Origin of the sequence: Kocuria sp. CPCC 205297 (assembly GCF_040981035.1) — a bacterium.
Lineage (GTDB): Bacteria > Actinomycetota > Actinomycetes > Actinomycetales > Micrococcaceae > Kocuria > Kocuria marina.
Map to the genome: position 1 here is coordinate 1 of NZ_JAVKPY010000002.1, position 57451 is coordinate 57451.

At 67.7% G+C, this 57451-nt stretch carries 53 protein-coding genes, 1 pseudogene and 1 riboswitch (1 of these 55 cut by a window edge); of the genes and pseudogenes, 25 read left to right on the forward strand and 29 right to left on the reverse strand.

Annotated elements, in window-relative coordinates:
- The first annotated feature begins 217 nt into the window (after nucleotides 1–217).
- The 4 genes from RF650_RS01640 to RF650_RS01655 all read left to right on the forward strand — a co-directional run bounded on the left by RF650_RS01640 (nucleotide 218) and on the right by RF650_RS01655 (nucleotide 4217).
- Nucleotides 218–1348: a tyrosine-type recombinase/integrase gene (locus RF650_RS01640; RefSeq protein ID WP_098055584.1), complete on the forward strand. Its 1131-nt coding sequence runs from the start codon at nucleotides 218–220 to the stop codon at nucleotides 1346–1348.
- Nucleotides 1345–1701: a helix-turn-helix transcriptional regulator gene (locus tag RF650_RS01645; RefSeq protein WP_035962946.1), complete on the forward strand. Its 357-nt coding sequence runs from the start codon at nucleotides 1345–1347 to the stop codon at nucleotides 1699–1701. Before RF650_RS01640 ends, RF650_RS01645 begins: the two co-directional genes overlap by 4 nt.
- A complete protein-coding gene (locus RF650_RS01650; RefSeq protein WP_098055586.1) occupies nucleotides 1694–2323 on the forward strand; it encodes a hypothetical protein in 630 nt (209 codons plus the stop codon). Before RF650_RS01645 ends, RF650_RS01650 begins: the two co-directional genes overlap by 8 nt.
- A 535-nt stretch (nucleotides 2324–2858) precedes the next feature.
- On the forward strand, nucleotides 2859–4217 hold the full coding sequence (locus tag RF650_RS01655; protein WP_131333810.1) for a hypothetical protein: 1359 nt from the start codon (nucleotides 2859–2861) through the stop codon (nucleotides 4215–4217).
- A gap of 147 nt (nucleotides 4218–4364) precedes the next feature.
- On the opposite strand, the gene RF650_RS01660 is transcribed toward RF650_RS01655, so the two are convergent.
- From RF650_RS01660 to RF650_RS01670, 3 genes and pseudogenes are all read right to left on the reverse strand, one after another.
- Nucleotides 4365–5603: a heparan-alpha-glucosaminide N-acetyltransferase domain-containing protein gene (locus RF650_RS01660; protein WP_242670533.1), complete on the reverse strand. Its 1239-nt coding sequence runs from the start codon at nucleotides 5601–5603 to the stop codon at nucleotides 4365–4367.
- An 84-nt stretch (nucleotides 5604–5687) separates the two neighbouring features.
- A complete protein-coding gene (locus RF650_RS01665) occupies nucleotides 5688–6539 on the reverse strand; it encodes a F510_1955 family glycosylhydrolase (protein ID WP_019310368.1) in 852 nt (283 codons plus the stop codon).
- Nucleotides 6536–8061: pseudogene (locus tag RF650_RS01670) on the reverse strand (multicopper oxidase family protein). Before RF650_RS01670 ends, RF650_RS01665 begins: the two are co-directional and overlap by 4 nt.
- 158 nt (nucleotides 8062–8219) lie before the next feature.
- Here RF650_RS01670 and RF650_RS01675 point away from each other — a divergent pair.
- The 5 genes from RF650_RS01675 (at nucleotide 8220) to RF650_RS01695 (ending at nucleotide 13507) form a co-directional block, all read left to right on the forward strand.
- On the forward strand, nucleotides 8220–8930 hold the full coding sequence (locus RF650_RS01675) for a response regulator transcription factor (protein ID WP_131333811.1): 711 nt from the start codon (nucleotides 8220–8222) through the stop codon (nucleotides 8928–8930).
- Nucleotides 8927–10066, forward strand: coding sequence for a sensor histidine kinase (locus RF650_RS01680; protein ID WP_368813895.1), 1140 nt, complete (start codon nucleotides 8927–8929; stop codon nucleotides 10064–10066). The genes RF650_RS01675 and RF650_RS01680 overlap by 4 nt, the downstream gene beginning before the upstream one ends.
- 97 nt (nucleotides 10067–10163) lie before the next feature.
- Entirely contained in the window at nucleotides 10164–10484 is a 321-nt protein-coding gene (locus RF650_RS01685) for a heavy-metal-associated domain-containing protein (RefSeq protein ID WP_144829070.1), read from the forward strand.
- A 51-nt stretch (nucleotides 10485–10535) separates the two neighbouring features.
- Nucleotides 10536–12767, forward strand: coding sequence for a copper-translocating P-type ATPase (locus tag RF650_RS01690; protein ID WP_145008054.1), 2232 nt, complete (start codon nucleotides 10536–10538; stop codon nucleotides 12765–12767).
- A 44-nt stretch (nucleotides 12768–12811) separates the two neighbouring features.
- Nucleotides 12812–13507: a DUF305 domain-containing protein gene (locus RF650_RS01695; protein WP_131333815.1), complete on the forward strand. Its 696-nt coding sequence runs from the start codon at nucleotides 12812–12814 to the stop codon at nucleotides 13505–13507.
- A 397-nt stretch (nucleotides 13508–13904) separates the two neighbouring features.
- Here the strand turns inward: RF650_RS01695 and RF650_RS01700 are convergent, their stop codons facing one another.
- Together RF650_RS01700 and RF650_RS01705 are read right to left on the reverse strand one after the other, a co-directional pair.
- Nucleotides 13905–14591: a DUF305 domain-containing protein gene (locus tag RF650_RS01700; protein ID WP_131333816.1), complete on the reverse strand. Its 687-nt coding sequence runs from the start codon at nucleotides 14589–14591 to the stop codon at nucleotides 13905–13907.
- A 417-nt stretch (nucleotides 14592–15008) separates the two neighbouring features.
- The gene (locus RF650_RS01705; RefSeq protein WP_019310387.1) at nucleotides 15009–15419 is read right to left on the reverse strand and encodes a four-helix bundle copper-binding protein; all 411 of its coding nucleotides are present in this window, start codon (nucleotides 15417–15419) and stop codon (nucleotides 15009–15011) included.
- Between the two features lie 590 nt (nucleotides 15420–16009).
- A riboswitch (cyclic di-AMP (ydaO/yuaA leader) is annotated at nucleotides 16010–16199 on the forward strand.
- A gap of 5 nt (nucleotides 16200–16204) precedes the next feature.
- On the opposite strand from RF650_RS01705, the gene RF650_RS01710 reads away from it, so the two are divergent.
- Entirely contained in the window at nucleotides 16205–16849 is a 645-nt protein-coding gene (locus RF650_RS01710; RefSeq protein WP_368813896.1) for a C40 family peptidase, read from the forward strand.
- Nucleotides 16850–16988: 139 nt separating this feature from the next.
- Here RF650_RS01710 and RF650_RS01715 read toward each other — a convergent pair whose 3' ends face one another.
- On the reverse strand, nucleotides 16989–17600 hold the full coding sequence (locus RF650_RS01715) for a class I SAM-dependent methyltransferase (RefSeq protein WP_206399128.1): 612 nt from the start codon (nucleotides 17598–17600) through the stop codon (nucleotides 16989–16991).
- Nucleotides 17601–17891: 291 nt separating this feature from the next.
- On the opposite strand from RF650_RS01715, the gene RF650_RS01720 reads away from it, so the two are divergent.
- Nucleotides 17892–19151: a Y-family DNA polymerase gene (locus RF650_RS01720; protein ID WP_368813897.1), complete on the forward strand. Its 1260-nt coding sequence runs from the start codon at nucleotides 17892–17894 to the stop codon at nucleotides 19149–19151.
- Nucleotides 19152–19230: 79 nt separating this feature from the next.
- Nucleotides 19231–19431 (forward strand): hypothetical protein, encoded by a 201-nt coding sequence (locus RF650_RS01725; RefSeq protein WP_085107277.1) that lies wholly within the window; start codon nucleotides 19231–19233, stop codon nucleotides 19429–19431.
- Nucleotides 19432–19947: 516 nt separating this feature from the next.
- Here the strand turns inward: RF650_RS01725 and RF650_RS01730 are convergent.
- Nucleotides 19948–21240: an MFS transporter gene (locus tag RF650_RS01730; protein ID WP_206399036.1), complete on the reverse strand. Its 1293-nt coding sequence runs from the start codon at nucleotides 21238–21240 to the stop codon at nucleotides 19948–19950.
- Between the two features lie 175 nt (nucleotides 21241–21415).
- On the opposite strand from RF650_RS01730, the gene RF650_RS01735 reads away from it, so the two are divergent.
- On the forward strand, nucleotides 21416–21889 hold the full coding sequence (locus RF650_RS01735) for a MarR family winged helix-turn-helix transcriptional regulator (RefSeq protein ID WP_098055728.1): 474 nt from the start codon (nucleotides 21416–21418) through the stop codon (nucleotides 21887–21889).
- Nucleotides 21890–21913: 24 nt separating this feature from the next.
- Here the strand turns inward: RF650_RS01735 and RF650_RS01740 are convergent, their stop codons facing one another.
- Nucleotides 21914–23446: a helix-turn-helix domain-containing protein gene (locus RF650_RS01740; protein WP_368813898.1), complete on the reverse strand. Its 1533-nt coding sequence runs from the start codon at nucleotides 23444–23446 to the stop codon at nucleotides 21914–21916.
- Between the two features lie 37 nt (nucleotides 23447–23483).
- Between RF650_RS01740 and RF650_RS01745 the strand changes: the two genes are divergently transcribed.
- Nucleotides 23484–24332, forward strand: a complete 849-nt coding sequence (locus RF650_RS01745) for an alpha/beta fold hydrolase (protein ID WP_131333820.1) — start codon at nucleotides 23484–23486, stop codon at nucleotides 24330–24332.
- Between the two features lie 28 nt (nucleotides 24333–24360).
- Here the strand turns inward: RF650_RS01745 and recQ are convergent, their stop codons facing one another.
- Together recQ and RF650_RS01755 are read right to left on the reverse strand one after the other, a co-directional pair.
- Entirely contained in the window at nucleotides 24361–26211 is a 1851-nt protein-coding gene (recQ, locus tag RF650_RS01750) for a DNA helicase RecQ (protein WP_368813899.1), read from the reverse strand.
- Between the two features lie 70 nt (nucleotides 26212–26281).
- A complete protein-coding gene (locus tag RF650_RS01755; RefSeq protein ID WP_165489835.1) occupies nucleotides 26282–27415 on the reverse strand; it encodes a Fic family protein in 1134 nt (377 codons plus the stop codon).
- Between the two features lie 535 nt (nucleotides 27416–27950).
- On the opposite strand from RF650_RS01755, the gene RF650_RS01760 reads away from it, so the two are divergent.
- Nucleotides 27951–28454: an FBP domain-containing protein gene (locus tag RF650_RS01760; RefSeq protein ID WP_368813900.1), complete on the forward strand. Its 504-nt coding sequence runs from the start codon at nucleotides 27951–27953 to the stop codon at nucleotides 28452–28454.
- 88 nt (nucleotides 28455–28542) lie between these two features.
- Here RF650_RS01760 and RF650_RS01765 read toward each other — a convergent pair whose 3' ends face one another.
- From RF650_RS01765 to RF650_RS01815, 11 genes are all read right to left on the reverse strand, one after another.
- Nucleotides 28543–29892, reverse strand: coding sequence for a threonine/serine exporter ThrE family protein (locus RF650_RS01765; protein ID WP_368813901.1), 1350 nt, complete (start codon nucleotides 29890–29892; stop codon nucleotides 28543–28545).
- Nucleotides 29893–30017: 125 nt separating this feature from the next.
- A complete protein-coding gene (gene dnaB, locus RF650_RS01770; protein ID WP_231885474.1) occupies nucleotides 30018–31325 on the reverse strand; it encodes a replicative DNA helicase in 1308 nt (435 codons plus the stop codon).
- Nucleotides 31326–31632: 307 nt separating this feature from the next.
- Nucleotides 31633–31938, reverse strand: coding sequence for a hypothetical protein (locus RF650_RS01775; protein WP_368813902.1), 306 nt, complete (start codon nucleotides 31936–31938; stop codon nucleotides 31633–31635).
- Nucleotides 31939–32091: 153 nt separating this feature from the next.
- The gene (gene rplI, locus RF650_RS01780; RefSeq protein WP_035962847.1) at nucleotides 32092–32541 is read right to left on the reverse strand and encodes a 50S ribosomal protein L9; all 450 of its coding nucleotides are present in this window, start codon (nucleotides 32539–32541) and stop codon (nucleotides 32092–32094) included.
- A gap of 20 nt (nucleotides 32542–32561) precedes the next feature.
- Nucleotides 32562–32798, reverse strand: a complete 237-nt coding sequence (gene rpsR, locus RF650_RS01785; protein ID WP_012399405.1) for a 30S ribosomal protein S18 — start codon at nucleotides 32796–32798, stop codon at nucleotides 32562–32564.
- A 66-nt stretch (nucleotides 32799–32864) separates the two neighbouring features.
- On the reverse strand, nucleotides 32865–33488 hold the full coding sequence (locus RF650_RS01790; RefSeq protein ID WP_085107252.1) for a single-stranded DNA-binding protein: 624 nt from the start codon (nucleotides 33486–33488) through the stop codon (nucleotides 32865–32867).
- Nucleotides 33489–33612: 124 nt separating this feature from the next.
- Entirely contained in the window at nucleotides 33613–33918 is a 306-nt protein-coding gene (rpsF, locus tag RF650_RS01795) for a 30S ribosomal protein S6 (RefSeq protein ID WP_012399407.1), read from the reverse strand.
- 129 nt (nucleotides 33919–34047) lie between these two features.
- Nucleotides 34048–34467 (reverse strand): TM2 domain-containing protein, encoded by a 420-nt coding sequence (locus tag RF650_RS01800; protein ID WP_082943174.1) that lies wholly within the window; start codon nucleotides 34465–34467, stop codon nucleotides 34048–34050.
- A gap of 50 nt (nucleotides 34468–34517) precedes the next feature.
- Nucleotides 34518–35687, reverse strand: a complete 1170-nt coding sequence (locus RF650_RS01805) for a hypothetical protein (protein WP_368813903.1) — start codon at nucleotides 35685–35687, stop codon at nucleotides 34518–34520.
- A gap of 9 nt (nucleotides 35688–35696) precedes the next feature.
- Nucleotides 35697–36956, reverse strand: coding sequence for a glycosyltransferase 87 family protein (locus RF650_RS01810; protein WP_368813904.1), 1260 nt, complete (start codon nucleotides 36954–36956; stop codon nucleotides 35697–35699).
- Nucleotides 36957–37069: 113 nt separating this feature from the next.
- Nucleotides 37070–38494, reverse strand: a complete 1425-nt coding sequence (locus RF650_RS01815) for a CCA tRNA nucleotidyltransferase (RefSeq protein WP_368813905.1) — start codon at nucleotides 38492–38494, stop codon at nucleotides 37070–37072.
- A gap of 222 nt (nucleotides 38495–38716) precedes the next feature.
- Between RF650_RS01815 and RF650_RS01820 the strand changes: the two genes are divergently transcribed.
- From RF650_RS01820 to RF650_RS01845, 6 genes are all read left to right on the forward strand, one after another.
- Nucleotides 38717–39217, forward strand: a complete 501-nt coding sequence (locus RF650_RS01820) for an NUDIX hydrolase (RefSeq protein ID WP_064845478.1) — start codon at nucleotides 38717–38719, stop codon at nucleotides 39215–39217.
- Nucleotides 39218–39282: 65 nt separating this feature from the next.
- Complete coding sequence (gene murJ, locus RF650_RS01825; RefSeq protein ID WP_318541332.1) at nucleotides 39283–40938, forward strand: murein biosynthesis integral membrane protein MurJ; 1656 nt, start codon at nucleotides 39283–39285, stop codon at nucleotides 40936–40938.
- A gap of 67 nt (nucleotides 40939–41005) precedes the next feature.
- Entirely contained in the window at nucleotides 41006–42850 is a 1845-nt protein-coding gene (locus tag RF650_RS01830) for a hypothetical protein (protein WP_368813906.1), read from the forward strand.
- A 102-nt stretch (nucleotides 42851–42952) separates the two neighbouring features.
- Nucleotides 42953–43990: a thioredoxin-disulfide reductase gene (gene trxB / locus RF650_RS01835; protein WP_131333828.1), complete on the forward strand. Its 1038-nt coding sequence runs from the start codon at nucleotides 42953–42955 to the stop codon at nucleotides 43988–43990.
- A gap of 88 nt (nucleotides 43991–44078) precedes the next feature.
- Nucleotides 44079–44414, forward strand: coding sequence for a thioredoxin (gene trxA, locus RF650_RS01840; protein WP_085107233.1), 336 nt, complete (start codon nucleotides 44079–44081; stop codon nucleotides 44412–44414).
- Between the two features lie 218 nt (nucleotides 44415–44632).
- Entirely contained in the window at nucleotides 44633–45745 is a 1113-nt protein-coding gene (locus RF650_RS01845) for a peptidoglycan-binding protein (protein WP_368813907.1), read from the forward strand.
- Between the two features lie 156 nt (nucleotides 45746–45901).
- Here RF650_RS01845 and RF650_RS01850 read toward each other — a convergent pair whose 3' ends face one another.
- The 8 genes from RF650_RS01850 to rpmH form a co-directional block, all read right to left on the reverse strand.
- Nucleotides 45902–47152, reverse strand: coding sequence for a ParB/RepB/Spo0J family partition protein (locus tag RF650_RS01850; protein WP_368813908.1), 1251 nt, complete (start codon nucleotides 47150–47152; stop codon nucleotides 45902–45904).
- Between the two features lie 825 nt (nucleotides 47153–47977).
- On the reverse strand, nucleotides 47978–49027 hold the full coding sequence (locus RF650_RS01855) for a ParA family protein (RefSeq protein ID WP_368813909.1): 1050 nt from the start codon (nucleotides 49025–49027) through the stop codon (nucleotides 47978–47980).
- A gap of 72 nt (nucleotides 49028–49099) precedes the next feature.
- A complete protein-coding gene (gene rsmG, locus RF650_RS01860) occupies nucleotides 49100–49690 on the reverse strand; it encodes a 16S rRNA (guanine(527)-N(7))-methyltransferase RsmG (protein WP_368814037.1) in 591 nt (196 codons plus the stop codon).
- A gap of 137 nt (nucleotides 49691–49827) precedes the next feature.
- Nucleotides 49828–50370, reverse strand: coding sequence for a protein jag (locus tag RF650_RS01865; protein WP_368813910.1), 543 nt, complete (start codon nucleotides 50368–50370; stop codon nucleotides 49828–49830).
- A gap of 13 nt (nucleotides 50371–50383) precedes the next feature.
- A complete protein-coding gene (gene yidC / locus RF650_RS01870; RefSeq protein WP_368813911.1) occupies nucleotides 50384–51364 on the reverse strand; it encodes a membrane protein insertase YidC in 981 nt (326 codons plus the stop codon).
- Nucleotides 51361–51798, reverse strand: a complete 438-nt coding sequence (gene yidD, locus RF650_RS01875; RefSeq protein WP_368813912.1) for a membrane protein insertion efficiency factor YidD — start codon at nucleotides 51796–51798, stop codon at nucleotides 51361–51363. The genes yidC and yidD overlap by 4 nt, the downstream gene beginning before the upstream one ends.
- A gap of 67 nt (nucleotides 51799–51865) precedes the next feature.
- Complete coding sequence (gene rnpA, locus RF650_RS01880; RefSeq protein ID WP_368813913.1) at nucleotides 51866–52207, reverse strand: ribonuclease P protein component; 342 nt, start codon at nucleotides 52205–52207, stop codon at nucleotides 51866–51868.
- Nucleotides 52208–52235: 28 nt separating this feature from the next.
- The gene (gene rpmH, locus RF650_RS01885) at nucleotides 52236–52373 is read right to left on the reverse strand and encodes a 50S ribosomal protein L34 (RefSeq protein ID WP_035962803.1); all 138 of its coding nucleotides are present in this window, start codon (nucleotides 52371–52373) and stop codon (nucleotides 52236–52238) included.
- Between the two features lie 458 nt (nucleotides 52374–52831).
- Here rpmH and dnaA point away from each other — a divergent pair, with 458 nt between their 5' ends.
- From dnaA to RF650_RS01905, 4 genes are all read left to right on the forward strand, one after another.
- A complete protein-coding gene (dnaA, locus tag RF650_RS01890) occupies nucleotides 52832–54460 on the forward strand; it encodes a chromosomal replication initiator protein DnaA (RefSeq protein WP_368813914.1) in 1629 nt (542 codons plus the stop codon).
- Between the two features lie 599 nt (nucleotides 54461–55059).
- Nucleotides 55060–56184 (forward strand): DNA polymerase III subunit beta, encoded by a 1125-nt coding sequence (gene dnaN, locus RF650_RS01895; protein ID WP_206399049.1) that lies wholly within the window; start codon nucleotides 55060–55062, stop codon nucleotides 56182–56184.
- Between the two features lie 4 nt (nucleotides 56185–56188).
- The gene (gene recF / locus RF650_RS01900; RefSeq protein WP_312918263.1) at nucleotides 56189–57412 is read left to right on the forward strand and encodes a DNA replication/repair protein RecF; all 1224 of its coding nucleotides are present in this window, start codon (nucleotides 56189–56191) and stop codon (nucleotides 57410–57412) included.
- Nucleotides 57409–57451, forward strand: partial view of a DUF721 domain-containing protein gene (locus RF650_RS01905; protein WP_368813915.1) — the beginning only. 551 nt of this gene lie beyond the right edge of the window; the window shows 43 of its 594 coding nt (coding positions 1–43); it begins with the start codon at nucleotides 57409–57411; its stop codon lies off the right edge, out of view. The genes recF and RF650_RS01905 overlap by 4 nt, the downstream gene beginning before the upstream one ends.

The following is a 57451-nucleotide window of genomic DNA, read 5'->3' on the forward strand; positions in this document are numbered from 1 at the left end:
CACGGTGGCCGCGCTCTCGTCGGCAACGACGAGCAAGACCACCGCGCTACACCACTATCGGGGGCTCAACTATTAGGTGCACGATTTCGCGTGATGACAGTACCGACGTTCGGCGTCAAGGTGTCTGTCCGATCCGGTGAACCCCTCGTCATGCAGAAGGCCCCGGAATAGTCTCTGCATCAGATGCATGATTCGCCCATTTGGTGATGGGGTTCTGATGGTGAAGGTCGAAGTGCCGCAGGGGGCGGCCTCCTTGGTGCTGGCCCCCGGTGTGACCTTTCTGCAGGAGGAAGAATCCGTATTCGAGGCCATGGTCCAGGGGTGGTCGGCGCAGATGATCGGTGGGCGGGGACTTCAGCGGCGGTCCGTGGCCGCGGTGGTGTCCACGGTGCGGCGGTTCCAGGCCAGCACCAGCGAGTGGCCGTGGCGGTGGAGTCCGCAGTTGTTCGATGAGTGGATGACGGACCGGGTCCGCACTCGGGCGCTGGCCCCGACGACCATCCGTTCCTACCAGTACGCGGTGCGTTCTTTCTGCACCTACCTGTGCTCGGAGCACTACGGGTGGGTCGCGGAGTGCGAAGAGCGCTTCGGTGGGCACCCGAGCCAGATCTACCACGAGGAGAACACCGCCCAGCACCTGCAGGGCTACGAGGGGCGCCCGGGGCGCCGACCGTTGAGCCGAGATGAGCTGCAGAAGTTGTTCGATCAGGCCGATGCCGAGGTGGCGGCCCGGCTGGATGCCGGGCGCAAGGGCGCGGTGATCGCCTATCGGGATGCGACGCTGCTGAAGGTCGTCTATGGCTGGGGCTTGCGCGCCAACGAGGCCGCTCATCTGGATGTCACCGACTTCTACCGCAACCCGCACGCTGCCCAGTTCGGTGATTACGGGGTGCTGCAGGTCCGCTTCGGAAAGGCCTCCCGGGGTGGTGCGCCCAAGCGCCGCTCGGTCGTCTCCCTCTTCGACTGGGCGGTGGAAGCCGTGGTCGACTACATCGCCAACGTCCGTCCCCTAGTCGTGAAGAGCGCTTCCAGTGCGGCCTCGAATGCGCTGTGGCTGACCGAGCGCGGGACCCGGCTGCAGGCCCGTGACGTCGCTGACCGGTTCGGGTTCTACCGCGATGAGCTCGGCTTGGATCCGGCGTTGAGCCCGCACTGTCTGCGCCACAGCTACGTGACCCATCTGATCGAGGACGGGGTGGACCCCCGCTTCGTCCAGGAACAGGCCGGCCACGTCTACCAGTCCACCACCGGGCTCTACACGGCCGTGAGTGGGGACTTCAAGAACAAGATGCTCCATGACGCGATCCGGGCCGTGCTGCCCACGAACCCGGGAGGGCAGAGACAGTGAAGGTCATCGGCTATGAGTGGAAGCTGCGGCAGGTAATGGCGGCCGCGGGCATGTTCAGCACCACCAAGCTCATCCCGGAACTGGAAGCGAGGGGTATCCATCTGTCGGCCAGCCAGGTCTACCGGCTGGCCGCGGAGAAACCGGAACGGCTGAGTTTGCACGTGCTAGCGGCCCTGATGGACATCTTCGGCTGCACGGCCAATGACCTCATCACCCGTGTCGATCTCGGCGCGGCCACCGCTCGCACCGGCACCGGCACCGATGCGGGGTCGCCCGAGGCTTCGGCGGATGCGCTGCGTGCCTCCGGGGCTCGGCCCAAGCGGGCCCGGATCGTGCCTCCCAGCGATGAGTGAGCACCCGGGGCGGCCCATCGCCGAGCTGATCAGCACGGTGGAGGCCGGTGTGCCCGCCGATCGCCTCCGGGAGATCGTGGCTGCCATCGTCGTGCGGCCCCACTCCGGGGCCCGGCAGCTGGGTCAGCTGCACGTGGATCCGGGGTTGTTGACCTCGGCCGACAACGCGATGCCGACCCTGCTGCAGCGCATCATCGCCGCCCTGCTCGAGGCCGGTGCCACCTCGGTGCGCCTGCCGCGCTGCACCGGCTGTGGTCTCGAGCGGATGTTGCCCGAACGCCTCGACGGGCACCGGGTCTGCTCCAAGTGCAAGAAGCGGGCCGGTACCAGGGCCATCACCTGTCATTGCTGCCGACGAGAGCGTCAGCTCGCCTCCTTCGTCGGGGACGCCGACTACTGCGGGGCCTGCTGGCGGGACATGTACGGGCAAGCATCGGCGATCTTCGTCGCGGCCGCCCACGGCCTGATCCCCTCCCTGGATCCTGCGGTCCTGGGGGGTCTTCGCCCAGCTTCCCGCCTCGCCCGGGCGCCGGTTGCGCTTGGCCCTGGACATCGCCGACTACGGAGCGGATTGGTTCGCAGCCCCTGCCCGGGGGTCGGCCCTCTTCGGTGTCCTCTATGATCAGCTGGCCCGCCAGGCGCCCGAGTTGCCGCCGGCGTGCTGCGGGCACTGCGGGCAGCACCGGTCGCTGACCAACGTCTATGAAGGTTTACGCTGCTGCTCCCGGTGCTACACAGCACTGCGGTCCCAACCGTGCGACGGATGTGGGCGTACGGGCCCGATCGCACGGCGGATGCCCGACGAGGCCCGGCTGTGCCAGGGGTGCGCGAAGGCCCTCCCCGACGGCTGGGGCATCTGCAGCCAGTGCGGCACCCACCAGCACATCGTCTACCGCGGCCCCGCCGGACCCGTCTGCGCCCCGTGCCGGTTCGCAGCCCAGGTGGACACGTGCACCCGGTGTGGGCGCACTACACCGTGCCGGTTCCCCGGCACCCCGGGCGCGGTGTGCGAGAGGTGCCGCAAACCCAGGCAACCCTGCTCCCGGTGCGCCCAGGAGCGGATTGTCGCCACCCGGGACGAGTCCGGCGCCCCGATCTGCCACAGCTGTCACCACATTCTCGAGGACTGCAGCGTCTGCCACCGGCACCGGCGCGTCGTGGGACGAACCGAGGGGGCGCCCCTGTGCGAATACTGCTACCCGCGCCACCCGGTCAGCTTCCGCGACTGCACCCGCTGCGGCCGCCATGCCAAGCTGCGACAGACCGGGCTGTGCGACCGGTGCACCGCCGATGACCAGCTCGCCACCTTGTTCCCGCCCGAGCTGCTCGAGCGCCACGAGACCGCCCGCACGATGCTCACCGCCCTCCAGGCCGGGGACCCGGCCACGGTCCGCGCGGCCTTCCATCGCCACCGCGCCGTGGAACTGCTGCGCACGGTGTTGGCCACCCCCGATCTGCTCGACCACGAGGCCCTCGACGATCTCGGGCCCGAGTACACGACCCGGGCGGTGCGGGCGCTGCTGGTCGAGCACGGCCTGCTGCCCGCCCGCAACCTGCCGCTGGCCCGCTTCCAGGCGTGGATCATCACCACCGCCCAGCTGATCGAGGATCCGGGTGAGCGGCAGGCCTTTATCCAGTTCGCCACCTGGAAGCACCTGCGCGATCTCAGAAGCCGCGCCGAGCCCCTGTCCGGTCCGCTGGTCACCAGCCGCCGGCACGAGCTGCGGGTCGTGCTTGACCTGCTCGCCTGGGCCCGAGACCGGGGCAAGACCCTGGCGAGCCTGGACCAGGCCGACCTGGACCACTGGGCCACCACCGGGGCCGAGAAATACCTCGTGGCCGGCTTCCTCACCTGGGCCCACACCAACGGCCGCAGCCAGCCTCTGGAGATCACCCGACCGCCCAGGACGTACCTGTTGGTGGGAGGTCTCAGCGATGACCAGCGCCGCCGAGTCCTCGACGGCGTCCTGAACCACGACACGATCACGGCGGGGACGAAGCTGGCCGCCGCCCTGGTGCTGGTCTTCGGCTTCCGCCCTGCCCAGATCACCCGGATCCGTCTGGACGACATCCGCTCCACCGGGGAGGCGCTGCAAGTCACGGTCGGGAAGGAACCGCTGCTCCTGCCCGAGCCGCTGGCCGATCTCGCTACCCAGACCGCAGCAGATCGCAGCGCGCGTCGGATGTTCACCCCTGCCCAAGACCACCACTGGCTGTATCCCGGCGCTCAGCCGGGGACACCCTTGTCAGCGGCCGCTCTGGTGCGCCGGCTGGCCGCAGTCGGTGTCCTGGTGAGCCCGGCGCGAACCGGGGCACTCACCTCACTGTCCCAACAGCTGCCACCACCCGTGCTCGCCGACCTCACCGGCATGCACCTGGCCACCGCCGTCCGCTGGCGCAGCACCGTCGCCGCCAGCAACGCTCACTACGCCGGCCTGCTGCTCGCCTCCGAAGAGAGCCCAACCGCAGTGCTGCGAACTGTGCTTTCCTCGGCATCCAGCACAGAGCCGCCCTGAGCGTCGCAAGACGGAGTAGTCCGCGGCCTGAGAAGCGCCTGCCCAACGAGGTCGGTCGGCCGCCCAGGTTTTGCCGCGCACCGCTGTTCACGGGTGAGCAGGCCAGGGTCGACGAGCTTCTTCATGTGGTGGCTGACCACCGTGTCCTCATTCTCGATCGGCGCCGGAGGAGGAAGGCAGGACGGTGGTGCTGGCTTTCTTGGCGGCCGTGCTGACGAGCCGTTCCAGAGGGCCTTGCCCGAAGGCGCGTTTCCAGGCGAGGGCGAAGATCGCCGCCAGAACGAGGTAGAGCAGGAACCACAGCTGGGGCTGGTCGTAGTGCAGCTCGAAGGAGAGCAGCACCAGCTGGGTGGAGTAGAGGGTCAGGGTCATCGCCCCCATCGCCGACAGGGGCAGCAGCCACGGACCGACCTTGCGGGCTAGTAGCAGGAACGCCCCGAGCGCGGCCAGGCTCACCCCCAGGCTCCAGGCGATGGCCAGGGGCATGTTGGTGTGCGGGGTGGTGATGGCCAGCCACCACCAGGAGCCCGCGGGCAGCGCGTCGTCGGGGCCCCAGATCAGGATCCCGGCCAGAGTCTCCTCGTCCAAGGACGCGGCGTGGGTGAGCTGGTGATAGCCGCCGAAGATGTAGAGCACCAGCCAGGAGGCCAGCCGGGCCGTGACCGCCAGACCCACCCCGATCACCAACAGACGGGTTTGGATCTCGACGTGGTGCAGGTGCAGGCGTCCGATGCCCAGGCCCACCAGCAAGTAGGTCAGATAGGGCAGGGCCGGGTAGGTGCCGGTGAGCAGCAATTGGGCGAGGGTGGCGCCGGGGTCGGTGAGCACGTCGATGACGGTGGGATTGCCGGAGGAGAATTCCGGGACCTGGTCGCCCAGCTCCAGCATCAGGACCGGTGCCGCCACCGCGAACCCAGCTGCGCTGAGGAACAGCGTCCGGGCGGGCAGGTGCAGGAAGGGGATGGTCAGCACGAAGAAGATGCCGTAGTAGGTGAGGATGTTGAACGCCGGTGGGTCCTCGGGCATCAGGGAGTTGATTGCCACCCCGAGGGCGAAGATCAGCAGGGCCCGCACCGCCACGCCCACCCGCGCTCCCGTCATCCGTCGGCCTGTTCGGGGGTGTCGGCCACCGGTGGCGAAGGCCAGGCCCACCCCTGCCAGCAGGGCGAACAGGGCGGCGGAGTCTCCGGAGAACAGGGTCCAGCTCAGCGTCGCCTCGTGGGTCTGTTCGTTCTCGGCGGGCAGGAAATGGATGGCGGTCAGCCCGATCAGCGCCAGCCCGCGCGCCGCGTCGATGCCGGTCAGCCGTTTCCGCGGGACACGTACGGCCTCCGCCGGCATCGCGGCATGGGTGGCGTCCTGGTGCGTAGAGTCGTCCTTACTCATGATGGCCCCCTACTCCCTTGTTGCCTGGCGCGCTGTCAGGCGTGAATGGTCGCCGACTGTGCCTGGGGGCACGAGCGGTGGTGTTCACAGCAGCTGCTCCGTCGTGGCTCCACCGTCCAGGCTCCGCAGCACCCGGGGGCCCTCCACCAGCAGCGCCTCGACCTCCCCGCCGTCGGTCAGACCTGCTCCCAGGGCTACGACCTCGCCGACCGGGTCCCGACTGGCTGTCCAGGTGTCCCCGGCGTCACGGCTGGTCAGCAGGCGCCCGTCGATGCCGGCGCCCACCATCGTTTCGTCGTCGGCCCAGGCCACCCGGGACATCAACTGCGGGGTGTCCACCGTCGTCCACGTCGTGCCGTTGTCGGAGGAGCGCAGCAGGCCGTCCTCGGTGGTGGCCAGCACCGTGCCCGTACCCGGGGCGACCGCCAGAGAAGCGGGGGCGGAGGGGATGGCGGCGGTGTCCCAGTTGCGGCCGTCGGCGCTGATGCGCAGCTGCCCGTCGAAACCGATGACCCCGTTCGGGCCGGCGGCCAGGGCATGGAAGTCCGATTCCCCGGCCCGCGAGAGCACTCTCCAGCTCTCACCGGCGTCGGTGGACTCGATCAGCCCGACCGGTTCAGGCAGGTCCACGCCCAGACCCGGGTGGCCGGAGGCGAGGTAGCGCCCCTCGCCGGTGGTGGTGAAGCCCATCAGGTCCACTACCGGGCCGACCTGGGTCAGGTCCTGGTCGTCCAGGCGGAACAGGCCTTCGTGGGTGGCCAGCAGGATCGTCCCGGCCGCATCGCGGGTGATGGCGTGGACGTGGGTGATGGCGGTGCCCGTGCTGGAGGCCGGGGCGGTGGAGTTCCCGGACTGTGGTGAGCAGGCGGTGACGGCCAGTCCGGTGCCGGCGACCAGGCCGAAGGTGAGTAGGGAGCGGCGGGAGAGGGTGGTCATGGGCGGTATCTCAGTTCGGTCGTCATGCCGGCTTCGGCGTGGTAGATGTTGTGGCAGTGGATCAGCCAGTTCCCGGGGTTGTCCGCCTGCACGTCGATGGCCATCGATCGCATCGGGGCGATCAGGACGGTGTCCTTGCGCAGGCCGTTGGGCAGCGCGAAGGTGTGCCCGTGCAGGTGCAGGGGGTGGGCCATCATCGTGTGGTTGGCCACGGTCAGCCGCACCCGCTGTCCCTCCTGGATCTGCACAGGATCGTGCTGCCCGTAGGGGCCCCCTTGAATCCCCACTCGTAAGGGTTCATCTGCCCGGTCATGGCCAGGTCCAGGGACACGTCGGGGTCCCGGGCCTCCAGCCGGGCGCTGTCCGCCGGTGTCAGGTCGGCGCCGATGAGCACGGATCTGTCCAGTTCCGCCGGTCGTACTGACGACGGCGGTGGATTGCCGGCCCCGGTGCGCACCAGGGCCATGGCCTGCCCGTCCTTGCCCAGCGGCACGGCCACGAAGGGGAAGACCCCTTCGGCCAGGGTGACGGTCGCGTCGTAGCGTTCTCCCATGCCCAGGTAGAGGGCATCGGTGTCCTGCGGCTGCACCGGGAACCCATCGGTGTGTGTGACGGTCATGCGATGCCCGCCCAGGGCGACCGTGAAGATGGTGTCCGCGGCGGCGTTGATGATCCGCAACCGCACTTTCTGGCCCGGCTTCGCCGTGAGCACCTCCGGGTCCGCGGGAACCCGCCCGTTGACCAGGTAGTGCGGGTAGGACACGTCCCCGGCGTCATCGCCGTACGGGGAGTCCCCGGCGCTTATCGCCCCGTGGTCCATCCCAGCCATGCCCTCCGAGGAGCCGGAGGACATGTCCATGCCCTCCATCCCGCCCATGTTGCCGTGGTCCATCCCGGGCATCCCGCCGTTGTCCCGGGAGGAGGTCAGGGCGGCCAGGACCTCATCGGGGGTACGGCCGGTGCCGTCGACCCAGTCGTCGAGGACGAGGATCCACTCGTGGTCGTAGGCGCCGGGTTCTTGCGGGTCGTCGATGATCAGCGGGGCGTACAGACCGCGGTCCAGCTGCACCCCGACGTGCGGGTGGTAGAAGTAGGTCCCCGGGTCCGGGGCGGTGAAGTCGTAGGTGTAGGTCGCCTCGGCGGCGATCGGATCCTGGGTCACCCCGGGCACCCCATCGGCGCCATTGGCCAGGGCGATGCCGTGCCAGTGCACGGTGGTGTCCGCCGGCAGGCGATTCTCGACCCGGATGCGCAGCCGGTCCCCGGCCGTGGCGCGGATGAGCGGACCGGGGAGACTGTCGCCGTAGGCCCACGTCGCCACCGTCGATCCGCCCAGATCGAGCGTGACCGGCCGGGCGGTGAGCGCCGTGTCCACGAGGCGCTGACCGGCTCCGGCGGAGGCCGTCCCGGCCCCCACCCCTGCTGGGAGGGACGGGGCAGGTGAGGAACAGGCCGCCAGGGCGCCGGAGCCGAGCAGGCCGAATCCGGCGACGAGCAGACTTCTACGGGAAAGGGTGTCCATGATTCCTTGTCGGGTCACCAGAAAATGCGGGGGTTGAGAACCATTCTGGCAGGCCACCGGCAGGCGGGAGCCCAGATTCCTTGAAGGTTTGGCGAAGATTGCGGACCATCCGGCCCCCGAGTGGCTTCTACGTCGGGACGGCGGGACACACTGGGATCATGGTGATCTCCGCAGACAGGGATGCGTCCTCAGCCGAGCGCGTGCTGGTGGTCGACGACGAAAAGCCTCTGGCGCAGATGGTCGCCACCTACCTGTCCCGCGCCGGCTACGCCGTCGCCCAGGCGCACACCGGCCCCGCCGCCCTCGAGACCGCCCGCACGGAGCACCCGGACGTCGTGGTCCTGGATCTGGGGCTGCCGGGGCTGGACGGGGTCGAGGTGTGCCGGCGGCTGCGGGCCTTCTCGGAGTGCTACGTGCTGATGCTCACCGCCCGCGGGGACGAGGAGGACAAGCTGGCCGGGCTGGCCGCCGGGGCCGATGACTACATCACCAAGCCCTTCAGCGTGCGCGAGCTCGTCGCCCGGGTGGCCGCGGTGCTGCGCCGGCCCCGCCCCACCGTGGCCCCGGCCGAACCGGCGCGGGTGTTCGGGGACCTCGTCATCGACCTGACCGCCCACGAGGTGCGGGTGGGCGGCGATCCGGTGGCGCTCACCCGCACCGAGTTCGACCTGCTGGCGGCCCTGTCGGCCCGCCCACACCAGGCGTTCTCCCGTCGTCAGCTCATCGACATCGTGTGGGACCCGGCTTGGGTGGGCGACGAGCGGATCGTGGACGTGCACATCGGCCACCTGCGCCGCAAGCTGGGCGAGGAACCGACCGCCCATATCGACACGGTGCGCGGGGTCGGCTACCGGATGGGGGCCCGATGACCCGACGCCCCCGGGGGCTGGTCTCCCGGTTCCTGCTCGCCCAGCTGCTGGTGGTGGCCGCCAGCCTGCTCGCCGCGGTCGTGGTGGCCTCCCTGGCCGGCCCGGCGATCTTCCACGAGCACCTGATCATGGCCGGGCACCCGGAGAACTCCCCGGAATTGCTGCACGTGGAGCAGGCCTACCGCGACACCAACCTCATCACCCTGGGCGTGGCCCTGGGCACCGCCCTGGTCTGCGCCCTGGTGGTCAGCGCCTGGTGCTCCCGTCGTATCCGGGGGCCGTTGGAACGATTGACCGAGGCGGCCCAGGGCATGGCCCACGGCCGCTACGACACCCGGGTCCCGGCGATGGGCGCCGGGGCGGAGGTCGAGGCCCTTGCCTCCTCGTTCAACACCATGGCCGCCCGTCTGCGGAGCACCGAGGACACCCGCCGGCGAATGCTCTCAGACCTGGCCCATGAGATGCGCACCCCCATCGCGGTGCTCACCGTCTACTGCGAGGCCCTCCAGGACGGGGTCACCCACTGGGATGAGACCACCAGTGAGCTCATGAGCGAGCAACTGGCCCGACTGACCCGTCTGGTGGACGACATCAACGACGTCTCCCGCGCCGAGGAGGGCCGGATCGACCTGGACCGCACCGAGCAGCCCGTCGGTGAGCTCCTCCGGAGTGCCGTGGAGGCCCACCGGGAGGGCTACGCCGCCAAGGGCGTAGCCCTGGAGCTCGACGTCGACGAGTCGGCCGGGACCGTGGACGTGGACCGGCAACGGATGGGCCAGGTACTGGGCAACCTGCTCACCAACGCCCTGCGCCACACCCCGCTGGGCGGAAAGGTGATCCTGAGGGCGGCCCGGCAGGGTCCCGGGCAGATCGCCATCCACGTGGCCGACACCGGTGATGGCATCAGCGCCGAACACCTGTCCCACGTCTTCGAACGCTTCTACCGCGGGGACACCGCCCGCGACCGCGACCACGGCGGCTCCGGGATCGGCCTGACCATCTCCAAAGCACTGGTCGAAGCCCACGGCGGCACCCTGACCGCCACCTCCCCCGGACCCGGACACGGCGCGGTGTTCACCATGGAGCTGCCCACCTGTCACCGCGTGGGTTCCCCGGCAGCAGAGGTCACCGGATGACCCACTTGCTTTATACCCCCATGGGGTATATACCCTAGAGCGGTAGGGATCCCTTGGGTCCCTGCGGTATCGCATAACCCGAGCGAAGGAACTCCAGATGACCCCCGAGACCCCTCAGCCGCTGCCGATGGCCTCCACCGGCTGCGCCTGCTGCACCCCGGCCTCCGACCAGACGGCTCCCGCCGCCGAAGCGGCCCCCTCGGCCGGCACGTCCGCCACGTATCAGGTGGAGGGCATGACCTGCGGCCACTGCGCGACCAGCGTCACCGAGGAGATCACCGCCCTGGAGGGTGTGACCGATGTGCGCATCGACCTGGTGGCCGGTGGCCTCTCCACTGTGACTGTGAGCGGTATGGCAACCCCGGAGGCCGTGCAGGCCGCGGTCGAGGCGGCCGGTTACGCCGTCGTCGCGGCCTGAGTAACCCCACCGCCGTACCGACCAGCCAACCATCTTCGCGGAAGGAGCATCATGAGCACCCCGCATCATGACCACGGCCACCCGCACGCCGACCCCGACGCCGTGCAACCCATGGACCACAGCGGCCACGCCGGTCACGGGCAGCACGGCGATGCCGATACCCACGGGCAGGCCATGCCGCACGGGCACGCCCACTCCGCCCTCGACGAGGACCACACCGTCCACACCCACGGCGAACATGCCGGGCACTCCACGGCGATGTTCAAGAACAAGTTCTGGTTCTCCTTGGTGCTGGCGGTCCCGGTGGTGGTGTTCAGCCCCATGGTCGGGCACCTGCTGGGCTACCACATCCCCGAGTTCCCCGGGTCGGCTTGGATCGCTCCGGTGCTGGGCACGGTCATCTACTTCTACGGCGGGATGCCGTTCCTCAAGGGCGGACTCACCGAGCTCAAGAGCCGGCAGCCGGGGATGATGCTGCTGATCAGCATGGCCATCACGGTCGCGTTCGTGGCCTCCTGGGTGACCACCCTGGGGATCGGCGGATTCGAGCTGGACTTCTGGTGGGAGCTGGCGCTGCTGGTGGTGATCATGCTGCTGGGGCACTGGATGGAGATGCGGGCGCTGGGGGCGGCCTCCTCCGCCCTGGACGCCTTGGCGGAACTGCTGCCCGACGAGGCCGAGAAGATCGTGAACGGCGAGACCATCACCGTGCCGATCGCCGAGCTGGCGATCGGGGATGTGGTCCTGGTCCGATCCGGGGCTCGGGTTCCGGCCGACGGGCAGATCGTCGACGGCGCCGCGGAGTTCGACGAGTCCATGATCACCGGCGAGTCCCAGCCCGTCTCCCGGGGGCCCGGGGAGACGGTGGTGGCGGGGACCGTGGCCACCGACAACGCGGTCCGGGTCCGCGTCGACGCGGTGGGCGAGAACACGGCCCTGGCCGGGATCCAGCGGATGGTCGCCGACGCCCAGGCCTCCTCCTCCCGCGCCCAGGCCCTGGCCGACCGGGCCGCCGCGTGGCTGTTCTGGTTCGCCCTGGCCGCCGGCGTGCTCACCGCCATCACCTGGACCCTGCTGGGCAGCCCCGACGACGCCGTGGTCCGTACCGTCACGGTGCTCGTGATCGCCTGCCCCCACGCCCTGGGCCTGGCCATCCCGTTGGTGATCGCGATCTCCACCGAGCGCGCCGCGAAGGCCGGGGTGCTGATCAAGGACCGGATGGCCCTGGAGCGGATGCGCACCATCGACGTGGTGCTCTTCGACAAGACCGGCACGCTGACCGAGGGCGCGCACGCCGTTACCGGTGCTACGCCGGTGCCCGGCACCTCCGAGGCCGAGCTGCTCGCCGTGGCGGCGGCCGCCGAGGCCGACAGCGAGCACCCCGTGGCCCGGGCGATCGTGACCGCCGCCGCCCGCAGCGCCGAAGCACAACGGCTGGGCCTGCGCGGCACCGGCTTCACCGCGGCCGCCGGCCGCGGTGTGAAGGCCACCGTCGACGGGGCCGAGATCGTCGTGGGCGGGCCGAACATGCTGCGCGAGTTGGCTCTCGACACGCCCGCTCCGCTACGCGCCACCGTGACCGAGTGGACCAACCGCGGCGCCGGTGTGCTCCACGTCGTCCGGGACGGGCGGATCATCGGCGCCCTGGCTTTGGAGGACAAGGTGCGCCCCGAGTCCCGCGCCGCCGTGGCGGCGCTGCAGGAGCGCGGGGTGAAGGTCGCGATGATCACCGGCGACGCCCGGCAGGTCGCCGAGGCGGTCGGGGCGGATCTGGGCATCGACGAGGTCTTCGCCGAGGTCCTGCCCCAGGACAAGGACACCAAGGTCACCGAGCTGCAGTCCCGCGGGATGACGGTGGCGATGGTCGGCGACGGGGTCAACGACGCCCCCGCCCTGGCCCGGGCCGAGGTCGGGATCGCCATCGGCGCTGGCACCGACGTGGCCATGGAGTCCGCCGGGGTGGTGCTGGCCGGCAACGACCCCCGCTCGGTACTGTCCATGATCGAGCTGTCCCGGGCCAGCTACCGGAAGATGATCCAGAACCTGGCCTGGGCCACCGGCTACAACGTCATCGCGGTGCCCCTGGCCGCCGGTGTGCTCGCCCCGGTCGGGATCGTACTGTCCCCGGCCGTGGGGGCGGTGCTGATGTCGGTCTCCACCATCGTGGTGGCACTCAACGCCCAGCTGCTGCGCCGGCTCGACCTGGACCCCGCCCACCTGTCCACCACCAGCACCGAGGACCGCCGGCCCGCCGAACAACCCGCGACCGTCCCCACCTCCTGAGCCACCCTTTCCCCAACCCCTCAACAACAAGAGAAGGACACACTGTGAAGCGTTCCACCACCCTCATCACCCTCGCCCTGGCCTCGGCTCTGGCCCTGGCCGGCTGCGGCACCAACGGCGAGGAGAACACCGGGGCGGCCTCCGAGGCCGCTACGTCTGCAGCGGCAGGTGCCGGAAGCACCGAGACCACCGGCACGACCGCCCCCTCTGGCTCCTCCTCCGCCCAGGAAATCTCGGAGGAGCACAACGACGCCGACACGATGTTCGCCCAGATGATGATCCCCCACCACCAGCAGGCCGTGCAGATGAGCGAGATGATGCTGGCCAAGGACAACGTGGATCCGCAAATCCAGGAGCTGGCCAACAAGATCGTCGCCGCCCAGGGCCCGGAGATCGACCGCCTGGAACAGATGCTCCAGACCTGGGGTGAGCCCACCTCAGCGGCGGCCGGGGACATGGGCCACGAGTCCATGGGTCACGACTCCGACTCCGGTTCGGGCATGGAGGGCATGATGACCGAGAAAGACATGGATCAGCTCCAGGCCGCCGAAGGGGATGAGGCCGCCGAGCTGTTTTTGACCCAGATGACCGAACACCACCGCGGGGCCATCGACATGGCCAAGGAAGAGGTCACCAATGGGCAGAACTCGCAGGCCATCGCGATGGCCCAGAAAGTGATCGATGACCAGGAAGCCGAGATCCAGGAAATGGACGGCTTGCTCCAGCAGCTCCAGAGCTAGTGCGTTGACCGGTTGGGTCGGCCGGGTTTGGACTGGTGGCATGGCTGAACGTGTGAAGGTGCGTCGGTTGACGCCGGCGGAGGGCCAGCGGTTGCAGCGGATCGTACGCCGCGGGGAGTTTCACCTGAGCGCCATCAAGGGGCCACCGCTGGGGCCACCACACCACCGCGGCGGCCTGAAACACCGCCGACCTACCCGGTCACCGCACTAGCACCTGCTGTTGGGTGGCCCCCCACCACCAGGCACGAGTCCTTCCCGCAGTCAGCCTGAGCCACCGCAGGTCACCGGCCCGGAGGGGCCCCACCCGAATGCGTGGGGCCCCTCCGGGCCGGTGACCACTGATTCCCACGCGCCGGATGCCCGTGGGCCCCCGGCGCGCGGGGCCCGGGACCGGGCCTCAGCCGTGGCCGGCGAGCCAGGTGCGGAAGTCGGCGACCTGAGCCTGCTGAGTGGTGATCCCGGCGGTGGAGGCCACCCGCAGTTCGGCGTGCGGTGCCCGGGCCTGGGGCTCGAGGAACTCGATGATTCCGCTGGAGTGGTGCGGAATCATCTTCTGCACGAAGGCGACGTCGAAGCCTTCACCGGCTTCCACCGCCAGCAATTCCTCGTGCATCATCTGCATCTCCTCCTCCATGGTCGCCATCTCCTGGCGGGCCTCCTCCGGGGCCTGGGCCTTGGCTTCGTCCGGGGTCAGTCCGTACCACTGATCCAGCCACCGGGTGAACTGCTCGATCTGGTGCTGCTGGTCGGCGACGATGTTCTCCGCATGCGTGCGGATGTCGGGACTGGTGCCGCGCTCCAGCTCCAGTTCGGCCATCTCGATGGCGCCCTGGTGGTGGCCGATGATCTCGGCCAGGAAAGTGATCTCCAGTTCCTCGCCTTCGAGGCCGGCCAGGGTCTCGCCGAACTCGTAGGCGGTCGGGGAGGTGGGCTCGGGCTGGAGAGTCTCGGTCTGGGTATGGGCAGGGACCGGGGTGGCCTCCCAGCGGGCGAAGGCCGGGGCGGTCGCCCCGCCCAGCAAGGCGGTGGCGACGGCGATAGTGGCGGCCACCGTGGGGCGGCCACGGAATGGGGTGGAACCCATGATGATGTCTCTCTTCCACGACGAGGGAGCTCGACCCTGAGATGCCGGCTCGGTGATCACCCCGCCGCCGGGGCGGGAACGATCCGCGCGGGCGGGGCTGTGCTCAATGAGATACGGGGGGGAAGAGAGAACCCCCGCCTCCGGAGGTGCCCGGTCAACGGATCAGATTCCTCTTTCACCGACGGAGGCCCATCCACGGCCTCCGTGGGTCAGCGTCGGCCTCCAGAAGAGGCCCGGTTTCCGTGGAGGAACTTCTCCCCAGGTGATCAGTCACCCGGGGCATCACCCGGGCGGTGGGTGTGTCATGGCGTCGCCCGACTTGTGCAGCTCGGGCTTGCTCCGCGGCCTCGCTCCCAGCCAGCCCCGGAGCTTCTCACCGCCGTCCGCCACCCGGGTGATGGGTCCGCGGGGGCAGGCTCAGCCCAGGGCGGCGACCAGCTCGGCGCAGGTGGCCTCGCAGCGCCGACAGGCCTCCGCGCAGATCCGGCAGTGCTCGTGCATCGAGGCGTGCTTCTCGCACTCGTCCGCGCAGGCCTTACAGGCCATCTGGCAGGCCCGGATCGCATCCAGGGTGATGTTCGCGTCGTAGCCGGTGTGCCGGGAGAGCACCCGCCCGGTGGCCTCGCACAGATCCGCGCAGTCCAAGTTGGTGCGGATGCACTTGGTCAGCTCCGCGACCATGTCCTCGGACAGGCACGCGTCGGCGCAGGCGGTACAGGTCTGGGCGCACTGGAAACAGGCCTCGATGCAGGCGGCTAGCTTCTCCTCGTCCACCCCGCCCAGGTCCTTCGGGTAGGTCTCCAGCATCGACGTCACATGATGAGTCATGGCTTGCTCCTTCGTCGGTTCGGCCGAGGAGACGAACCGGCCGGAGCCAATCCGCCATACAACCGACAGCAAACTGCGGATCTGGCCGGATGAAGCACTTACTCCTTGAAGATTCCGTGAAGAAATCCCGAGAGCGAGGCGCGCGCCACGCCACGCATCCATTTCCTTTTGTGAAAGATGCATAGGAACCATGAAGATCTCATGAAGAAATCTCTCTCGCGCCGCCGGAAGAGAACGACTTCCTGAAAATAGCCTGGATTATTTCCTAGCCTTTTCTTACCAATCCCTGTGGGGCGGCAGGGGCTGGCAGCTGCGCTCTTGCACCCCTCTGACGGAGCCGCAGGTACAGGAGGGCCTGGGCGCACACCGCGTAAATCCGCTAGTCGCCGTCAGATATGCACCTCTTCGGCAGCAATGTGCTGGGGCGCGAGTAGAAGGCGGCCGCCGCCTCGGCGGTCACTCCCGAGCGTCTCTCCGTCCCGCTCGGCGGTGAAACAAGGGGGGAGGAGCGGCCGTAACCGTAACGTGACTTTTCCGTTATCTGTTCGCTACTGTCCTCTGCGTGCCGATCGCCGATCCGGTTGGCATCCCCGGGTACATCGCCGAATTCTGCCGGTGCCCGGGGTCTGCTGAAAAGACATCGCTTGGCAGAAGCGGGGGAACCATACACGGTCCCGCCCTTGGGGCCTGGGGGTTAAGCCGGCCGGACGCGCGCGTCCGCCCGGCCGGGTGTCTCCCACCCGCATCCGACAGCTCACCTCGCAGGCAAAGGGAGGAATCCACTCATGCCCATGTTCCAGCGCCGTACTGCTCGCCACCGCGCCCAGACCCCGTCCCGCCTCGTTCGCCGCACCACTCTCGCAGCCGCCGCTGGTGCGACGGTGCTTGGCTCGGTGGCACCCGCCCAGGCCTACGCCGAGCTACCGACCCCCTCGAACACCGCCTCCTCCACCCCCGCCCCCGTGGTGGCGACCCTGGCCTCGTCCCCCGCCGCGGCCCCGATCGTCCCGGCAGCCACCCCGGCCCCTGGGGCGCAGGCGGCCTCGGCCTCGGATGTTTCCGTCCAGTCCACCGACACTACTGCTGTCTCCACTTCCGGGAGCGGGCTCGTGGGCACCGCCATGCAGGGTGTGGGCGGTGGTTACGTCTGGGGTGGTACCGCCTTCGGCGCCTGGGACTGCTCCGGGTTCACCCAGTGGGTCTACGCCCAGAACGGCATCGAGATCCCCCGCACCAGCCAGGCCCAGTGGGCGGCTGGTACCCCGACCGCCAACCCCCAGCCCGGTGACCTTGTCGTCCAGAACGGTGGCGGCCACATCGGGGTCTACCTGGGCGGCGGCAAGATGATCTCCGCGCTGAATCCGACCCAGGGCACCTTCGTCCACGACGTCAACGCCATGCCCGTGGTCGGCTACGTCACCTTCCGCTGACCCACACCACTGGATGCCTTGGGCATCCACCCAGGGGCTCCCGGAGAAGCCGCCCCCGTGCTGTGGGGGCCCTGTCAACGACAGGGCCCCCACAGCACGGGATCTCATCCCGCAGTCCAGGCCTGGTTGCCAACGCAGGTCACCGCGTAGCTGGCTTCTGGGCAACAAAGCGTAGAATCCGCCCACCGAAGGACAACCGGAGGGCGAGGAGCTCCAGGCCGACCTGGTCGAGAACTGGTTCGAAGGCTCCGGGGTCGATGAGTCGGTGGGGAGAGCGATCGGCCCGGTGAACCAAGGAGGCCATCCGTGAGGCAAGCAGGTCGTATCCCACCAATGCCCCGCCCGGCCGCAAAACCCGGGACCCCTCGACCACCGCGTGTTCCCACTCGATGACGTGGTGGAGCATCAGGAAGCTCACAACCGTGTCAAATGACTCGTCCTCGAAGGGCAGGCGGGTGGCGTCGGCCTGACAGGCCTCAGCATGGGGGAATCTGACAAGGCATTGCTGCGCAACCTCAACCATCACCGGGTCGGCGTCGGTCGTAGTGAGCCGCACCCAAGGGTTGGCTTGGACGATCGCTTCGGCCATCGCCCCGCTGCCCCCGCCGATTTCCAGCACGTTCTCGGTGACGGGGAAGCCTTGGGTCGCCCAGGGGACCATTCGCCGGGCCAAAAGACTCCATGGCGCACTGCGGCAGCACGAAGCTTCTAGAGCGGACATCCTCGGCATGGACTCCCCCTCCCGGTGCATCCGGATCGTGTGCGCCGAGCCTAGTTCCACGATCGACAGCAGTGAACCGGCTCGGCAAGGACGAGGCGACCTCGCTATGCACACCGCCCGGGGTGGGCGCGGCCGCTGATTCGAGGAAGCTAGGTCCCTGGCCTCCGGACCCCCACCCATGCCCCCTCACGCGGGGTCAGCAATGATGTCGCCTCCGGCGGCTATACCTGCTCTCATGGGCAGGGATCAGATCTCCAAGCACAGGGAACATCGCAAGAACGAACATCGCGACATACCAACACGCCCCGTGGGGCGCTCGGCGTGATCGCCCTGGTGGACGTGAACAACTGCTACGTGTCCTGCGAACGTCTTTTCGACCCGTCCCTGCTCGGCAAGCCCACTGTGGTGCTGAGCAACAACGACGGGTGTGTGGTCGCCCGCTCCGCCGAAGCCAAGGCCCTGGAGATCCAGATGGGAGATCCGTGGTTCAAGATCGCCGCCGATGCCCGCCGGTGGGGCTTGCAGCGCAGATCCTCGAACTACCCGCTCTACGCCGATCTCTCCCAACGCACCATGGCTCTGCTGGACCGCTACGCCCAGGCACAGGAGATCTACTCGATCGACGAGTGCTTCCTGACCCCTCCCCCCGGGCACACACGCGAGCTGCTGGCCTGGGGCCGGGAGCTGCAGCGGGTGGTAGCGCGCAACGTAGGGCTGCCCGTCAGCGTGGGCATCGCCCCCACCAAGACCCTGGCCAAGCTGGCCACCGAAGCGGCCAAGAAGATCCCCGCCACCGGGGGCGTGGTGCACTGGGAGAACACCCCGCCGGGCTTCTGGGGCCGGCTTATGGGCACCCTGCCAGTGACCGAGGTGTGGGGGGTGGCCGCGCGCACCGCCCGCCGCCTGGCAGCCCAGGGGACCACCACCGTCGCCGAGCTGCGCGACGCTGACCCGGTACGGATCCGCGATCGGTTCTCCGTGGTGCTGATGCGCACCGCGCTCGAGCTCAACGCGGTGCCGGCGATCCCCGTGGAAGAAGAGACCGCCACCAAGCAGCAGATCCTGGTCTCCCGCTCCTTCCCCGAACCAATCCTCGACCCTGCCCTGATCGCAGAGGCGGTGGCCGATTTCGCCCAGCGGGCCGCGCGCCGGCTGCGCAAGGAGGACCAGGAAGCCGCGCGTCTGACGGTCTTCGCCGCCACCTCACCCCACCGCCCAGGCCCTGACCACCACCCCAACGCTCATGTAAGGCTGCCTGCTCCGACACACGAGCCCGGGGCGCTGGCCGCTACGGCCCGCAGGGCCCTGGAGCCGCACCTGGTGCACGGGATCCCGTACATGCGCGCCGGGGTGATGTGCCTGGAGCTCACCGACACCGGTGCTGCCGCGCCCCTGCCCGGTACCGCCCCCACCACAGCGCCCATCGGGTCCCTGATCGACGCCGTCAACACCCGGTTCGGCACCGGCACGGTCGGCTTGGGACGATCCGCGACCAGCACCCCCAAGCCCTGGGACAACCACCAGGCAGCCCTCTCCCCCGGCTACACCACCGACTGGAACGCCTTGCGCACCGTCAGCTGATTCCTGTTTTTGGCCTGCTTGGCGACACACCAGCGGCGGTTTGTGTACGAATGCAGAATCATGGGGCATACTTTGTCACATGACTGACAAGGGGGCGCGCCGCATACCTCGCGCCTTGGGGCCTATGGTTCCCCTCGTCATCCAGATCCCGCAGGAAGTGGAAACCGCCATCCGCTCCGCTGCGGCGCAGGACGACGTGAGCATGTCATGGTGGATCGTCGCTCAAGCAGCACGGAGCCTCGATCTACCCCAATACGAATACCCGCCCGCACATGACTGAAGGCGGCCCCCCGCCAGGGACCGCCTTCAAAGGCTCGAACACCGTTCCAGCGACCAAACTTTCGCGGTGTTCCGATAGCAACGAAAGTTCCTCATGAGACACCAGGTAAAGCACCCATCGAGGTGTTGCTATGTCTAGGCTACCAGCAGACTTAGCGACGCCGCTAACCCCATTATCCCCATTGGAGGCACGGGGGTTGGTGGGGGCACAAGCCCCCGCAACCCCCGCCCGTCGTCGGAGCATGTGCCGCAGCGCCCAGCGGTTCCCGGTGACCGAGGCCCACACTCCCCGTGCGCGCACGGGCAAGTCCTGGACCCCGGACCCGGCGGAGGGCGCGGAGGCGCGGGTGCCGTGCTGGTGGTCCCGTGACCAGTGGATCCAGGAAGAGAGGGCACCGCCTGGCGCGGAGACGACGAGACGCGCCCACCCGGCCCCTCACCGTCGTCGTCCCCGAACGCAGCCGTACAACGGAAAGGGGCCCGCAGTGAAAACCACGGGCCCCCGAAAGAGCGAACCTCAGTCCACCACGAGCCGCCCCCGCTTGGCGTGCGGGTGCCGCCCGTGCACCGCGTGGTACAGCACGGCGGCAACGACTACCAGCACGGCGAGAACCGCGTACATGGCCCCGAAACCGGCGGCGGAGAGCAACAGACCCAGGATCACGGGGCCCACACCCACGCCCACGTCCATGAGCAGCAGCAGCGTGGAGATGCCGGTGCCCAGCTTGTGGGCGGGCACCGCGTTCACGGCTATGGCCTGCGCGGCCGGCATGAGCGTGCCGTAGCCCAGACCAGTCATGGCGCCGGCCACGACCACCTGCCAGTCCTGGTTCGCCACCGCCAGGAAGCCCAGGGCCACAGCGAAGCAGACGAGGCCCAGGTAGACCACCACGTTGTCGCCGCGCTGGTCCTGCACCTTGCCCAGCACCAGGCGCATGATCAGCATGGCCACGGCGTACGCCACGAAGAACAGGGCGGCGCCGGTGGTGACTCCGCGGTCCTCAGCATAGGCGTTGAGGTAGGTGATGACGCCCGCGTAGCAGACGCCCACCACCAGCATGAAGGAGCCGATGGGCAGCACTGCCGGGTGGGCGATGTCGCTGAGCGAGAAGGCGGCGCGCTGCTTGTCCACCTCCTGGTTGGCCTGGGCTTCACGCTTGACCAGGGGCTCCCGCAGGAAGACACCCAGCACCAGGCCGAGCACGGCGGTGACGAGGGTCGTCCAGAACAGCCACGTGTAGTTCAGAGAACCCACCAGGAAGAGCCCCAGCGCGGGCCCCACCGCAGTGGCCAGCGTAGTGCCCAGCGCGAAGTACCCGGTGCCCTCGCCGCGGCGGGAGTCGGGGATCACGGACTGCGCGATCGTCATCACGGCGGTGCTCGCGAACGCGTACCCGAAACCGTGCAGCAGACGCACCCCGATCAGCACGGGCAGAGACCCGGCAGGCAGGTACAGCGCGCACGCGACCACCACGACCACGAGCGCGATCAGCAGCATCTTCCGGCGGCCAAGGATGTCGACAAGGTATCCGGAGACCAGCCGCGCGACGGTCGCCCCCACCACGAATGCACTGGACGCGAAACCGCCCACGGCGTCCGAGGCGGCAAAGCTCTTTACCGCGTACAGCGCCATGGTGGTGACCAGCATGTAGAAGGTCAGGTACTGCAGGAAGTTGACCACCCACGCGACCACGAACGTGGGAGTGACCAGCCGTGCCGGGCCCGCCGAGTGCGCGGGACCGGGCGTGGCCTGCTCCACCACAACCGGCAGTTGACCTGTGGGAACGTCGTCCTTCGCGTCGACCGACACGGGCACCTCCTGGAGTTTTTGGGTTTGTATAGTGCAAGATATTACCCCAGGATTTGTATTATGCAATTTTTGCCGACGACGCCGCTCCCCCGCTTTTCCGTCCCGCCTACCGTTGAGAGCTGCCACGGCGGCAGCCTCTCGGAAGCCGTCCACCCGGGGATGAAAGGATGGAACCGTGCACAGCGATGACTCAGTGAGCGAACTCGTCTACGAGAACATGCTGCTCTCGAGATACGCCCTCCAGGGAGCGCCACCCCAGTCCCGCCGGGAGGCGCTGGACCGCAGCTCCACCGTGCTCCTCGCCCGCCTGCAGGCCGGCGGCCCCATGAGCGTGGCCGAGCTGGCCCAGTCCTTCGGCCTGGACATCTCCACCGTCCACCGGCAGGTCGCAGCCGCCATGAAGAGCGGTCTGATCGAGCGCATCAAGGACCCTGAGGGCGGCGTCGCCAAGAAGCACCAACCCACCGAGGAGGGCGTGCACCGTCTTGCGGAGGAACTGGAGGTCCGCCGCGAGTCCTACCAGCGTTTCATTGCGGACTGGCCGCAGGAGGACGTCACCGCGCTGGCCCGTCTCACCCGCCGCTTCAACGAAAGCGTGGAGGCCACCCTCGGCCACAGCTGGCCGCGCGACTACCCCACCGAGTCCTAGCGCACGACGCCGCCCGGGCCGTCCTCAGCACCCCTCCACCTCCGCGATCAGCAGCGCCACGTGCAGGGACGTCCGCGACTCCGGATCGTCCAGCGACACCCCCAGCCTGCGTTCCAGCCGGGCCAGCCGCCCGTAGAGCGCCGGGCGGGAGAGGTGGATCCGCTGGGCCAGCAGGCTCTTGTTCCCGCCGCACGCCAGGAACTGCGTCAACAGCTCACGGTCCTCGTGGCGCTCCACGTCCAGGACGCTCCCGAGTTCCGCGCGCGCGAACATCTGCACGCGCTCGTCCCCGCGCAGCATCGCGAGCAGCCCGCGCAGCCGCACGTCCTGTGCGCGGAAGCACCGCCGCCGCGCGGAACCGGAGCGCGCAGAACCGGACCGGGCGGCGTCCTGCCGTGCCGCGCGGTCCGCCACGGTCCCGTCCTGCGAGGGGCCACCTTCCGCGCAACCGTCCCGCGCGAGCAGGGACACCGCGGCCTCCGCGATCATTCCGGCCTCGTCCAGGCGGGCGGCCGGGCCGATCATGCCCGCCTCGGGATCGGTGACCCCCGCGAGCACCCGCCACGCTCCCTCCAGGCGCTGCTCCGCCGCCCCGAACACCCGTTCCACCACCGCGTCCTGCGGGGTGCGCGCGGCCAGCGGCACCAGCACGGCCACGGAGGCGGCGCCGAGACGGCCCGCGAGCGCCGTCGTGCGCTCCCGGCCCAGCGCCCACGCGAGCGCGTCGAGCACGGCGCCGCCCTGGTGCTCGCCCAGCGGGTCCGCGCCCGGGCGCTCCCAGCGCACGACCACCGGCAGCCACGCGGCCGGGGCCGCCTCGCTCAGCACCCCGTCGCGCAGCACGCCGATCCCGAGTTCGTGCGCGCGCCGCCGCGCGGAGTCATCGTCCACGTTCCACGGGCGCCGAAGCTCGTGCAGCAGGGCGGTCTCCGCCTGGCGCTTCTCATTCCGGCGGCTGCGCTCGGACAGCAGCGTGAGCGCCACCGCCTGCCCCGCCCGCTCCAGCACGATGGCACGCAACGCGGGCCCAGTACCCCGCGGCTCGGCGGACAGCCACCCGACCGTCTCCCCCGCGACCGCCACGGGAACGGTCCCCCCGCTGTCCTCCGGTGACGACGACGCCACACGCCGCCGCCACACGACCTCGGCACCCAGTAGCCGCGCGGCTTCCGCAACGATCCGCTGGACCGGGGCAGCCTCCAGGGTCAGCTGGGTGAAGACCTCGTGGATGCGGCGGTCCGTCTCCAGCTGCTCGAGCTGGCGCGCGGCGATCCGGCGGTGCGCCTCCTGCGTGACGGCCACGAACCGCACTTGGCGGCTCAACAGGTACACGGGCAGCTCCCGGTGAGCGGCCGCCGCGCGCAGCACCCGCACCACGGGCTCCCGCCCGGAGAGCACCTCGACCGCGAGCGCTCCGATGCGGGCGCCGTGGACAAGGTCGTGCTGATCGGACTGGCCGTGGTCGTGGCACCGTTCACCGTCCTGGTCATCGTTGGGCGCGTCATCGGGTTCTTCTAGACCCGCTCCGCCGCAGACCCTCCCCAGGTCCGGGGCCACGGCTGACGAGCCCCTCCGTGCGCCATAGGGTGGAGGCATGACTCGAATCACCAGCTTCACGCGACAGGGACTCACATTCGACGTTCTCGACCAGGGCCCGGAGGACGGCCCCGTGGTCCTGTTGCTGCACGGTTTCCCGCAGGATGCCCGCGGCTGGGACGACGTCGCCGAACGGCTGAACGCGCAGGGGCTGCGCACTCTCGCCATGGACCAGCGTGGGTACTCCCCGGGCGCCCGACCCACCGAGCTGGCCGCGTACCGCCGCGAGGAGCTCTCCGGGGACGCGCTGGCCCTCGCGGACGAGGCCGGAGCGGAGCGGTTCCACCTGGTGGGCCACGACTGGGGAGGGGTGCTCGCCTGGGACATCGCCCTTCGCGCACCGGAGCGGGTGGCCTCGCTGACCGTGCTGTCCACCCCGCACCCCACCGCGCTCGGGCACGCGCTCAAGACCCCGGACCAGGTCAAGAAATCCTGGTACATCGGCATGTTCCAGATCCCCGCCGCACCGGAGCGTCTGCTCGCCGGTCGCGTGGGAACCCTCACCCGCCGTGCGGGCATCCCCGAGGAGGCCGCGGAACGCTACGGGCGTCGCTTCGCCACCGCGGACGACCTGCGCGGGCCCATCAACTGGTACCGCGCCATGCTGCGCAAGGACGGCGTGACCGGTAAGAATGCCGGAAACGGCATCATCACGGTGCCCACCACGTTCGTGTGGGGCAACCGGGATCCCGCCCTGGGCCGAACGGCCGCCGAGGAGACCGAGGTGTACGTGCACGCGCCGTACGAGTTCATCGAGCTCGATGCCGGGCACTGGCTGCCCGAGCGCGAGGCCCCCGCGGTGGCCGAGGCCATCGTGGACCGCATATCCTCCGTCACGTCCGACTGACGCCGAACGGCCGGGGCAGTTCTCACCGTCAGGACCCCGGGGAGCCCAGCACCTCCAACACGGCGTCCCCGTACTCGGCGAGTTTCTTGGCGCCCACTCCGCTGATGCCGCTGAGCTGCGCGGTCGAGGCGGGGGCGGCCTCCACGATGCCGACGAGCGTGGCGTCCGAGAACACCATGTAGGGCGGGATCTGCTTCTCTTTGGCCACAGATGTCCGCCACTCCCGCAGCGCCTCGAAGGTCTCCTTCGCGGCCTCGTCCAGGGTGTCTGCGGCCCGAGAGCGCCCGCTGCCCCCGCCGCTGCGAGCGCGTCCGTTCGCGCGCGCCGTCGGCGCCCTGTCCACCGCCAGCTCCAGGGTGCCCTCACCGCGCAGCATGGGACCCGCCTGCGGCCCGGGAACCAGCACGCCGAAGTCCCCGACGGCCTCCACGACCCGGCGGGCAAGCAGCTGCCGCAGTACCGAGCGCCACTCCGGCTCGGAGAGGTCCTGCCCGATCCCCCACACGCTCAGCTCCTGGTGGCGCGACGCCTCCGTGCGCTCGTTGCTGCGGCCCAGCAGGATGTCGAAGACCTTGCCGGAGCCGAACTGCTCACCGCGTTCGCGTTGCAGCCTGATGAGCGTGGACAGCAGCTTCTGGGCGGGCACGGTGGCGTCCCAGACCTTGGGCGGGTTCAGGCACGTGTCGCAGTTGCCGCACGGCTCGGAGTCCTGGCCGAAGTACCGCAGCAGCTGCACACGACGGCAGTCCGTGGTCTCGCACAGGGCGAGCATGGCGTCCAGGTGCGAGCGCGCATTGCGTTTGTGCAGGTCAGATCCGTCTCCCTGGTCGATCATGCGCCGCTGGTTGACCACGTCGCCCAGGCCGTACGCCATCCATGCCGTTGCGGGCATACCATCGCGGCCGGCGCGGCCTGTCTCCTGGTAGTACCCCTCGATGCTCATGGGCAGGTCCAGGTGGGCGACGAAGCGGACGTCCGGCTTGTCGATGCCCATGCCGAACGCGATCGTGGCGACGACGACGATTCCCTCCTCCCGCAGGAACCGCATCTGCGTGTCCTGGCGTACTGCGGCGTCGAGACCCGCGTGGTAGGGCATGGCGTCGACCCCGCGGGCGCCGAGCCACGCGGCAGTGGACTCCACGCTCTTGCGGGACATGCAGTAGACGATGCCCGCCTCCCCCGGGTGCTCCGACTGGATGAGCCGCAGCAGCTGGTCCTTCGCGCGGTCCTTGGACTCGATCCGGTACTGGATGTTGGGGCGGTCGAAGTTGGAGACGAAGTGCCGCGCGTTCTCCATGCGCAGCCGCTCGGTGATCTCCTGGTGGGTGGCCCGCGTGGCGGTCGCGGTGAGTGCGATGCGGGGAACATCCGGGAAGGCGTCCGCAAGCACGGACAGCCCCATGTAATCGGGGCGGAAGTCATGCCCCCACTGGGAGACGCAGTGCGCCTCGTCGATCGCGAACAGGGCGACCGGCGAGCGCTTCAGCAGATCGATGGTGCGCGACAGGATGAGCCGTTCGGGGGCCATGTAGAGCAGGTCAATGTCCCCGGCGAGAAGCTGCCGCTCCACCTCCTGCGCCTCGTAGGGCTCCAGGGTGGAGTTGAGGTACGCGGCGCGGATGCCCACGGCCTCGAGCGCGGCCACCTGGTCCGCCATGAGCGCGATCAGCGGGGAGACCACCACGCCCGTGCCGTCCCGCAGCAGGGCGGGGATCTGGTAGCACAGGGACTTGCCGCCGCCGGTGGGCATCAGCACCACGGCGTCCCCGCCGCCGACCACCTGCTCGATGATCTCCGCCTGCTCACCGCGGAAGGCGTCATACCCGAAAACCTCCTGCAGGACGCCCAGGGATGTGGTGGCTGTGGCGGAGGAAGTCATGCCTCCAGGGTAGGTGCTGAGTACTGGAGCATTGTGCGCTCACCTGCCGTCGTGTGGACAGTCCCGCACCTCAGTCACGCAGGATAGCCGGGAGCATGTCCAACTGGTTGAGGCGGCGCACCACGTGCTTGGTCAGAACGTTGCGATGCAGACTCACCACGTACCGCCCCGGCCCTGACATCTTCTGTAGCAACCCGGACTCGACCATGCGGCGCAGACGGTGGCTCCTGTTCGACGGAGACCCCTTGATCACGTCTTCGAGATCGCCCGCTTTGGCCTTCCCTTGGCGCGCCACCGCGTAGATCACATCTGCCTCCGTCTCCGTGAGCTCCCCCGCCGCGAGGGCGGCATTGACCGAAGGCCCCACGACCTCCTCGGAAATGAAGCGGGGGGCAGCAAGCCGACTGACCCTGTCCATGTCGTCCTTGAGGCCGTGGATCACATACCCGGCCCAGGCCAGTACCCCCTCCGGGCTCAGGGAGTCCGCTCCTGCGAGGTGGTCGTAGTACGACTGCCGGTCGGCACCAAAAACTGCTGTGGGGTTGAGCGGACGCGCGGCGCTCCTGGAGGTGTAGCCCTGGTTGCTCAGCATGGCGTACGTCAGCAGGCGTGAGACCCGCCCGTTACCATTGGCAAACGGATGTATCCAGACGAACCGGTGGTGGACAAGCGCGATCTGGAGGAGTTGGTGCTGAGCGGGCACCTCCTTGTTTGCAAACTCCAGGAGCTGGTCCATGTCCGCCTGGACGGACCCGGGTGCGGGCGGGACATGGGACGCTCCAGCGATCCCGACGGGGATTGTTCGATAGCTGCCCGGGTGCTCGTCACCTTCACGTTCGAGTCCCTGCACGGCGAGCTGGTGGAGTTCACGGATCAGCCCATGAGTCAGGGACAGCCTTCCATGGGCTGCCAACTCGTCCATGTAGTCAGTTGCCTGCTCCAGCTGCAGAATCTCTCGCACGGCGTCTGCTGCTGGCTGTCCCGTGGCCGCGGCCCGCCGGGCTTCGGCCACGACATCCGCCACCGTGGTCCGGTTCCCTTCGATGCGTGCCGACATGACGCTCGTGAGACCTTGGAACAGCCTGCGCAGCTCCAGGCCAAGAGGGTCCTCAAGGTGCTCAGTACGAAAATCCACGCGCACCCGCTCCAGGGCGAACAGATCCGTCACGAGCGCACTCGCGAAATCGACCTCGGGGAAGACCATGGGTTGCATGTATCAAAATTTAGCCGGGAATCAGACAAATTTGAACATCGGAGCCTCTGTCCCTTAGAAACACAGGGGAAGAAGGCAATACCCACTTGTAAATTCTTGACTTCTACGAGTATGGGAACTTGATGCTCACCTCCAGCGGGATACCCTTCTGGGCGACCCGATGCCAGGTGGTGGGCAGCCCCACGGTGGATCTAAACTGTCCCCGTACGTTTTCGAGATCCACAGTCGTGGGGGAACGAGGCTTTCGTGCGTCAGGGGGTTGCTGGCTTCTTCACCGCCGGCACTAGACAGCGCTGACCGGACGCGGCGGGTGAAGACCAGCCCGTCGCGCGCTTTCACCCATCCCTTTCCACCTCCCCGCGGCGACCGCGCTCCATGAGCGCGCCGAACGCCGTCGCCCTCCTGCACCACACGGCACGACGACGCCGCCCGCCCCCACCGCACCCCTTGACACCCGGGCGCCCGCGCCCCGTCCTGACCCGCACGTGACAGGCAGGGAAAGGCCATCCTCGAAGGACCAAATAACATGAATACGCATACAGAAACTGAGATCCGCAAGAGCTTCGTCAACTGCTCCAAGGGCGCCGCGCAGCGCATCAACATCCCGCAGGACGTGCTCCACGGGAACTGGGAGTCCCAGATCTTCCTGGGCTGGTACGACCCGAAGTCACCGCGGGCGGGCTACGTCGTCGTCGAGACCGAGCACGGGCTGCGCGGGCTGGTGCTCGAGAAGAGCGCGCAGAAGGCGAGCGGTGGCGCACGCATGTGCCAGATCTGCCTGACGTTGCACCCGGCCAGCGGCGTCTCACTGGTGTCGATCCAGCGTTCCAAGACTGCGAAGGACCGCTACAACTCCGTGGGCACCTACGTGTGCTCGAACCTGGCGTGCAGCGACTACACGCTGGGGCGCCGCAAGCCCGAGGGCATCCGGCAGATGGAGGAGACCATGAGCCCGGAGGAGCGCGCCGATCGCGCGCTCGCCAACATGCGCGGGCTCGTGGAGCGCGTGGCCGAGGCCATGGGGAAGTAGCGGCCTCCGCGGCGGGGCACACGCGGGCAGGACCCACCTCGCCGCCGGGCGCGCAGCGCGGACCGCCCCAGCTTGATCTGCGCCCGCGTCAGCTGGTGAAGGGCTTGGAGAAGATCGGGACCATGATGTCGCTGAAGTTCTCCTCGTCCGCCATCTCGCGGCGGAACTTCTGGCCCGGGTGGTGACGCGCGAACTGGCGACGCCGCCCGGCCCAGAGGATCTCGGACGCCACGTACTGCCCGAGCATGCCGCCCATGCACAGGCAGAACGCGGTGATGGCAGCCTCGAGGACGTTCTCCCCGGCGTCTTCGAGGCCGAAGATCACGCCCAGGACACCCTGGTAGACGAGCATTCCCGGGAACAGCGGGAGCAGGACGACCATGAGCGTGGCGTTCGAGGCCAGGTTCAGGGCGCGGGTGAGGGTGACGCTCAGGATGCCCGCGACGATCGAGGCGATCAGAATGGCACCGAACGAACTGATGCCCGTGGCGGTGATGGCGAGGACCCCCAGCTGCACCAGGCCACCGAATAGACCGAGGGACGCCAGCTTCCACCCACGACCACCCGAGGCGAGCGCGAAACCGGCGGAGACCACGGCGGCACCAAGGACGGTGAGGGCCCAGCGGGAGTCGTCCATCTGCAGCGTCTCGATGTAGTCCACGGAGTCCCCCACGAGCGGCCGCATGGCGTGGATCCCGATGGTCACACCGGCCACCAGACCGGCAGTGCTCGTGATGGCCTCGAAGATGCGCCCGGAGGCGGAGACGTACCACCCGGTGATGACGTCGTGCACCGCACCGTACGCGGCGATCCCCGCGAGCCACGCGGCCAGCGCGGCCACGATGCACACGGCCGTCTGGGTGATGTCGAAGAGCACCCCCGCCGCGGTCGCCCCCAGCACCGCGGTCAGCCCCCCGGCCGCCAGGCTGAAGACCTCGGGGGCCTTGATCCGCTGAACGAGGGCGTAGACGCCGTACACGATCGCGGAGACGATCGCGGCAGTGATGGCGGTGGGCCAGCTTCCGCCGAGGATCAGCGCGAACCCGACACCGAACATCCCGAAACCGGTCACCGTCAGACGGTGGCCGATGTGCCGGGACTCCGCGAGGATCTCGTCCATGCGCTGGATGCCCTCCTCTGCAGAGATCCGGCCGAGCACGAAGTCTTCCAGCACCTCGCCCGTGTCCGTGCGCAGCTGGATGTCCAGGGTTCCGGGCTGGGACTCGAACACGCGAGTGCTCGGCGCCTTGTCCGGCGCATCCTGGTGGCTGATGGTCACCTGCCCCAGGCCCACGCTCACCGTGACGTCCCGCAGGTCCGTCTTGCGAAAGATCGACAGCAGGGACTTGGTGGTGTTGGCGGACCCAGCCCCGCTGCGGATCAGGGCGTCCGCAATCTGGAAGGCGAGTTTGTAAGCAGCCTGTTCAGTGGTAAGCACCGACAAAGCGTAGTGGGACGGGCCGGTTACGGGCGAGGTGGGTGCGATCCCAGGGGGTGGGAGGTTGGACGCAAGGCGCAGCTCGGCTTGCCCGGAACGCAGCACAAGACGGGGAGCTGAAGACTTTAGAACCCCTCCAGCGCCATGTTCGCGAACCGTGAGTAGTGGCCCTGGAACGCCACCACGATGGTCTTCGTGGGACCGTTGCGGTGCTTGGCCACGATCACGTCCGCCTCACCGGCGCGCGGGGACTCCTTGTCGTAGACGTCCTCGCGGTGCAGCAGGATGACCATGTCCGCATCCTGCTCAATTGACCCCGATTCACGCAGATCACTCACCTGCGGCTTCTTGTCCTGGCGCTGCTCGGAACCACGGTTCAGCTGGGACAGCGCCACCACGGGCACGTCCAACTCCTTGGCGAGCAGCTTGAGCGCACGCGAGAACTCGGAGACCTCTTGCTGGCGGGACTCCACCTTCTTGCCAGAGCTCATGAGCTGCAGGTAATCCAGCACCACGAGCTTGAGGTCGTGCTTCTGCTTGAGCCGGCGGCACTTGGCGCGGATCTCCATCAGGGACATGTTGGGGGAGTCGTCGATGAACAGGGGCGCCTCGTTCATCTTGCCCATGATCTGCGCGATCTTGGCCCACTGCTCGTCCTGCAGGGTGCCCGCACGCAGGTCCTGCATGTTCAGGGTGCCCTCCGCGGAGAGCAAGCGCATGGCGATCTCGTTGCGGCTCATTTCCAGGGAGAAGATCACGGACGTCATGTTGTGCTTGATGGACGCGGAGCGTGCCACGTCCAGGGCGAGCGTGGACTTACCCATGGCCGGACGCGCCGCGATCACGATCATCTGTCCGCCCTGGAACCCGTGGGTGAGCTCGTCCAGTTCGATGAACCCCGTGGGCACACCCTGCATCCCGGAGCGGTTGCCTGCGGCCTCGATCTCGTCCACGGTGGCTTCCATGACGTCCTTGAGCGGGACGTAGTCCTCCGCCGTGCGCCGCTCGGCCACCTGGTAGATCTCGCCCTGGGCCTCGTTGACGATGTCGTCCACTTCACCGTCGTGCGCGTAGCCCAGCTGCACGATCTTGGTCCCGGCCTCCACGAGCCGCCGCAGCACCGCGCGTTCCCGCACGATCTCCGCGTAGAACCCCGCATTGGCGGCCGTGGGCACGGATGCGATCAGCGAGTGCAGGTACGCGATCCCCCCGATCCGTTCAATCTCACCGTTCTTGGTGAGCTCGTCCCCCACGGTGATCGCGTCCGCCGGTTCGCCGCGCCCGTACAGGGAGACGATGGCGTCGTAGATGTTCTCGTGCGCCGGCTTGTAGAAGTCCACGCCCCGCAGCACTTCCACCACGTCCGCGATGGCGTCCTTGGAGAGCATCATCCCGCCCAGCACCGACTGCTCGGCCTGGTTGTCGTGCGGCATGGTACGGCCGTAGTCCTCGCGCGGCCCGGACGAATATTCCGACACCCTCACTCACTTTCCTTGCAGACGAATGCGCCCACCTCGAGCGGCGCACCCGTTCATTCTCCCACCGCTCTCCGACCCCCATAGCCGCCCGTGCTCGTTGCAGAACCGGGCGCTGAGTAGACGACGACGCGCGGCCCGGTGGCGCGCCGCCGTCGTCCACGGCCTGTGGAAAAGTACGTGGAAAACATGTGGAACACGCCGTGCAGTGCTGTGCACAGGCTGTGGAGAGATCTGTGGAAAACCCGTCGCAGCTGTGGGTAACTCACCCAAGCAGCGCGAAGAAGAGCAGCCAGAGCAGGGGCGATGTCACGATGGCCAGGAGCAACACCAGAACGTAACGGCCCCGCAGGGCCGGGAAGGCCACGGTGCCCGCAATGCCCAGGATCAATGCCACAAGGGACGCGACCACGCTCAGGATGAGGCCGGCCACCAGAACGGCCACCGCACTGCGCGGCGCCAAGGAATTGCCGGCGAGGAACGCCCCCAAGAAGAACACCAGGGTCAATGCCACGCACCCCAATGCCACCCAGAACAGCGTGCGGCCCGTGCTCAACCTGCGTGCGCTCATGATCATGACCGGCATCCTCCCACGGTGCTCTGCGCGATCTCTGGAAGCCCGAGGACGGCAAGAACCCCGTGGAACGAGCGTTCCACGGGGTTCTCATACATCACCCGCGAGGCCCGCGAACAGCTCAGGGGCCCGGATGCACTCGAGGTGCGATCAGGCGGGGACGACCTCGAACTCCACGTTCGCGTTGACGTCCTCGTGCAGGTGGATCACGGCCTGGTACACGCCGGTGGTCTTGATGCGCTGGGTCAGGTCCACGCGACGCTTGTCGATGGAACCCAGACCGGCGGTCTCGACCGCGGAGGCGATGTCCCCGGCGCGGACCGTACCGAACAAGCGACCCTCGGCACCGGACTTGACCGGGACGGTCAGGGTGGTGGAGGTCAGCTTGGCGGCGAGAGCCTGGGCGTCCTCGAGGGAAGACAGCTCACGGGCCGCACGAGCCTGCTTGATGGAGTCGATCTGCTTCTCGGCGCCGCGGGTCCACGGAGTCGCGAAGCCGCGGGGGAACAGGAAGTTACGGGCGTAGCCGTTCTTCACGTCCACCACGTCACCCGCGGAACCGAGCCCGGAGACTTCCTGGGTCAAAATGATCTTTGCCATGAATTCTCAGTCCTCTCTGATCAGCGGCCGGCGCCGGAGTAGGGCAGCAGTGCCACTTCACGAGCGTTCTTGATCGCCTGGGCGATCTTGCGCTGCTCCTGAACGGACACGCCGGTCACGCGGCGAGCGCGGATCTTGCCGCGATCGGAGATGAACTTACGCAGCAAGGCGACGTCCTTGTAGTCGATCTCGGTGACGTCGGCCGCCTTGAGCGGGTTCTGCTTCGGTTTCGGCTTGCGAATTTCAGCCTTGGCCATCGTGGTGCTCCTTTTCTGGTGCGGAGCCCGCAGGCGTACCTGCGGGATGGGTTGGAATGGTTGTGTTTAGAAGGGGGGCTCGTCCTCGGCGCCGGTTCCCCAGTCGTAGTTCCCACCGGAGGACTGACCCCAGGGATCGTTGCCCTGCTGACGCGGTTGCTGGCCCCCGCGGCCGCCCTGGTTCCCGTTGAACCCGCCGCCCTGGTTGCCACCGCCGGGGTTGCCACCACCCTGGTTGCCGCCGAAGCCGCCACCCTGGTTGTCGTTGAAACCGCCCTGAGCGCCGCCGAAGCCTTGGTTCCCGCCGTAGGAGTTGCCTCCGCCGCGCGAGTTCCGGTTGATCTTGGCGGTCGCGTACCTCATGGAGGGGCCGATCTCGTCCACTTCCAGCTCGGTGCTGGTGCGGCGCTCCCCTTCCTTGGTCTCGTACGAGCGTGCCTTGAGCCGACCCTGGACGATTACGCGGGTTCCCTTGGTCAGGGACTCCGCCACGTTCTCGGCAGCCTCGCGCCACACCGAGCAACGCATGAAAAGGGTCTCCTGATCCTTCCATTCGTTGCTCTGCCGGTCGAAGGCGCGCGGGGTGGACGCAACGGTGAAGTTGGCCACGGCGGCTCCGGACGGCGTGAAGCGCAATTCGGGGTCTGCAGTCAGATTTCCGATCACTGTAATGACGGTGTCGCCAGCCATGTGAACCTCCGGATTCTGTGGACGCTGGATGCGAGACTCAGTGGGGTGAAAAGCATCTCACGGGGACTCTCACGAGCCCGCGGTGAGTGCGTGCTGTGCAGCCCGGGTGGGCCGCACGCTCACCTCACTTGCCGTGGATCTTCTGCTCTTCCGGACGGATGATCTTGGTGCGCATCACGGCCTCGTTGAGGCTCAGCACGCGGTCCAGTTCCTTGGCGGTCTGCGGCTCGGCGGTGAAGTTCACCACGGCGTAGATCCCCTCGGACTTCTTCTGGATCTCGTAGGCCAGACGACGACGGCCCCAGATGTCGAGCTTGTCGACGGTGCCGTTCTCCTTGGTGACGACCTCGAGGAACTTCTTGAGGGTCGGCTCGACGGCGCGCTCCTCCACCTCGGGGTTGAGGATGACCATCAGTTCGTATTCACGCATGTAAAGAACCCACCTCCTTCGGGCTAAGCGGCTGCGGTCCTTCCGCAGCAGGAGGTTCTGTGCGTATGTCGGTGCCGGCAGCGATCGGCGCACGGCACACAGACTTCCCCACTTTACTACAACGGGGGCTCAGTAGCCACCGACGCGTCGGGCCAATCGAGCGTTGAGCGCGCCCACGCGCAGAGGGATCACGAACAGGTCGATCAGCATGAGCAACCACAACAGACCCAGGAAGAACCAGCCGATCAGGATCCCCACGGTGAGCCACCCGATCGCGGAGAGCACCAGGTAGAAGATCCCTTGGAAAGGCTGGGCCAGGTAGAACTTGTGGACGCCGAAGTTGCCCAGGAAGAACCACAGGACATAGGCCAGCACGATGGACCTGCCGCCCACCACGTTGACGTTGACCGGCTGACCGACGGGGCGCTGGTGACCCCACCCGGGCACGGTGCCTGCGGGGCCGAAGCCGGCGCCCTGGCCGTAGCCGCGGGACGGCTCGTCGCGGCGCGGTAGCGGTTGTGCCGTGTAGTACTCCGGTTCGTCGGCCATGATGAACCCCTTTTCCACTCCCCGGTTGCCTTGAGGCAACCGCTCCCATCCTAGGCGCGCTGGCTGGCCCTCTCCCGCTCGGTCAGCGTTGAGCGCAACTGCACGTCCGTGTCCAGGTCCTCACCGTTGGTCCGGGCCGTCACGTCGATCCCGAAGCCCACGGTCTCCGAGTGCTGCCGCCCGTTCTGCAGCCAGGTCACGGTGGCCACCGCGGGGCGGAACCGCACGGCGTGGAAGGCCAGGGGATCGTCGTCATCCTGTGCCAGGAGCAGTGACGGGCGGGACTGCAGTTCCCACCGAATGTTGGACACGCCCGGCGGGACCTCCGTGGGAGCTCCGGTGGGTGAAGCGCTGGGCGAAGCGGAGGGTGACGCCGCGGGCCCGCCTCCCAACTGCGCGGGCAGCGGGCACTGCGCAGCGTCGAAGCGCAGCACGCGTTCACATTGGCCCACGGCGTCCTGAACAGCCCGCTCCGCGCCCTCCCACATGCGCGGCGACGCCGTGAAGTCCAGTTCGACCGCGGCGGACCGGGGATCGCTCATGGATATTTCCGCGGAGGCATGTTCGCTGGCCAGGAGATACGAGTCCTCGGGCATCGCGATGTCGTAGACCCCGGGCAGGCCCTCGAACTGCCACGTGCGCGCGGGTGACCCGGGATCGGAAGGGTCCGTGGGGAAGAGCCCGGAACCGTTCGGACGCACCTTGTTGCCGTTGACGGACGCCGCGTCCACCGCCGCGGGCAGTCGGACGTCCACAATGGCGTTGTCGCGTTCCACCAATCGCCACGAGTCGTTGAAGGGGCCCCAGGACGCCACCTTCTCGACCGTGTACTCACGGTGCACGGTGGAACCGTCCCCCAGGTGGATGTCCACCCCCACCGCGGCATGTTCCCCGTGATTCTGGACCCCCACGAAGTCGTGGCCCTGCGGGCGGTTTGCGGCATCCCGGTACACCCCGTTGGACAGCAGCTGGGCCAGGGGGCGGTCCCCGCCGATCAACAACGGTGCGAGGACCTGACGGGAACTGCCGCCCTCGAGGTACCCCAGGTACCTGCCCACGGGAGCCTCGGGATCCCGCGAGACCAGGAAGTAGTTGGCGAGCGCGGCCCACACGGTGGACGCGACCGCGACGAACACCAGCACGAGCAACAGGGGTAGGCGGAGGGAACGCCAGGACGGCAGCCTCAGACGAGCGAGGGTCTCGGAGTCGCGCGGTGCCATGCCGGGTTCTTACTGGACCGCGGACGCGCCGAGCGCCGCAGCCTTGCGTCCCCGGAACATGTCCACCACGACCGCCACCACCAGATAGATGAGAAAGACATAACGTACTACGGCCAATATATCTTGGGCGCTCCAGCCGAATTCCTCGACCCACGGCAGGGTGGGCCATGCCGAGGCCGGCAGCACCACGGTGGCCCAGTAGAGCACTTCCACCACCTGCCACAGCCCGAACTCGATCCAGTTGCGACGGCACAGGATGACGAGGGGCACGAGCCACACCACGTAGGTCAGGGAGTACTCCTTGGCCAACAGGATGTAGAGCGCGAGCAACAGGAACGTGATCTGCACGGCCGAGGGCTCCCGCGTGCTGAGCAGCGCGATCAGGAGCACGAACACGAGCGACAGGATCATGCTCAGCAGGACGTACTGACCGTCCGCGCCGGTTCCCAGGGACACCCCGGTGCGCGGTTCAACGGTGGAGCTCCACACGTTCCACAGCGAGGGTTGTTCGGTGTCGGAGCGCACCATGTCCCCGAACTGGGCCCGCCAGCGGTCCCACGCCGTGATCATGTACGTCCCGTTGATCAGGGCCCACGCGACCACGGCCCAGATGAACGCGGAGAGGATGTCCTTGAGGAACCGGTGACGCGCGGCCATGATCAGGATCGCGAGCAGCACCACCACGGGGAAGAACGCCACGGAGGCACCGAAGCCCACCATGATCCCCGCGAGCGCCGGGTTCCCGCGTACGTAGCCCAGCAGGGCGAGCATCATGAACAGCACGGCCCACAGGTCCCAGGACTGGAATCCCACGAGTACGATTACGGGGGCCAACGCCATGACCAGGGCGTCGGAGCGCCGGTTGCCGCTCAGCGAGGAGACCACGCCCACGATGGCCAACCACACGAGGGCCAGAAGGATCAGGGAGAGGTCCAGGTAGAAGCCCTCCCCCACGTCCAGACCTAGCAGGGAGGTCAGGTTGGAGGCGAACCACCCGATGATCGTGGTGATCATCCCCACGAGCACCGGCTGATCCCCCGTGGGACCCCCGGTGAAGAACCCCCCGGCCACGTCCGACGAGCGCACACTGAGATCCCCGGTGCCGATCACCGTGGCACACAGCTCGGGAACCTGCTGGGCCATGTTCCAGTCCGGTACCCGGCACGGGATGCGCAACAGGTAGGCCATCATGACCGTGTACAGGCCGAGGCCCAGCAGCATCAGACCGGCATTGCCTCCCGATCTGTTGCGCGCACCTTCCAGGCTCATGCGGGATCTCCTCGGAACGCGGGTACGGATGCTGTCAGTGTTCCACGGGGGCGGGGAGTCCACGCGTCATGGCGCGAGTGTTCCGCTGCGGTACCTCGGCGTGGCCCTCTCCGTCAGGAGTCGATGACGCCCTTCTCACGCGCCCAGGACACGAGGCGCTCGCGTGCCACGTCCTCCCCCACGGCGCCCTCGTCCAGACGCATCTCCAAGAGGAATTTGTACGCGCGGCCCACCTGGGGCCCGGGCGGGATGCCCAGGATCGCCATGATCTGCTGGCCGTCCAGCTCGGGCCGGACGGCGTCCAGCTGTTCCTGCTCGGCGAGCTGGTCGATGCGGTGTTCGAGCTCGTCGTAGTGCCGGGCGAGCCGGGAGGCCTTGCGCTTGTTGCGGGTCGTGACGTCCGAGCGGGTGAGCCGGTGCAGCCGCTCGAGTTCGTCCCCCGCGTCCCGCACGTACCGGCGCACCGCGGAATCGGTCCAGTCGGCGTCACCATATCCGTAGAAACGCATATGCAGTTCCACAAGGCGAGTGACCCGCTTGATCGTGTCATTGTCGAAGCGCAGCGCCTTCATCCGCTTGCGCGTGAGCTTGGCCCCCACCACCTCGTGGTGCCGGAAGCTCACGGCCCCGGAGGATTCGAAGCGGCGCGTGGCGGGTTTGCCCACGTCATGCATGAGCGCCGCGAAGCGCAACACGAAGTCCGGGGCGGGCACAGGGCCGTCCGGACCGGTCTCCTTCTCCGCGGCCTGTTCCATGACCGTGAGGGAATGTTGGTAGACGTCCTTGTGATGATGCGCCTCGTCGGTCTCCAGCTGCAGCGCGGGCACCTCCGGGAGCACGATCTGCGCGAGTCCCGTGTCCACCATGAGTTCGGTGCCCCGGCGGGGATGGGCGCCGCAGATCAGCTTGACCAGTTCCTCGCGCACCCGTTCGGCGGAGACGATCTCGATCCGCTCGGCCATCGCGGTCATGGCCTCCCGCACGGGCTCCGCCACGGTTAGACCCAACTGGGAGCTGAACCGCGCGGCACGCATCATGCGCAGGGGATCGTCCGTGAACGAATCCTCCGGGGTCCCGGGGGTGCGCAGCACACCGGCGTGCAGGTCCTTGATCCCGCCGAACGGGTCCACGAGCTCCATGCCCGGCAACCGCAGGGCCATGGCGTTGACGGTGAAGTCGCGGCGTCGCAGGTCTTCGGTCAGATCGTCCCCGAAGGCCACGGTGGGCTTGCGGGAATCGGGGTCGTACGCCTCGGCGCGGTAGGTGGTGACCTCCAGCTGCATGCCGGACTTGTGCATCCCGATGGTCCCGAATTCCCGGCCGATCTCCCAGTGTGCATCCGCCCAGTCTCGGATCAGCTCGAGGGTCTGACCGGGGCTCGCGTTCGTGGTGAAGTCCAGGTCCAGCGCGTCCCGGCCCAGCAGGAGGTCGCGTACGGGCCCGCCCACCAGGGACAGCTCGTATCCGGCGCTGTCGAAGAGGCGCCCCAGTTCGTGGGAAACGGGGTGAAGTGAGGAGGTGTCCAGCAACTGCGTCATGATGAGCGTCATTATCGCATCACGGCGAGCGCCGTCGGCCGGCTCGGGGCGGCGTCTGCGTCGGCGGGTGCGAGCGGAATGTGCCGTCGGCCGGCCCGGCCGGCCCGACCGGAGCGGGCGTCGTCGGGCCCGCGGCGGTACAACCGCTCTCGACCGCGGCGGACGGACCGCCGCCGGACCCATATCAGGGAGTGTCCCGGGAATGTCGCTAAGGTAGATGGCATGGCTTTCCCCGTACCCAGCGCGCCCAAGAGGCGACCGAACCAACCGGTCTCCGCGCTGCCCACGGTGGAAGAGGTGTCGGCCGGTGGGATCGTGGTGGACCTGTCCGATCCCACGCATCCGGTGGCCATCATTGCTCGGATCAACCGCGGTGGACGGCTCGAGTGGTGCCTTCCCAAGGGTCATCCCGAGGGCGAGGAGACCAACGAGGAAGCCGCCGTGCGGGAGATAGAGGAGGAAACCGGAATCATGGGCCGCGTGCTCTCCCCGCTGGGCAGCATCGACTACTGGTTCACGGTCTCCGGACACCGCGTGCACAAGACCGTCCACCATTTCCTGCTGGAGGCCATCGGCGGATTCCTGACCACGGAGAACGACCCCGACCACGAGGCCGTGGATGTAGCGTGGTCCGGGATCGACGCCCTCGGCCGGAAGTTGTCCTTCCCCAACGAGCGGCGCATCGCGGACATCGCCCGGGAATACATCATTCACCAGTTGTAGGCTGTCCCGTCCGATCCGTCGTGCGCCGTACCCGGCCCGTCCCCCCGCGCAGGAGGCCTTGATCCATGCAGAAGTCCGGTGCGCGCTCCAGCGCGATCATGGCCTCCGGGACCCTGGTGTCCCGCATCCTGGGGTTCGTCAAGACGTTCCTGATCACGGTGGCCATCGGTTCCGCCGCGACCATGGCGGACGTGTTCCAGCTGGCCAACACACTGCCCAACCTGATCTACGTGCTGATCGCGGGTGGGGTGTTCAACGCGGTGCTGGTGCCGCAGATCATCAAGGCGTCCAAGGCGCAGGACGAGGGCGCCGATTACATCTCCCGGCTGATCACACTCGCCGTGATCGCGCTGTTGGTGATCACCGCGGCGGTCGTGCTGTTGGTGCGCCCCATCATGAATCTCATGGGCCCGGGGTGGTCGGACGCCCAGCTGGCCATGGGCACCACGTTCGCGCTGATCACGTTCCCCCAGATCTTCTTCTACGGCCTCTACACGGTCGTGGGTCAGGTGCTCAACGCCAAGGGTGCGTTCGGTGCGTACATGTGGGCCCCGGTGCTCAACAACGTCATCGCGATTGCCGCCCTGCTGGTCTTCATCCAGCAGTTCGGTCCGTTCCGCACCAACCCGCACACCCTCGAGAACTGGAGCTCCGCCCAGACCTTCTGGCTCGTGGTCATGGCCACGGTGGGTGTCGCCGCGCAGGCCTTCATCCTGTTCTGGCCGCTCGCCCGGCTGGGACTGCGGATCCGCCCGCGCTTCGGGTGGCGCGGGATCGGGCTGTCCACCGCGGCGCGCCTGGGCGGCTGGACGCTCGCCACCGGCGTGATCGCCAACCTCGCGTTCATGGCCCTGTACCGCACCGCGGCGATCCCCACGGGTGCCCGGGCGGACATCGCGTCCGGCCCGGGTGGGGCGCCCCCCATCGCGGGTACGGCCGTCCTGGACCAGGCCACCATGCTCTACGCGTTGCCCCACGGGGTGATCGGGCTGTCCATCGCCACCGTGTTGTTCAACCGCATGGCGGCCGCGGCGTCCGAGAAGGACCGTGACTCCCTGGTCTCATCCCTGTCCTCGAGCCTGCGGGTCACCGGTGTGGCCACCGTGTTCTGCATGGTCGCCCTGATCATGTACGCGGGTCCGCTGGGCATGCTGTTCTCCGGTGGTGTTCCCGCCGCGGGCGCGGTGATCGGTCAGGTCATCACGGTGATCGCCATCGGCGCGCCGTTCATGTCCACCGCGTTCATGCTGGGCCGCGCGTTCTACGCCCAGGAGGACGCGCGCACCCCGTTCCTCGTGCAGCTGGGGGTGTCCGTCTTCACCGTGATCGCCGCCGTGCTGATCGCCCGGGTCTTTCCGCCCGAGCACATGGTGTTCGCCGTCGCGGCCTGTTACGCCATCCAGAACGTGCTGGCCACGGTGATCTACCACTACGCCCTCACGCGGCGGATCGGGGACTACGGCCTGTCCCGGATCGTGAGCAGTCACGTGCGCATCCTGGCAGCCTCGCTCGTCGCGGGCGTGGCGGGAGTCGTGACGCTGTGGTTGCTCGGCGGGTACCGCACCGACGGTTTCCCATGGGGTAATCAGGCAGCAGCCCTGATCAGCCTGGCCGTGGGCGGGCTCGTGATGGCCGCCGTGTACGCCGTGGCCCTGAAGCTGTTCCGGGTCCAGGAGTTCACGGGTTTGCTGGCCCCGCTGCGCGCCAAACTCGGCCGGTAGACTGCCCGAAAGATCGTTCTCGCGCCCGTGCGACCCCCGTGGCGCCCGATTACCAGAGGGAGCCACCGTGTCCCAGCCCATTGCGCTTGGAGCCGTTCTGGGGGGCCGTTACAAGGTCACCGCGTCCCTGCTGAGCACCGCCGAAAACGATCACGTGCTCCAGGGCGAGGACCAGATCCTGCGCCGCAGGGTCTCAATCCTGGTGCCCTCCCCGGCTCACGAGTCACTGCTCGTGGACAACGCGCGTTCCCTGGCCGCCGGCGCCGGGCACAGCGGCTTCCAGGTCCTGGACATGGGTCAGACCGAGGACTCCACCTACCTGGTCACCTCCTATGCACCCACCGCGGACCTGTTGGACGCGCTGCTGGTCCAGGACGACGGCGCCGACGACTACTCCCTCTCCGACGACATCTTCGGGGACTCCCGCTCGGCCGCCTCCTCCGCCTACATCTACGAGGAGCCGGACCCCACACAGCCGCAGGAGACCGTCTCCCGGGATCCTGAACCCTCGGCGCGCCCCGCCGTCACGCGCTGGAACGCCTACGACTACGACGATTACGACGACGCCCCCGCCGCCCCGTCCGTGCGCAACAAGCTCGGCTTCGCGCGCAAGGTCCGGCCCGACGCCGTGCGCTCCACGATGTTCGACCGCGCAGCCACCCGGGGCGCTGCCGCCGGGGCGACCGCAGCGACGTCGGCCGAGGCAATCGATCCCACCTACGACGGCGACAACCGCTACGAGAGCTACGAACGGACCGAGGGCAAGCCTGGGCGCCTGGATGAACAGCCCTCCGCGCCTCGCTCGGCCCGCGATGACGACGCCGCTCACGACGGCACCGCGGCCATCCGCACGGTCGCACCGCCCTCCGGTGCAGCGGCCGGGCATGCTTCGGCATCGGACGACGACGCTGCTCCCCTGGACGATCCCGCCGCCCCGGCCAGGACGGCCGCCGGTGGTTCGGATGCCGCCGCGTCCGCCGAGAGCGTGGGTACGGCCCATGCCGCCGGGGTCGGGATGATGAACGCCGCGGCGACCACCGCGGCGGCGGGCGGGATCGCGGGTGCGGCAGCGGCGTCGTCGGCGAACGCATCCGCAGGGCACTCCCCCGCGGGGACGGACACCGCAGCGGCGCGCACCGCGGACGGGGCGAGGGAGCCCGGGGCCGGCGGCGCAGCCGCACGCACCGCCCACGCCGCCGAACGCGAGCATGCCGCTGATCCGGCGGGCGCGGGTGGCGCCCGGCCCGGCTCCACCGAACGATCCCGCAAGGGTCCGCTGCGGTGGCTGTTGCTGTTGTTACTGATCATCGTGCTGATCGCGGCGATCGTGCTGGGCTTCCGCGGGCTCGGTGCGCTCACCGGGCAGTTCGGACAGGGCGGGGCCCCGCAGGAGAACGCAGCGCCGAGCGGGCCCGCGGGCTCCCCCGCGGCGTCGAACACGCCGAGCCCGGCCGCCACACCGCAGGTCGGGACGGTCACGCGGGTGACCCAGGACCCGAACTTCATGACCGACACGGACGCCACGCTGGGCCAGGCCACGGACGGCAACCCGGGGACCTCGTGGCTGAGCTACGGTTTCTCGAACTCCCAGTTCGGCAACCTAGTCCAGTACGTGGGACTCGCCGCGCAGCTGCAGGACCCCGCACCCGTCCGGGAACTCACGATCCAGCAGGACGGTGGCACCGGCGGACAGTTCACGGTGTACGTCTCGGACAGCCCGTCGCTCGACGGCGCGCAACAAGTGGGCACGGGCTCGTTCACCGGGCCGCAGGTCAGCGTCCCGCTCTCCGAGGCCGCGCAGAACGACCCGCACCGGTACGTCCTGGTGGTGTGGAACGAATTGCCGCGACTGAACAATCCCATCGGCGGCTACCCGTACGGCTTGCGGATCAGCGAACTGTCCGTGCGCTGAACCCGGTGACGCCGCCGAACGGAATATCTGGCGGTACTCCCCACGTTCTTGGGTGTAGTTGACATCCGCACACGCGGTGACTCGTGGAAAGGTTTCGTACCAGTGAGCAATCAGCCCGGCATTTTCGCGAATGCTGTGAACCTCAAGGTCGGCGGCGCGGCGGAGGCCTCCGCTGCGTCTGAGGACGCCCGCACCACCTCCGCGGACGACGCCGTTCACGACGTCGTCATCGTGGGTTCCGGTCCCGCGGGGTACACCGCCGCCATCTATACGGCGCGCGCAAACCTCAACCCCGTGGTGCTGGCCGGGTCCGTGACCGCCGGTGGTGAACTCATGAACACCACGGACGTGGAGAACTACCCGGGGTTCATCGACGGCATCATGGGCCCAGACCTGATGAACAACATGCAGCAGCAGGCCGAGCGCTTCGGGGCGGACATCCGCTACGAGGACGTCGTCTCCGCGGAACTCGACGGAGAGATCAAGACCGTGACCATGGAGGACGGGACCGTGCTGCGCGCCCGCGCGGTCATCATCTCCACCGGTTCCGAATACCGCAAGCTCGGTCTCGAGGACGAGGAACGGCTCTCCGGCCACGGTGTGTCGTGGTGTGCCACGTGCGACGGGTTCTTCTTCAAGAAGCAGAACATCGCGGTGGTGGGCGGCGGTGACTCCGCGATCGAGGAGGCCACGTTCCTGACCAAGTTCGCGGACAAGGTGACCCTGATCCACCGCCGGGACCGGTTCCGTGCGTCCGAGATCATGCAGCAGCGCGCGTTCGACGACCCCAAGATCGAGATCCTCTGGAACACCAAGGTCACGGGGATCCAGGGCGCGGACAAGGTGGAGTCCCTGGCCCTGGAGGACACCGTCACGGGTGAGGCCTCTGAGCTGGCCGTGACCGGTCTGTTCGTGGCCATCGGCTCGGACCCCCGCGTAGGACTCGTGAAGGATCAGCTCGAGTTGACGGTGGACAACACGATCGCCGTGGACGGGCGCAGCTCCACGACCTCGCTGGCCGGTGTCTTCGCCGCCGGCGACGTTGTGGACGCGACCTACCGCCAGGCGATCACCGCCGCGGGCTCGGGCTGTGTTGCCGCGGTGGACGTGGAGCACTACCTCGCGGCCCTCGACAGCTGATCCGAACCCACCCGACAACCCACTCCCGCCCGGAACCGCCGGAACGATTCGGCGACCGAGCGGGGAAACCCATCGAAAGGAACCACACATGAGCTCTGCAAAGGACGTCACCGACGCCAACTTCAAGGCCGAGGTGCTCGAGAACTCCAAGCCCACCATCGTGGACTTCTGGGCCGAGTGGTGCGGTCCTTGCCGCCAACTCGGACCCGTGCTGGACGCGATCGCCGCGGAGCACGCGGATCACGTGGACGTGGTGAAGGTCAACGTGGACGACAACCCCGCGATCGCCTCCCAGTACGGCATCACGTCGATCCCCGCGGTGTACCTCTTCGCGAACGGCGAGGTCGCCAAGACCTCGATCGGCGCCAAGCCCAAGTCCGCGCTCGAGAAGGAATTCGGGGACTACCTCAACCCCTCCGCGTGACACATCCGACCCGGGCCCGCATCACTTACGTGCGCGGGCCCGGGTTTTCTCGAACCCAATTGCAGTGTGCGAACCACACCGTGGGAGTGGCTCGCCGACCCCAGGGAGACCACGTGCCGCCATCCACCCCCGGAGCCGCGCTCAGACAGGGTATGACCGACCGCCGCATCACGGGTCTCAGGGAACGCCTCGTCAGAGCAGGGGGCGAAGACCTACCCTTGGCCGGCGACATCGTGCCGGACCCCACGGTCTTCGACGACCGTGTGGACCACGCCGTGCGGGTGTTCCAGCAGCGCAAGGGGCTCATTGTGGACGGCGTGGTCGGTCCGGAGACCGAGGCAGCACTCAACGACGCCCAGTACAGGCTGGGTGACCGTCCACTGTTCTTCGACGAGGTGGCCCCGTTGCACGGCGACGACGTCGAAGAGCTACAGGACAACCTTTCGCTGTTGGGTTTCTACTACGGGCACCTGGATGCGGTGTTCAACCGCCAGACCGAGTACGCCGTGAAGGAACTCCAACACAGCCTGGGTGTCCCGAGTGACGGCACCGTGGGTCTCGATACCCTCTCCGGACTGGCTCGCGTGCGCAAGAAGATCACCTCGGCCAAGGCCTTCTCCCTACGAGATCACCACCGGCTGGAGAGCCTCCAGGAGGCCCTCCGTGATCGCCTGGTGCTCCTGGTTCCCTCCGCTGCCGGTCCTCAGGTGTCCCCAGCCGGGGCCCCGGATTCGTTCGCCGCGGATCAGGATGCTATCACCCTCGACGTCGCGCAGCGCACCCGCGACCTTCTCCGCGCGGTAGGCGCCAAGCCCGTGATCGCAGCAACCCAAGGCGCCGGCGCTTCATCGTCAAGTGCTGGACCGGAGGACTCGGACGGGAGCGTCCCAGAGGTCCCCGAGGTCCTCCCCGACGACGCCCTTGTGCTCACCCTGCAGTGTGACTGGAACTCCTCGCCCCTGGCCCAGGGTGTGGCCACCTTCTTCTGGGGTGCACCGGACACACGTCAGGCGTACTCCCCCGTGGGTCAGCTCGCGTCGGACATGATCCTGCGTGAGCTGGTGGCCCGCACGGGTGCCCTGGACCTAGGGAGCCATGCACGGCAGTGGAGCGCACTCCGTGAGGTCCGTACCGCGGCGGCGTGGGTCGATCTGGGATACCTTTCGAACGAGGATGAGGCCTCCCGACTGCGGAGCGGTGAGTACCGCGCCCGTTTGGCGGAGGCGCTTCTGTGTGGTCTCCAGCGCGTCCTGGCGTCCACTCCGGAACCCACCGCCACGGGAACCATGAGCCTGGCGGACATCCAGGACTATTACCGTAGGGACGGCTGAACGCACCTCATCATGGGGCGATGGCGATTCGTTGGAGACAAGGCTGATCGCCTTGCTGCTGACACTCGATCGCCCGGCTGATCTGTTGAGGTGATGGAATAAGGGCCGCGATGTTTCACGTGAAACATCGCGGCCCTTATTCGTGGGTGTGAAAGCTCAGTTCGCGTCCAGCTTGGGGTCCAGCACGTCGATGATGCGGTTGAGGTCCTCGACCGATGCGAACTCGATCGTCATTTTGCCCTTGCGCGCACCGAGCTGGATCTTCACGCTCGTGTCCAACTTGTCGGAGAAGGCATCTGCGATGTAACCCAGTCGGTCATCGTGGCGGGTTGCGGGGGTCTTCCGCTTGGTCGAGTGTCGCTTGAGACCGTCGGAGAGGGCGACGAGCTCCTCGGTGGCGCGCACTGACAGCCCCTCCGCCACGATCCGCTGGGCGGCCCGCTCCATCTCGGCGGGATCCGTCAGCGCCAACAGTGCACGCGCATGTCCCGAGCTCAGTACCCCCGCGGCCACGCGACGCTGCACGAGCGCCGGGAGTCGGAGGAGGCGCAGGGTGTTGGAGATCTGCGGCCGGGAGCGTCCGATCCGTTCCGAGAGCTGCTCCTGAGTGGCCCCGAACTCCTCCATGAGCTGCTGGTACGCGGCGGCTTCTTCAAGGGGGTTGAGCTGAGCCCGGTGCAGGTTTTCCAGCAGGGCGTCCCGCAGGAGATCATCGTCCGCTGTATCCCGGATGATGGCCGGGATGACGGCCAGACCGGCCTCCTGGACGGCTCGCCAACGCCGTTCGCCCATGACGAGCTCGTACTTCTGCTCTCCCCCCTCATGACTGGGACGCACGACGATGGGCTGCAGAACACCGAGTTCCTTCACCGAGAAGGCGAGCTCGGTGAGCTCGTCCTCATCGAAGTCCTGGCGCGGCTGTTTGCGGTTGGGGTGGATGTCCGTGACCGAGATCTCCGCGAAGGTGGCTCCGGGGACGCTCTGCAGGTCTTCCTGGGCAGAGTGTTCGGCAGGCACGACCTCCCGCTGTGACGCGATGACATCCGCCGCGGGGATATGCTCTCCGACGGTGTCCGCAGCACCATCGGAGAAGGCGGAAGGAGGCGCTATGTTCCACGTGGTAGAAGATTGGACCGATGTTTCACGTGAAACGTCGGCAGAGCCGGACTTTACCTGCTGATTCCCCTGACCGGCATTCGTGGGTGTATTGCTCACGGTCTCCTGGTGCGACCCATCCGCTGTACTCGAGGAGGTCACCTCTCCGGACCCCGAAGAGTCACGGATTTCGTCGGCACGCGAAAAGTCGTCAGCGTTTTCCGCATCAGTTTCTTCGTCATCACTCGATGGCAGGAAGAACATGTCCACCGGGCGGCGCACATTCGTTGTACTGCGTAGGGCCTGGCCCATGTCCCTCCGGGTCCGTGGTGACTTGCTTCCACGTGATGCCGGAGCCTGCGGGGAATCGGATGTTTCACGTGAAACATCGTCGGAGCGTGACCCGGCGGCATTGGCGTCGTTTTTGGTCGTACTCACCTGCGTCTTAGACTTGGCCGCGTCCGGCTTAGTGCCCGCACCCTTTTCGGAGCCCGCTTCCCCCGTTTTAGTCGATCGCGACGACCGACGCACTGAGGTTCCACCTCTATTGCCGTCACCGGTCGGGCCGGCTTTCTTACCAGCTGCCTCAGCGTCGGCGCCTGATGCCTCGGTCTTGTTGCTCTTCGTCGCGGTCTTCTTAGGGGTTGCCGTCGCCCGTGGAGTTGCCTCCTGGCGATCCTCGTCGGCAGACTTCAAGGCGAGGGTCGCCCGTACCCCCTTGGCAGTACCGGCTTTACGAGACGAGCTCCGACCGGGGGTCTCGGTCGCGCCGCTTCGAGAGGACTGCTTGCCACTACCTGCGGTCTCCCCAGGGTCGACCGCCGGCGGTGTCGTTTGCTCCTTGGCGTCCCCGCTGGGGATGAGAGCGCCTAAACCGCGCCCGAGACCACGACGTCGTTCTGCCACGATGAATTCCTCCCGGTGGTGATGGTGTATCCATCGTAGTCAAGAACGGATCGTTCATATGACCTATTCACCGGCGGTAACCGTGCGCCTGACATCAGATTGCCTCGGATGTTTCACGTGAAACATCCGGGTCATGATGGAAAGATCTATTAGCGCAGCGTTTTGCGACCTGGCGCCCGCCAGCTCCAACTACGCAGACAGGGGCTGCATTGTTCGCGGTATCGGAGATGCCTACTCGGCCGCACCGGATCCGCGGCTGGCCAGTTCCGCCGCAGCCTCCAGGTACGACAGCGCTCCGGTGGAACTGGGGTCGTAGGTGATGACGCTCTGCTGATAACTCGGTGCCTCCGAGACACGAACCGACCGGGGGATCATGGTCTCCATGACCTCCCGGGGGAAGTGCTGCCGGACTTCGTCGGCCACCTGCGACGCCAGGTTCGTCCGCCCGTCGTACATCGTCAGCAGGATGGAGGACACGACGAGCTTCGGATTCAAGTGCTTCTGGATCATGGCGATGTTGTTGAGCAGCTGGCTCAGCCCTTCGAGCGCGTAGTACTCGCACTGGATGGGGATCAGTACCTCCGTCGCCGCGACGAACGCGTTGATCGTGAGCAGACCGAGACTGGGCGGGCAGTCGATGAACACGTAGTCGAGTCGGGGGAGTCCTTGCTCCTCGCGCGACGTCGCGTACTCCGCCAGAGCCCGCTGCAATCGCTGTTCACGAGCCACCACGGACACAAGTTCGATCTCGGCACCGGCAAGGTCGATGGTGGCCGGGAGGACCCACAGGTTGGACACCTCGGGGGACTCCTTGACCACCTCGGCCACCGGCACCTCGTCGATGAGCACGTCATAGACGGAGTCCGCATCCGCACCGTGGGGAATCCCGAGTGCGGTGGAAGCGTTGCCCTGCGGATCGTTGTCCACGACCATCACGTTCTGGCCCTGCTGCGCGAGCGCCACGGCGAGGTTGACCGACGTGCTGGTCTTCCCCACACCACCTTTCTGATTGCTGATGGTGATGTAGCGCGTGCTCCCGGGGCGGTCCAGGTGCACGTTCTTGAGCTTGGCGCGGCGCTTGTTCTCTTCCACGAGTTTCCTCCCCAGGGCGGTATCCGCCACCGCGTCTTGTGCCGTGACTCCTGCTTGACCGTCTGTTTCACGTGAAACATGGCGTCCGCGATCAGGAACAACTTTTTTTGTTTGCGAAATTGGATCAGGCGGCAATCCGAAGTCGTGTCCACGGGTACGTCCTGCGGTGGGCCGTTCCGGCTCGGTCATCGACTGTCCCTTCCGTGACTGGTGCGGTGCTCCTAGTAGCTTATCGACAAGGCCGCACCGGCAACGACGGATTCACAGCACGAGCCGGACCACCGTGGTGGGTTCCTCCAGGAGGTTCTCGCCCACGGTCACGACCTCCGAGGACCGGACCCCGAAACGATTGAACTTCTTACTCGCCTTGCGCAGCTCGTCCTGGGCGGAGCGTCCCTTGAGCGCGAGCAGCTCACCGGAACCCTTCAACAGCGGCAGGGTGATGTCCACCAAACCAATGAGCGCGGAGACGGCTCGGGCCGTGACCACATCCACCGGGCCCACCTGGTTCTTCGCCTGTTCGGCGCGCGCCCGCAGCACACGGACGTTGTCCAGGCCGAGATCCGCCACGATCTCCTCGAGCCACGCGACACGGCGCTCCAGCGGCTCGATCAACGTGATGGACAGATCGGGCCGGGCGATCGCGAGGCACAGGCCGGGAAGGCCGGCCCCCGAGCCCACGTCCGCGACGTGAGCGTTCCGCGGGATCAGGCTCTCCACCACCGCGCAGTTGAGTACGTGACGTTCCCACAATCGCGGGGCCTCACGGGGACCGATCAGTCCACGGACGATGCCCGAGGACGCCAGGTGCTCCGTGTAGCGCCGCGCCAGGTCGAGGCGGTCATCGAAGATCGTGCGCGCCGCGGCCTCGTGCTCACCGAGCTCGGGCGCTGGCTGGGGCTCGGGAGCGGGACGCGACGCACCCTCGGCGCCCGACCCGTTCGTGTCCTGCCCGGACGCGGCGGGGTGCGGGGTGGAACGCGACACGGTCACTGAGCCGCCGAGACCACGATGTGGCGCCCGGCGCCGTCGCCCTCGGACTCCGAGACCAGACCGGCGTCCGCGACGGCGTCGTGGACGATCTTGCGCTCGTACGGGGATAGCGGGGGCAGGTGCACGCTGCCGCCCTCGGACTCGACCTTGGCCACGGCGTCCCGCGCCATCTCGCGCAGCTCCGAGGCTCTCTCGTCACGGTGCCCCGCGATGTCCAAGATCAACCGGCTGCGCCGCTGCGTGGCGCTGAGGACGGACAGCCGCGCGAGCTCCTGCAGCGCCTCGACCGTCTCGCCGTTCTCGCCCACGAGCTCTCGCAAAGGGGAGTCGTCACCGTCCTCCGCGACCACGGAGACGTACGTGCGGCCGTCCCGGACCTCGATGTCGATGTCGCCGTCGATGTCCGCGGTGTCGAGGAGCTCTTCGATGTAGTCCGCGGCGATCTCACCCTCCTCCTCGAGGGGGGAGAGCTCGGAGGTCTGCGCGTCGGAGGACGCGTCCTGCGAGGGCAGCTGCTGTTGTTCGTCGATGTCGTTCATCGGGTGCGACCTCTCAGCCGTTCTTCTTAGCCTGTTGCTTCTGGCGCTTCTTGGACACGGGCTGCTGACGCTGGCCCGCTGCCGCGCGTTCACGCTGCTCCTCGAGCTTCTCCTCGTGCTCCTTCTTGGTCATGCCCACCGGGGGCAGACCCTTGGCCGCACGGCGTTCGTTGAGTTCACGCTCCGCCTGGGACCCCTTGGTGGGGTTGTTGCGGATGACCCACCACTGCTGACCCATGGACCACAGATTCGAGACTGTCCAGTAGATGAGCACACCCAGCGGGAAGTTGATGCCACCGATCGCGAAGATGAGCGGGAACAGGTAGAGCATCATCTGCTGCTGGCGGTACATGGGCGATTCCTTGGCGGCATCGCTCATGTTGCGCGCGGTCAGCTGCTTCTGCGTGATGAACTGCGTGGCACACATGGCCACGATCATGACGATCGCCAGCACGATGGTGGCCGTGTGGTTGCCCGCACCCGGCTGCATCAGGGTGGAGAACAGGGGAGCGCCGAAGATCGTGGAGTCGTTGAACTGGTGGACCAGCTGCGGCGAGAGGACGTGGATGGACTCGTTGTTCTGGGCGGCCTGCGGGACCGAACGCAGCACCTGGAACAGCGCGAAGAAAATGGGCATCTGCACGATGATCGGCAGGCACGCCGCGAACGGGTTGGAACCGTGTTCCTTGTACAGGGCCATCTGCTCCTCGGCCATGGCCTGGCGGGAGAGCTGGTCCTTCTTGCCCTTGTACTTGGCCTGCAGCTTGGCCATCTCCGGTTGCAGTTCCTGCATGCCGCGCATGGACTTGATCTGCTTGAGGAACAGCGGGATGGTCAGTGTACGCATGACCAGGGTCAGGCCCACGATGCACAGCACCCAGGTGACGCCGGAGGCCGGATCCATCCCGAGGGTGGTGAACAGTTCGTGGAACACCCACAGCACGGCGGAGACGATCCACCTGAAGGGGAAGAGAATAATGTCGAAGAAGTTCATCGAGCGTTGGCTCCTTGAGCCGCGTGGTCGTCACGGGCCGGGCAGTCGTGCACGTGGTCGCGCACGAGGGTCGGGTGGTTGAGCAGAACGATTTTGGGGGTCGAGGCCACGGAGGGGAACTCCCGACCGCCGCTCGGGACCCTATCGATCCCGCCGGCCGCCCACGGGTGGCAGCGCAGCAGACGTCTGACGCTCAGTCCTAGTCCGCGCACCGCACCGTGCACGGTGAACGCCTCCAACGCGTATGCGGAACAGGAGGGGAAATACCGGCACACGTCTCCGTACAGCGGGGAGACAATCGTGCGGTAGAGCTTGAGCAGGGCGATGCAAAGATTCTGCGGAAGATGCTTCATGGTGCACACGAGGCCACCGCTGGGGTTGTACTCGTGCGGCGCGCGCGCGAGGAGTTGCTCGGGAGACGGACGTGATGTCACGTGCGGGCCTCCTTCTCGACTCTGTACAAGCAACGTTACGGCATCCGCCGCGTACGCAACGGGGAGGTCATCGCGCCTTGCGCAGCGCGGCATGCAGAGCGTCGCGGTAGTCACGCCCCAGTTCGTCCCACCCTGCCGCGGCGGCCGCGGGCAAAGCACGGACGACGACGTCGAGCCCGACCGGGTGTTCGCGGACGGTCACGGCAGCGAGTTCACGCAGGCGGCGCTTAACCTTATTCCTGACCACGGCGTTGCCCACCGCCTTGGAGACGATGAACCCCACGCGGGACGCCTGCTCCGTGGTGCTTCGCACGGATACGACGACGTTCCGGCGGCCACTGCGGGCGCCGGAACGTACGGTGTCTGAGAACTGCGCCGAGGTCCGCATCCGATGCCTGGTGGGCAGCACGATGCGAACCTCGCGAGTTGACGATGAGTTAGGCCGACAGGCTGGCGCGGCCCTTGCTGCGGCGGGCACCGATGATGGCGCGGCCGGCACGGGTGCGCATGCGAGCACGGAAGCCGTGCTTGCGAGAGCGGCGGCGGTTGTTGGGCTGGAAAGTCCGCTTGGGCATTAGTCACTCCACGAGGTTGGACAACGGCGCGCCAACTGCGACGGATCACAGGGGACGCACGCGGTACGTATTTGGGGGCATGCGGACGCGCAGAAATCGCAATCCTACACGCACAAGACTGATTCACAGTAGTCAAAAGGGCCACACCGGTCAAATTGCCGCACACTACGATCGGCGGTCCGGTGGGTTGCCAGACGGGCGGCCGCGTCCCTCCACAAGTGTGTACACCGCCTCCCGGGAGCATGTGGAAAAGCGCCGGATCACACCCCGCCGGAGCGAGTTATCCCCAGGTGGGAACTACACAGTTGTAGTTCTGTGCACCGGCTCCAACGGGCTATGACGAGCCCGGAACCATGCTCTAGGCTGAGGTTTGCGGCCGCCCCCACGAGGTTATCCACCGCTGTGTACAAGTCTGTGGAAAACTGGGGCTTCCCCGTATCTCACGTCAGGAGTCGTTCATGCAGCAGGACAACAGGGCTTTGCTCGAGCAATGGGCAGAGTGCGTCCGCGTCATGAACGAGAACCCGCGGGTCACGGGACGGGCACGCGGGACCATCGCGGTGTGTGAACCCCGCGGCCTGATGGGCACCACGCTGCTGATCGCGGTCCCGAGTGAGGCCACGCGGGAATTCCTACAGAACCGCCCCATGTCCGAGATCCTGGACGAGAGCGTGGGCCGGGTCCTGGGAGCGGACACGCTCGTGGCATTCGTCGTGGACCCCGAGCTCGAGGTCCAGCCGCCCACCACGCGCGCCGCGACCGACGCGCGGTCCTCCGACCGCACCATCCCCTCGCTCAACGAGCTCGAAGCCGAACGTACGCCCGGGTCCTTCCAGCCCGCTCCCGGCCGCGATGCGCCGTCGGGCGAGAGCGTCCCGCGCGCCCCGGCCGGCCTGGCAACCACCGAGCCCGGCGACGGCGCCGGCGAGTACGACGATCTGCCCCCGCGCCGCCTACCCGAAGCCGCGCCCCCGGCGCCGCAACAGCGCGAGGTGCTCAGCACCGGCAACGGTTCGGACACCAGCCCGGCGGATTCGGAATGGGACAGTTCCGCCCGACTGAACCCCAAGTACGTCTTCGACTCCTTCGTGATCGGCCAGTCGAACCGGTTCGCCCACGCCGCAGCCTTCGCGGTCGCAGAGACCCCCGCCAAGGCATATAACCCGCTGTTCATCTACGGGGATTCGGGGCTCGGCAAGACCCACCTGCTGCATGCGATCGGGCACTACGCCAAGCGGCTCTATCCCAAACTGCGCGTGCGGTACGTGAACTCGGAGGAGTTCACCAACGACTTCATCAACTCCATCCGCGACGACGAGGGCTCGTCCTTCAAGGGCATCTACCGCAACGTGGACCTGCTGCTGATCGATGACATCCAGTTCCTCGCGGGCAAGGAGCACACGCAGGAGGAGTTCTTCCACACCTTCAACGCGCTGCACAATCACGAGAAGCAGATCGTGATCACCTCGGACATGCCGCCCAAACAGCTCACGGGCTTCGCCGAGCGGATGCGCTCCCGCTTCGAGTGGGGACTGATCACGGACGTGCAGCCGCCCGAGCTCGAGACCCGGATCGCGATCCTGCGCAAGAAGGCGATCAGCGAGGGGATGGACGCCCCGGACGATGTCATGGAGTACATCGCCTCCCACATCTCCACCAACATCCGCGAATTGGAAGGGGCGTTGATCCGGGTCACGGCCTTCGCGTCCCTCAACAAGCAACCGGTGGATCTCCCGCTCGCAGAACTCGTGCTGAAGGATCTGATCACCGACGACGGGGGACAGGAGATCACCGCGGCCTCGATCCTGGGGCAGACCGCCGCGTTCTTCAACATCACCCTGGACGAGCTGAAGTCCAAGTCCCGCACGCGCACCCTGGTGACCGCGCGCCAGATCGGCATGTACCTGTTGCGGGAACTCACGGACATGTCCCTGCCCAAGATCGGTCAGGAACTGGGCGGGCGGGACCACACCACGGTCATGCACGCGGACCGTAAGATCCGCACGCTCATGGCCGAACGCCGGCAGATCTTCGATCAGGTCACGGAGCTGACCAACCGGATCAAACAACAATCGCGCGAGGGCTAAGACCCGCCCCGATCACGCGACACCCGGAGACGGGCCCTCGGAACACGGTTCCGGGGGCCCGTTCTTCTTGTGATTCGTCCACAGGCCGAGCCCGCAGATCCACTGCTTTCGCCGCCCACGGTGCACAGGAAAATTCGGGGGTGTGGACGCGCTGTGCACAGTCCTGTTCAGCGCCGTGTGGAAAAATCTGTGGACAACGCAGAACAGGTGGTGGACAACCGCCGCGCATCGGTGGGCGAGCCTGTGGAATCCGCGGAATCACGCGGAAGTTGTGCACTCGGCACGCACAAGGCAATCCACAATCGTCCACACCGGATCAACACCCTCGAACCGCGGGATTCCTGAGGAACAGGCAGTTATCCACAGAGTCCACAGGGGTTATTAACACTTCTACCCCTTAAGAAAAGATCGACCGAATAACAAAAATTCGGTTCTTCCCGGCCGAACGGCTCCCCGGGATCTCTGTAATTACAAGAATCCAGGAACCGCCACGGGCGGATCCTGTCCGAACCTGACGATCCGGGGGTTCGGATGACGTCCCCGCGGCCGGATACCATGCAGACAAAACACTTCGGTTCCGAACCAAAGAGGGGCACCCCGTGAAGTTCTCGGTCGAGCGCGACGTACTGGCTGAAGCAGTCACCTGGACTGCCCGTTCGCTGTCACCGCGGCCTCCCGTCCCCCTGTTGTCCGGACTGCTCATCAAGGCGGAGAACGGTTCGCTGTCCATCGCAAGCTTCGATTACGAGATCTCCGCGCGCCTGACCATCAGCGCGGACGTCCTCGAGGAAGGCACCACCCTGGTCTCCGGCCGTCTACTCGCGGACATCTGCCGCTCGCTGCCCTCCGCTCCCGTGCAGCTCGAGGCCGACGGCGGCAAGGTCACCCTCACGTGCCGTTCCGCCAAATTCAACCTCGCGGCCATGCCCGTGGACGACTACCCCCAGCTGCCCGGACTGCCGGACCTGTCCGGCGTCGTGGCCGGGGACGAGTTCGCGCACGCCGTGGCACAGGTCAACATCGCGGCGTCCAAGGACGACACCCTGCCGATCCTCACGGGTATCCGCATGGAGATCGAGGGCGAGAAGATGACCCTGCTGGCCACCGACCGCTACCGGCTGGCCATGCGGGAACTGACCTGGCGGCCCTCCGATCCCGCGATCTCCACGGCGGCCCTGATCAAGGCCAAGACGCTCAACGACATCGCCAAGACCCTGGGATCCTCCGGGGACGTGAACATCGCGCTCGCTCAGAACACGGAACTCGTGGGATTCGAATCCGGCGGACGACGCACCACGAGCCTGCTGATCGACGGCGAGTACCCCAAGATCCGCTCGCTGTTCCCGGATCACACACCGATCACCGCCGTGGTGAAGACCTCGGAACTCGTGGAAGCGGTGCGCCGCGTGTCCCTCGTAGCCGAACGCAACACCCCCGTGCGGCTCGCTTTCAGCGAGTCCCGGGTCGCGCTCGACGCGGGAACCGGGGAGGACGCCCAAGCGTCCGAAATTCTGGACGCCCAGCTCAACGGGGACGACATCACCGTGGCCTTCAACCCCACCTACCTCTCCGAGGGACTGCACGCGTTCGACTCCGACTACGTCCGGTTCTCGTTCACGGCCCCTCCGAAGCCGGCCGTGCTCTCGGCCCAGAGCGAGCCCGACGGCGAGGACAGCGTGGACTACAAGTACCTGCTCATGCCGGTGCGTCTGCCCAACCAGTGATCGTGTGTTCGTAGACCACCTGTCGCTCGCCAACTTCCGGACCTACCCCGGTCTGGACCTCCCACTTGCCCCGGGTCTCACGGTGTTCGTGGGACCCAACGGTGTGGGCAAGACCAACATCGTGGAGGCGATCGACTGGGCCGCGACCCTGGGCTCCCACCGCGTCTCGGGCAACGGACCGCTCATCACCACAGGATCGGACCAGGCGATCATCCGGGTACGCGTCAACCGCGGGGGACAGCGCACGGTCCTCGAGTACGAACTCAACGCCGCGCGGGCCAATCGCGTGCGGATCAACCGGGCGGCCCCGGTCCGCGCCCGTGAGGCCCTGGGGACCCTGCACACCGTGTTGTTCTCCCCGGAGGACCTGACCCTGGTCAAGGGGGATCCGTCCCACCGGCGGCGGTTCCTGGACGATCTCGCCACGGCCATGCGGCCGGTGCTCGGTGCCGCGCGCTCGGACTACGACCGGGCGCTGAAGCAGCGCAACGCCCTGCTGAAATCGGCGCGGCGCTCCCGGGGGTTCTCGGACTCGGATCGTGCGACGCTCGCGGTGTGGAACGACCAGCTCGCGCGCGCCGGCGCGGCCGTGATGGGTGCGCGGTTGCAGTTGCTCAAGGCTTTGGAGCCCGAGGTGGACCGGGCATACCAACAGCTCACGGACGGACCCAAGCACGTGTCCCTGGGCTACGAGAGCTCGTCCGTGGCACCCGGTGCCGATCAGGAAGCGCTCGAACACTTCTCGGTCACGGACCTCTACGAGCTCATGATGAATGCCTTCGAGCGCATGGCACGTCATGAGCGGGATCGCGGGATCACCCTGGTGGGACCGCATCGGGACGACCTCGTGATCCGGCTGGGCGACACCCCCGCCAGGGGCTACGCGTCCCACGGGGAGACCTGGTCCACGGCCCTGGCCCTCCGCCTGGGCTCGTGGTATGTCCACCTCGCCGACGATCCGGCCCGGGGTTCGGCGCCCGTGCTGATCCTGGACGACGTGTTCGCGGAACTGGACGCGCGCCGTCGACGCCGCCTGGCCGAGCTCGTGCGGCAGGCCGAGCAGGTGCTCGTGACCGCCGCGGTGGACGAGGACCTACCCGCGGCGCTGCTCGAGGACTCGCCCACGGTGATCGAGGTGGAGCCGGGGGCGGTATGGAACCGCGCAGCGTCGTCGGCCGAGCCCGAGTCCGGCGGGAACCAGAACGCTCCCCAGGCGGAGCAGCCGTGAGCGAGCCCGTGCATCGCGACGTCGTGGACGCGGCGGCCG

Excerpts from the sequence above, each read along its gene's own strand:
- dnaB (WP_231885474.1), bottom strand. The coding sequence starts at position 31,325 with ATGCCGCACGACAACCAGGCCGAGCAGTCGGTGCTGGGCGGGATGATG.
- RF650_RS01850 (WP_368813908.1), bottom strand. The coding sequence starts at position 47,152 with ATGGGCCAGGCCCTACGCAGTACAACGAATGTGCGCCGCCCGGTGGAC.
- yidC (WP_368813911.1), bottom strand. The coding sequence starts at position 51,364 with ATGAACTTCTTCGACATTATTCTCTTCCCCTTCAGGTGGATCGTCTCC.
- RF650_RS01680 (WP_368813895.1), top strand. The coding sequence starts at position 8,927 with ATGACCCGACGCCCCCGGGGGCTGGTCTCCCGGTTCCTGCTCGCCCAG.
- RF650_RS01800 (WP_082943174.1), bottom strand. The coding sequence starts at position 34,467 with ATGGCCGACGAACCGGAGTACTACACGGCACAACCGCTACCGCGCCGC.
- RF650_RS01760 (WP_368813900.1), top strand. The coding sequence starts at position 27,951 with ATGAATACGCATACAGAAACTGAGATCCGCAAGAGCTTCGTCAACTGC.
- RF650_RS01650 (WP_098055586.1), top strand. The coding sequence starts at position 1,694 with ATGAGTGAGCACCCGGGGCGGCCCATCGCCGAGCTGATCAGCACGGTG.
- RF650_RS01790 (WP_085107252.1), bottom strand. The coding sequence starts at position 33,488 with ATGGCTGGCGACACCGTCATTACAGTGATCGGAAATCTGACTGCAGAC.
- rpsR (WP_012399405.1), bottom strand. The coding sequence starts at position 32,798 with ATGGCCAAGGCTGAAATTCGCAAGCCGAAACCGAAGCAGAACCCGCTC.
- RF650_RS01855 (WP_368813909.1), bottom strand. The coding sequence starts at position 49,027 with ATGACCGAGCCGGAACGGCCCACCGCAGGACGTACCCGTGGACACGAC.
- RF650_RS01810 (WP_368813904.1), bottom strand. The coding sequence starts at position 36,956 with ATGAGCCTGGAAGGTGCGCGCAACAGATCGGGAGGCAATGCCGGTCTG.
- RF650_RS01820 (WP_064845478.1), top strand. The coding sequence starts at position 38,717 with ATGGCTTTCCCCGTACCCAGCGCGCCCAAGAGGCGACCGAACCAACCG.
- RF650_RS01700 (WP_131333816.1), bottom strand. The coding sequence starts at position 14,591 with ATGGGTTCCACCCCATTCCGTGGCCGCCCCACGGTGGCCGCCACTATC.
- RF650_RS01815 (WP_368813905.1), bottom strand. The coding sequence starts at position 38,494 with ATGACGCAGTTGCTGGACACCTCCTCACTTCACCCCGTTTCCCACGAA.
- rpsF (WP_012399407.1), bottom strand. The coding sequence starts at position 33,918 with ATGCGTGAATACGAACTGATGGTCATCCTCAACCCCGAGGTGGAGGAG.
- RF650_RS01715 (WP_206399128.1), bottom strand. The coding sequence starts at position 17,600 with ATGCACCGGGAGGGGGAGTCCATGCCGAGGATGTCCGCTCTAGAAGCT.
- murJ (WP_318541332.1), top strand. The coding sequence starts at position 39,283 with ATGCAGAAGTCCGGTGCGCGCTCCAGCGCGATCATGGCCTCCGGGACC.
- dnaA (WP_368813914.1), top strand. The coding sequence starts at position 52,832 with ATGCAGCAGGACAACAGGGCTTTGCTCGAGCAATGGGCAGAGTGCGTC.
- RF650_RS01705 (WP_019310387.1), bottom strand. The coding sequence starts at position 15,419 with ATGACTCATCATGTGACGTCGATGCTGGAGACCTACCCGAAGGACCTG.
- RF650_RS01865 (WP_368813910.1), bottom strand. The coding sequence starts at position 50,370 with ATGAACGACATCGACGAACAACAGCAGCTGCCCTCGCAGGACGCGTCC.
- RF650_RS01725 (WP_085107277.1), top strand. The coding sequence starts at position 19,231 with ATGACTGACAAGGGGGCGCGCCGCATACCTCGCGCCTTGGGGCCTATG.
- RF650_RS01755 (WP_165489835.1), bottom strand. The coding sequence starts at position 27,415 with ATGGTCTTCCCCGAGGTCGATTTCGCGAGTGCGCTCGTGACGGATCTG.
- recQ (WP_368813899.1), bottom strand. The coding sequence starts at position 26,211 with ATGACTTCCTCCGCCACAGCCACCACATCCCTGGGCGTCCTGCAGGAG.
- RF650_RS01710 (WP_368813896.1), top strand. The coding sequence starts at position 16,205 with ATGCCCATGTTCCAGCGCCGTACTGCTCGCCACCGCGCCCAGACCCCG.
- RF650_RS01640 (WP_098055584.1), top strand. The coding sequence starts at position 218 with ATGGTGAAGGTCGAAGTGCCGCAGGGGGCGGCCTCCTTGGTGCTGGCC.
- rplI (WP_035962847.1), bottom strand. The coding sequence starts at position 32,541 with ATGGCAAAGATCATTTTGACCCAGGAAGTCTCCGGGCTCGGTTCCGCG.
- RF650_RS01685 (WP_144829070.1), top strand. The coding sequence starts at position 10,164 with ATGACCCCCGAGACCCCTCAGCCGCTGCCGATGGCCTCCACCGGCTGC.
- RF650_RS01690 (WP_145008054.1), top strand. The coding sequence starts at position 10,536 with ATGAGCACCCCGCATCATGACCACGGCCACCCGCACGCCGACCCCGAC.
- RF650_RS01675 (WP_131333811.1), top strand. The coding sequence starts at position 8,220 with ATGGTGATCTCCGCAGACAGGGATGCGTCCTCAGCCGAGCGCGTGCTG.
- rpmH (WP_035962803.1), bottom strand. The coding sequence starts at position 52,373 with ATGCCCAAGCGGACTTTCCAGCCCAACAACCGCCGCCGCTCTCGCAAG.
- RF650_RS01665 (WP_019310368.1), bottom strand. The coding sequence starts at position 6,539 with ATGACCACCCTCTCCCGCCGCTCCCTACTCACCTTCGGCCTGGTCGCC.
- RF650_RS01660 (WP_242670533.1), bottom strand. The coding sequence starts at position 5,603 with ATGAGTAAGGACGACTCTACGCACCAGGACGCCACCCATGCCGCGATG.
- RF650_RS01775 (WP_368813902.1), bottom strand. The coding sequence starts at position 31,938 with ATGAGCGCACGCAGGTTGAGCACGGGCCGCACGCTGTTCTGGGTGGCA.
- RF650_RS01805 (WP_368813903.1), bottom strand. The coding sequence starts at position 35,687 with ATGGCACCGCGCGACTCCGAGACCCTCGCTCGTCTGAGGCTGCCGTCC.
- trxA (WP_085107233.1), top strand. The coding sequence starts at position 44,079 with ATGAGCTCTGCAAAGGACGTCACCGACGCCAACTTCAAGGCCGAGGTG.
- RF650_RS01745 (WP_131333820.1), top strand. The coding sequence starts at position 23,484 with ATGACTCGAATCACCAGCTTCACGCGACAGGGACTCACATTCGACGTT.